Genomic DNA, 55,991 nt, shown 5'->3' on the forward strand with positions numbered 1-55,991 from the left:
TTTAAGGGTGGCGAAGAATCGCTATGATTTCATTGGTAAAGCAATGGATATCATGAGTCACCCAGTTGAGATTATTGCAGGTCGAGAAGAAGCTCGTTTGATCTATGTTGGTGTCGCAAGAACCATGGATCATGGTGAGTCAAAGCGCTTGGTCGTCGATATTGGTGGTGGTAGTACAGAATTTATTATTGGTAAGCAGTTAGAGCCGATATTGACTGAAAGCCTTCATATGGGTTGTGTGAGCTTCAAACAACGCTTTTTTGACGATGGCGTTATTAACAAGTCCAATTTTCAGAAAGCTGTTACTGCAGCACGTTTAGAGCTTTTAAGTATTCAAGATGATTATCTCGATGAAACATGGGATGTAGCGATAGGCTCGTCAGGGACTGTAAAAGCTGCTTTCAATATTGTTAAGGAAAATAATTGGAGCAAAAAAGGCATTACCCTTAAAGCATTGAAGCAAATCCAAAAGGCATTGTTTGCCGCTGGGCACGCGGACAACATTGAGTTGGTCGGACTGAAGCCAGAACGTAAAAGTACCTTTGCTGCTGGAATTGCCATACTGACTGCGGTGTTTGAATGTTTTGATATTAAGCAAATGGATTTCTCTAATGGTGCACTTAGAGAAGGTGTTTTGTATGACATTATGGGGCGTTACGCAGAGACGGATATTCGTGAACGTACTGTTAATTATATGTTGAACCAATATCATATTGATACAGAGCAAGCGAAGCTCGTTACTCATACTGCTCTGTCTGCTTTGGCTCAAGTTAAAGATGATTGGAATTTAAACAGCATTTCTAGTGAGGACTTATTGCGCTGGGCGGGCTTGCTTCATGAAGTTGGCGTGGGCATTTCGCACAGCCGTTATCATAAGCATGGCGCTTACATTATTAGCGAGTCTGATATGCCAGGCTTTTCTCAACAAGAGCAGCAAGCCCTAGCGAATTTGATTTTGCGTCATAGACGGAAATTTTCTCAGTCTTTGGACTATCGATTTACTAAAAGTGATCAACAAGATTTAGATAGACTGTCTATTATATTAAGGCTGTCTATTTTATTGCATCATGATAGAAAAGAAGGCGACATGCCTATTTTTACACTTAAGGCAGATAATAAGAGTCTTCATGCTGAGTTTTTGCCTGAATGGCTTGATAATCGACCACTGACATTGGCTAATTTGCAACGGGAAGCAGAATCATTATCTGCTAACGACTATAAGTTAACTTTTAGCTAAATGATGACGAGTCGTTAGGTTAATTTATCGATAGAACGATATAACGCTGCAACTTCCTCTCTTTGTAATCCCGATACTCTAGAGAGTCGGCCAATACTGGAAGAAATTTGGACTGACTCTTTACCGACCTCCTCACCCTTTGCGTCAGGATCATTTGCTTGTACTTGAGAAGACAGCATCTGTTTAGCTTTGTCAGAAAGTTGAACTGGGTCCTGTTGGCGGCTCAAATCAGGTCGCACGTCTGTTTCTGCCTGTGCTGAAAAGCTAGGCATGTACAAACGATTGTTTGATACTGATGAGATTGACACGATAGTCACCTTAAAAAGTTGCTCAAGTCATCTTATATTATAGTACAAAAAATAGACAGGCGAGAGGTTTTGTCTCGACATATTGAATGTCATTTAATAGTGTACTTTGTGGCGTTTGGCTTTATTAGAGCTGGAAATTAGAGTTCAAATGAAAAATTATTATAATTATTTATTTTATGCTTACACTCAGCATATTAGTGTCATTGCTATGTAAGGATGATATTGTTTGCACATTGTCCAAAAAAACGACGATCAAAATAAATAGTACATTGAACAGGTAAACGGTTTGCTTTGTATCATGTCGTTTCGTTGATAACGTGAATGATTATCTGTTGTAAGTAATTTGCTTCAAAAAGGGTGCCGCATGAGCCAAGAAAATCTCCCGATAGAACATCTTTATTTTACTGAGACGAATTTAGAGCAAATCTTAGAAAATTTGGATGTTGTTCGTAACCGAATCCATCCCCAATTAAGTGATGATGAAGTCGCTATTGATCAGGTGTTTCCATCTGTTTGTTTAATTGGTTTAGGTCGTTGTGGTTCTAATATTGCGTTAGATGTCGCATCGCTAGTCTACGACGCCAGAGCTAATTATATGCGCGAAGTAGAAAGCCAAGAAATATTGGAGAGTGAACGCGAGTTCCGCCCTATGCGGTGGATTCGTAAGCATTTGCCAATTGAAGGGAAAGACGGTTTTAAACCTGTTTTCTTAATAGAACCAATCGTTTTGTTAGGTGACTTGGATAAAGATATTGAGGGACGTATTCGCTTCTCAAATCAGGAAGGCCGAACAAAGTTTCTAGAAGAATATAAGAAATTACAAATAATGGACTTGTCTGAAGTTCATGCTGGTGGTGCTGGTAACGCGCCTATCTTAGGGCAATACCTTGCTAAAATCATCCTTAATAAGGATGCAACGACGTTCCGTAACGAGAACTGGAAAAACATGCATTCTTATTTAGTTGATTCATGTGGAATTAAAGCAAACCAATCACGTCTCTATTTTTATATTTTTAGTGCGGGTGGTGGGACCGGCTCAGGCATGGCGTCTGAATTTGGCCTAGCGCAACAGTTTTCATACTTGAGTAAGACATTTGATTACCGTTCTGATCAAAATCAAATGGTTGATAAGCGTCATAGCTTTGTTTTTGAACCTATCTTTACATCAGGTATTTGTATTCTTCCGAATATTTCCGGAAAAAATGTAGAAATTTCTGAAGCGTTGCACATTAATGCGGGGCGCTTGTTAACGAAATACATTTCAGAAGAATGGAATTTTTCGTATAACGAAGAGCGTGAAGATGATGAGGTTCCAGCTGATGTGATGGAGCGTATTCGTCCATGGAACTCTATGATGCTGATCTCTAATGACATCATGCGCTACGCTGAAGAAGAAGATGGTGGTGATGCCGATAACATTGATGTTAATACTATGGAGAAATACGCTAACCAGTACATTTCTCAGCAAATTTTTAACATTCTAACAGCTCAAGCTGTAACAACAGATTATGATGAAGATTACTTCCGTCGTGCAGGTATTGATATAGCAGAAACTATTCGCCTAGATGCAAACGATTTGTTTATGAGCTTGGCTGGTCCTGTGGCCGTTGCTTATGCAGAAAGTGTTGTGGGCGAAGGGAAGCATCAAGATACCGTTGATATTGATGATTTGTTTTGTCGTTCAATAGAGTTGCCTCACTTTAACAATGACACCTCTGCCATTGAAGGCGTGAGTGTGTTACCTGTTGAATCTGATAGATATCGTGACGCAATTAAAAATTACCGTAAGAGTGGGTATGATGCAAGTGAACTGAATCATCTACATTTCTTTAAAAACTGTTCATCTATTGTGTCTATTATTTCATTGCCTCGAGACTACAAATTGTCTTTCACGGCATTGAATCGTCTTAAAATGCACTTGAATCGCCTGTGCCCAAATACCACATTGAAGCGTTATGCTTTGGTTATAGGCGCTTCTGCGAACTTATCTTTGACGACCTTGATCGCTAAAAGTCCATGTTTAAGTGATGACTTCCTTACCTTAATGGTCGCTTATATGAAGCGCTGTTTTGCTCGTGATGATTACCGCTACACGGACGAAATAGATAAAGCTATTATCAACATGATTCAAGAAGATGAATTTGATGAAAGCTTGGTGGATAAGTACTTTACGACGTACGAAAACCCCGCAAAAATCTTAGATACGAATTGGTATGCAATTAAACCAATGTACGAGAAAAAGTATCGTGAGCTGATTGATAACAGCCAACGTTTTGTTTCCATTAATGATATTCGCTTAGATATTAATAATGTTAAAAATGCGATTAAGTATCTTCGAGAAATTTATCGCCATCGTATCAGTAAGACAAATGTCTTAACTTTGAATGGCTAGTACTTTTTAGCGCAGGTTATATAAAATGTTGTGCATTAAAAGGCCACTTAATACATTATTAAGTGGCCTTTTCTATTTTTTGACACTTTCTGATAGCGAGATTATTCAAGAGTTGGCTTAACTATTGAATAGCTTAAGACAGTGCCATGGCTGTGGCCTATTATTTTTATATTTGTGCTCTCTTGTTGTCTATATTCTTCGTCCTTTGTAATTTGGCGTGATTCTTTTTGGTGCAATTTCTTCTATTTAGGGTGTGTATGGCAGAATTCTATTGGTTGTTAGTTGCCTCTGCATTGGTCTTCATGATGCAAGCGGGTTTTTTATGTTTAGAGAGCGGCCGTATTCGCAGTAAAAACAGCATCAATGTTGCCGCAAAAAATATCTCAGACTTTATTATATCGACGACTCTATTTTGGCTTTTTGGTTTTGGCATCATGTTTGGAGACTCTGTCTCAGGCGTATTTGGCAGTAGCGATTTCTTTTTTGATGATGAGCACACGCCATGGGAAATTAGCTTCTTTATTTTTCAGATGATGTTTTGTGGTACGGCAGCGACTTTAACGTCTGGTGCGGTGGCCGAGCGTATGACATTCATTGGTTATCTTGCAATTACAGTGGTGTTAAGCGCCTTTATTTACCCAATCGTTGGGCATTGGGCTTGGTCTAGCGTATATCCATCTCAGGGGCCTCAGGGTTGGCTTGAGGCGCTTGGTTTTATTGATTTTGCAGGTTCCACTATTGTTCACTCTGTTGGTGGGTGGGTTGCATTGGCCGCTATCATTATTATTGGTCCTAGATTAGGTCGTTTTGAAGAAGGCATTCGTCTTCCTCCCGGTAATAACCTTCCTTTATCGGCTTTAGGGACAATGCTTATTTGGTTTGGTTGGATTGGTTTTAATGGTGGCAGCACGTTGGCGTTAACCAATGATGTGCCTATGATCATTTTGAATACGTTTATTTCAGCAGCTTGGGGTGGGCTCATTGCTGCAGCGATCAACTATTTCAAAGACGGATACATCGAAGTCAGCTTTGTCCTGAACGGTACCATTGCTGGTTTAGTCGGCATTACCGCATCGTGCCATGTGGTTTCACCTGGAGCCTCTGTTGTAATTGGAGCGGTATCTGGTGTGGTTGTCTATTATGGCAGCTTACTAATGACACGCTGGCGTCTAGACGATGCAATTGATGTGGTGCCCGCTCACCTCTTTGCAGGTGTTTGGGGGACATTAAGTGTCGCGCTATTTGGTCAAGCTGACAAAATAGATAATGGACTGAGCTTTGTAGAGCAGCTGTGGGTACAGGCTTTAGGGGTTGTTTCTATTGGTGTGTACTGTTTTGTAGTGGGTTATGCTTGTATGCGCCTGCTAAATTATTTTATGCCATTACGGGCAAGTAAAGAGCAAGAAGAGCAAGGTCTAAATGTGGCTGAGCACAGAGCTACTACTGAATTGTTTGATTTATTAACCTCTATGCAATACCAACAAAATAATGCCGATTTTTCAAAGCCTGTTCCTGAAGAGCCGTTTACCGAAGTCGGTCAAATAGCGCATAAATACAATCAAGTTCTCGGCCGAGTAAATACGGAAATTGCCCAACGTGACGATGCATTAATGCGCTTTCAAGAAAGTGAAATGCGTAAGTCTGCGATTTTGAATTCTTCTATGGATTGTATCGTGACCATCAACCGCTTTGGTTCTGTTATAGAGTTTAATCCTGCTGCCGAGCGGACATTCGGTTGTTTAAAAACTCAAGTGCAAGGCAAGAGCTTTATCGGCTTATTCGTAATGGAAGAGGACAGAATTAAAATTTTTGATAGTTTAAATTCCGGTTTCTCTTCATCTAATGGGTTGATTTTAAATCGCCGCAACCCGTTTCGTTTACAGCGTGGTCCTAATCATCACTTCCCTGCAGAAATCGCGATTACCAAAGCCAACACTGACTCTTCGCAAGAAAGCGAGTACACGTTGCATATCAGAGATATGACACGGCATGCAAAACTGCAACAACGCCTTAAGTTTCTAGCGTATAGCGATCCATTAACTAGCTTATATAACCGCACCTATTTGATGGATTCTTTGGTGAGCGCTTTGTTGATTGCTAACCGTCAGAAAACCTCCGTAGGCTTGCTTTTTCTAGATCTAGATAACTTCAAAGTGATTAATGACACCTTGGGGCATAAAGCAGGGGATGAGCTTTTGTGTGAAGTGGCAAGGCGTTTAGAGTCCGTATCTGATTCTGGTGATGTTATTGCTCGTTGGGGAGGCGACGAGTTTGTGTTAATGATAACGGATAATGTGACAGATGATCGAATGATGGCCCGTGCGCAAAAAATCCTAGAGATTATGCGTCTTCCCGTTCAGTTGAATAACCAGCATTTTACCATTCCAACCAGCATAGGTATTGCTCACTGTGGAGAGCAAGTGTTAGATGCTGACAAGCTAATTCAGCAAGCTGATATCGCTATGTACTGGGCGAAAGAAAAAGGTAGGGATAATGCACAAGTCTTTACTTCAAACATGACCAATGCAGTGACGAAAAAGTTCAGCTTCGAAAAAGAGGTCAACGATGGGCTTTTTTCTCAACAGTTCTTCTTGGTTTATCAACCAAAGGTTTTGCTAGAAAAGGACAATATACTTGGCTTAGAGGCCCTGATCCGCTGGGATCACCCGATCAAAGGGCTTATCTCTCCAGCTGACTTTATTCCGGTTGCGGAGGAGTCAGATTTGATTATAAAAATTGACGAGTGGGTTATCGATCAAGCGTTAATGCAGCTGAAAGAATGGCGAGACAAAGGTGTGAGCCTAGTGCCAATATCTGTGAACTTATCTGGACGGCATTTAGTATCAGACTCTCTAGTGTCTTATATCTCGAAGAAACTGGCATTCTATGGCATTGAAGGTGGTTACTTAGAGATCGAGATTACTGAAGGCGTTTTACTGCAAGACATACAGCGCTGTATTGATGTGTTATTCGAGCTGAAGGGGCTTAATATCAAAATTTCGGTCGACGACTTTGGTACTGGCTACTCGTCTTTGAGTTACTTGAAACGCTTACCTCTGGATATCTTGAAAATAGATCAATCCTTTGTGGAGGAGTGTGATAAACACATGGAAGATGCAAAAATTTGTGAAACCATTGTTTATTTAGCGCGCAGCTTAGAATTATCAATTGTGGCGGAGGGAGTAGAAACCGCTCCGCAACTAGAGGCTCTTATATCGTTAGGTTGTGAGGTATTCCAAGGCTACTATTTCCATCGGCCGATGAAAAATACAGAAGTGGCTAAACTACTTTCCTCTAATCTTGAGGAGGCTTAGGCACTTCTCTGTCTCGAGCGGTTTCTATTAGTTCTTGGTTCTTTGTCTTGTCTAAAGGTTTTGTGCGCTGATGTAACGCTGTTTTGGCTATCATGTTGGCAGCAACAGGCGCCGTAATCAGCAGGAACAAGGTGATGAGTAATTCCTGAATCGACAGAAAGCCTTTTAAGTGGCTTTGAAAAACCATAGACGCGAGTAATACGCCTGTGATCCCAAGAGTCGATGCTTTGGTTGGGCTGTGTAAGCGCATATAGATGTCAGGCAAACGTATTAAACCGTAAGAGCCAACAAGCAAGAATGCACCGCCAATTAGCAGCGACACACAAATAATAATTTCGAGATATAAAGGCATAACGTATCCTATTCTATGATGTCGCCGCGGAGTAAGTATTTACATAGCGCTGCTGTACTGACAAATCCTAGCATGGCGATTAAAAGAGCCGCTTCAAAGTAAAGAGCACTTTTCACATAAATGCCATAGAGCAGAATAAGTGCAATAGCATTAATATACATGGTGTCTAACGCTAAAATTCGATCTGAAATAGTCGGGCCTTTCATCAGTCTCCATAGGTTTAAAATCAACGCTACGCAGATACAGACAGCGACAATGAGAATGGTCCAACTTAGCATCCGAAAATCTCCTTAATTGGCTTTTCATAACGCTGCTTTATAGATTCAATAAGCTCTGCTTCATTGTCTAAATGAAGGGCATGAATATAAAGCCAAGCTTTGTCTTTTGATACTTCTGCGCTCACGGTTCCTGGTGTAAGAGAAACCGTGCTCGCCAATACAGTGATACCTAAGTCTGAGCTGATATTAATCGGCACAGCAACAAACCCCGGCTCGAGCTTTTTGATTGGTCCTACGATCAATAGCGCCACTTCCACATTGGCCGTTAAAATATCTTTCATCACCATCAGTACATAGCGAATAGCTAACCAAGGCTTCAGAATCTTCGGGTGTTCATCGCGCATACCGTTGACGAGCAAAGGAATTGCGATTGCGAAGAATGCGGCCAGTACCATGTGTCCTGCACTGATTGAGTTGTTTAATAATAACCATACTACAAACAGTAGCAGGCTATGAAAGGGCATTGGGAATAACTTCATTGGGCTACTCCTGGTAATAAACCATAGGCAGAGGCTTGAATGTCATGCAAATAGCTTGCGGCCAGCTGTGTGTACTCACTAACATCGCCACCGAATAGCACCAACAAAGGCGAAGCCAATATCAATAACGCAATGCCAGCGATTTCTAATTTCTTGGCAGGTTCTGCTTCGGCAGTGACGCTACCATTATGGCGCCAGAACAAGGTGGTTCCCGCTCTAGAAAAGATAATTAAAGCAGCTAAACTACCCAGTAATATTAATGGCCAAACCCACATGGTCTGTGCTGAAGACTGAGTGGCTTGTAAGATCATTATTTTACCCACGAACCCTGATAAAGGCGGCATACCAACTAGAGATAAGGCAAGAATGGCAAAAGCAAAACCTAATAGCCTTGGTTGAGCAAAGGGGCGCGAGCGTACGAACCTGTCTTCTGCTTTGCCCCGCTGACGGGACATAACATCCGCTAGTAAGAACAAGGCCGCCGACGCCAGCGTACTGTGTACCATATAGTAAAGCGCCGCAGAGGTCGCTTCTTCCGAGTTAATAGCAGCACAAGCAAGTAGACTGCCACTGGAAACAATGACTAAGTTTGCGCTTAATGTTTTGATTCCGGGGCTGGCGAATACGCCAATGCTACCAATTGTGATCGTCAATAATGCCAGTGGCCATAGCCATGGAGTGGCAATGTTGGCTAACTCTCCAGCATGTTCGCCAAAAATAACGGTATAAACGCGGAAGATACTGTAAATGCCGACCTTCGTCATGATAGCAAACAGCGCGGCTACTGGTGCGCTTGCACTAGCATAGGTTTTAGGTAACCAAAAATGCATTGGCAGCATTGCTGCTTTTAATCCAAACACGACCAATAACAACAATGCGCCTGTCTTAGCCAGTGTGGCGGTTTCCCCTTGCAGCTGGCCTACTTTGATCGCCATATCCGCCATATTCAGCGTGCCAAGGGTACCGTATAGAATACCAAGGCCGAATAGGAAAAAGCTTGAGCCAACGAGGTTCAGGATCACGTAATGCAAAGTAGCTTGGGTTTTTTGTTTGCCGCCAGCATGAATTAAGAGTGCGTAAGACGCGATTAATAGCACTTCGAAGAAAACGAACAAGTTGAAGATATCGCCGGTTAAAAACGCACCGTTAATACCCATGATTTGAAACATGAATAAGGGGTGGAAATACGCACCACCTTTGTCTTGTCCAGAAACCGCATACAGCATGATGGCGAAAGACATAAAGGAAGTCAGTAGCACCATTAAGCTGGACACTCTATCAGCCACAAGAGCGATACCGAAAGGCGCTTGCCACCCACCTAGTGCGTAAAGTTGAACGCCTTCTGCATTCACTTTATACAATAGTGTTGCCGTCGACATAAGCATAAACAAGGTGCCAATGACGGAGGCTATGCGTTGATAATTGATATTGCGTGAGATCGGAGGCAACAACATTATTGCGCCGAATAGCAATGGAATGAGAACCGGAAAAATGCTCAGGTGCTGCATTTATTGGTTTCCTCCTGTTTTCTGCTGAGTGTCATTTGGCAGGCTGGGCAGAGTTCCATCAACATGATCATTTCCTAAATCAGCGCGTGCGCGCATCGCCAAAATAACGACGAAAGCAGTCATCGCAAAACCAATTACAATAGCGGTTAATACTAGAGCTTGTGGAAGAGGATCACTGTATTGCTCAGATTGACCCAGTACCGCAGCGGCATTCAGTTTTAGTCTTCCGCTGGCAAACAAGAATAAGTTCACCGCGTAAGACAAGAGAGTTAAGCCAATGACCACAGAAAAGCTGCGGCCACGTAAGGCGAGAAAAATGCCGCAGGCTGTTAATAAACCAACGCAAAATGCGTATAAACCTTCCATTAATCATGCTCCTTTTGGATAGGACGCTCACTGGTCGTTAACTGACCAAGGTTAGCAAGAATCAACATAGTTGCGCCGACGACAGTGAGGAAAACACCAAGGTCGAAAATCATTGCGCTGGCTAATTCGAATTTGCCAATCACTGGCAGATAGAAATAATCAAACCAAGAAGACAAGAAGGTATGTCCAAAGACCCAGCTGCCTAAGCCACTAAGTGTTGCGATACCTATGCCGGAGCCGATCATAATCTGATAGTCCAACTTGATGCGTGTTTTGATCCACAACACACCATGAGCAACATACTGCTGAATAATAGCCACCGAAGTGATCAAGCCAGCAATAAAACCGCCGCCAGGCATATTGTGTCCGCGTAAGAAAATATAGGCTGATACTAATAGAGCTAATGGTAATAAACTTTGTGAAATGACCGCCAACAACATCGGGTGTCTGTCTTCGGACCAAGGCAGTCCATTATCGTCGCTCGATGGCATGTAAAGGCGCATTTTTGCGATGAGTTTATAAATCCCCAATGCAGCAATACCAAGCACCGTGATTTCACCCAAGGTATCAAAGCCTCGGAAGTCGACCAAAATGACGTTAACAATATTGGTTCCGCCGCCACCTGTTTTGCTGTTTTCGGTGAAGAAGGTCGAAATAGTATCGAGAGGTCTAGTCATCAAGGCATAGCTAATTGTTCCTATGACACCACCAATCAAAGACGCCAACCCTAAATCTCTTACAACGCGACGAGGTGATGATTCCTTTGGTGTTTTTTGTGGCAAAAAGAACAGCGCCAAAATCAGCAAAATCACAGTCACAACTTCAACAGATAATTGAGTTAAAGCAAGGTCAGGTGCGGAGAACTGGGCAAAAGCCAATGAAACTATTAGTCCCACAACGGACAAGGTAAGCAGAGCTACCACTCGACGTCTGTGCCATATCACCGTCGCCAAGGCTGAGATACATAGCAATATTGCACAGGTAATCGACAGTGCATCGAGAGGTATTTCAGGACGATGGCCAGCAGTGGCGTTTAGCTTCATTAAAGAAGACGCCGTCATTACCACGGCCAAAGTGAGAACAAAGAAGATATAACGCTGCAAAGAACCATTTTCAGTGAACGCAATAATGCGGCTCGCTTTAATAGCAAGAGATTGAACAATGCCTTCAAACACCAGTTTTGGGTCACTGGTTGGGAATTGAGCTTGGAACTTAAACATGTGAGAGCGGTTGTAGTACATGACTAAACCGCCTATCAAAGCCACCACACTCATCAATAGAGGGAAGTTCAAACCGTGCCAAATCGCCAAATTATAAGAAGGTGCAGGACCATTAAGCGTAGCGCTGGCTGCGGCAAGCAAAAGATCACCAACAACCAAGCTAGGAAAAATTCCGACCACCAAACAAAGTGCGACTAAGATTTCAACAGGAACACGCATATAGCGAGGCGGTTCATGAGGCGTTTTTGGAAGGTTAACAGGCTCGCCATTGAAAAACACATCGTGAATGAAACGTGTCGAATAAGCGACCGCAAACACACCACCCAAGGTGGCCAAAACAGGAATAAACCAAGATAAGGAGCCCAGCGATGCCTGATGCAATGTCTCTGTGAAGAACATCTCTTTCGATAAGAATCCATTCATCAAAGGAACGCCAGCCATCGACGCGGATGCCACCATAGCTAATGTCGCGGTATAGGGCATGTACTTCCATAAACCATTTAGCTGGCGCATATCGCGGGAGCCAGATTCGTGATCGATAATCCCCGCCGCCATAAACAAAGAGGCTTTGAAAATCGCATGATTGATTATATGGAAAATTGCCGCTACTGCCGCAAGGTCTGTCCCCATGCCCAGTAGCAAAGTAATTAAGCCTAAGTGGCTAATGGTCGAGTTCGCCAACAAGCCTTTTAAATCATGCTGGAATATCGCGATGTAAGCACCTACAAGGAAAGTAGCCAGACCAGTAAGACTGACAATCAAGAACCAAAGGTCGGTATCAGCAAGCGCAGGGTAGAAACGTGCCATTAAGAATATACCGGCTTTTACCATGGTCGCAGAGTGAAGATAAGCACTCACTGGTGTTGGAGCTGCCATGGCATTGGGTAGCCAGAAGTGGAACGGGAATTGAGCTGATTTGGTAAAAGCGCCAAGCAATACCAAAACAACAATAATAGGGTAATTTGCACTGGCTTTGATCAAGTCGCCACTGTCTAAAACATCTTGAAGGCTAAAGCTACCAACCGTATCGCCAAGAATCAACAAGCCAGCCAACAAGGCTAAACCGCCAGCACCAGTAACAGTTAGTGCCATTCTGGCACCTTTCCTTGCATCTGATTTATGTCCCCAGTAACTGATCAAGAGAAAAGAGCTGATACTGGTTAATTCCCAGAAAAACCATAGTTGGATTAAATTATCAGACAGCACCACGCCGAGCATGGCGAACATGAACAGAATCAAGTAGGCATAGAACTTACCAATTGAGTCACTCGCAGAAAGGTAATAGCGGGCATATAGAATAACCAGTAAACCAATGCCTAAAATAAGGATAGAAAATAACAGGGCTAAACCATCTAAGCGGAAAGCTAATTCTAATCCGATCGCTGGTATCCATGGCAATGCGGCTTGGAAGCGTTCGCCCTGAAATATATCGCCAGCATGAGATAGCACAAGAAAAAGAGTTATCGCGGGCAATGCAGCTGTCATAAACGCACAAGCTGAACGGCTAAAGCGAGCAGTGAGAAGTGGGATTAATGTACCTAGTAAGGGGAGAAAAGGTAGCCAAATCAGTGAGCTCAAGAGCAAAACTCCTTTCTGGTAAACGGTAGTGTCATCTCAATATACTTTGCGAGCATGGTTGTTGTCCTAACAATCGATCTCTTAGTGTGGTTTGTTATTTAGCTTATCGAATAAACAAACAATATGAAACGTAGTAAGCATAGCCTTTTACCAGTTTAATCAATAGCCTAAAACAGGCATAAGAAGAAAAAAGCTTATTCTTTGTTTGCTTATCGACAGAGGGTAAGAGCATGGCGTACCGGAAAAGTTCCACAAAAATCGCCACAGCGACAGGGTGGTCAAAGTTGCATCAAATAAGAGTTGAAAATCGAAGGTGATAGGAAGAAAGGTCTGCTAGTAGCGGCCGTATAGGCGCACGATGAAAATATAAATAAAAGTGGTTGATATAAGTTAAGTACAGCGCTGCTGTTATAACAGCGCAGCACTGTACTCTTAATTGCATTTCGATCATCGAGATTGTTAGATTTCGACGTTAGTTAACTACTGAAAAAAACGCCATATAATGCTGTGTTCAGAACCAAGGCTCCACAGTAAGACAACGGCAGCCAATAAAGCTTCTAATACTAAAACTCCAATACCAAGCGTGGTGCTGGATAGAATAAAACCTTGTTTGTGGCTGACTCCCAAGAAGCTCGGCGTTCCCTTATATAGTAAGTACCCCGTATAAGCGACACCCACCACGCAAGCTAATAGACAAAGCCAAATAACAGGATAAATAGCGAAAATGCCACTTAAGAACATTGGCGTGGCAATATAACCTGCAAAGACAATACATTCTTGACGTGGTGGACGGCTTTCAAAGTTTCGTGCCATCCAATGGATTAAGCTGCCAACCGCGGCAACCGCCGCCAGTATTAGTGCATAGAACATAATCCCCAAGCCAATACCGTCCATAAAGGACACTTTAATGGCTTCTTCTCCGCCGAACGTCCAACCAAACTGTGTCGTCCCGATAAAGGTACTAACAACAGGAATTGCAGCCATCCAAAGAACATGGTGAAAGTACAGATGACTTACAGACTCATGCTCCTTATTTATTTCGCGCCATTCCTTATCTGGATGATGAATAAGACCCCAAACATGATTGATCATGGATTCCCCCTTGCTACACAAAGTGAGCATAATGGATTTGGAAAAAGTCCTGATACAGCCACGCCCAAACAATAGTGGCTTATACACAGTATAGATGGATACGCAGGAATAGACTGAAAAGATGATAACGTTTTTTTATAACTAGGGTGGTTATTATGTGATTTAGAACTAATGAATAAAATTGGTAGAGGCTAAGACGAGCATTAACAATTAGCCTCTCTTCTGGCGAGTTGATAAAAGCCATTAAAACTTTTGACATAGATTATTTGGGACGGCTTTATTGTTTTACAACATAAAAGTTGTTCCAAGCTTGTGAAGTTGGCATGACTTCTAAGCTATTTATGTTGATATGAGGCGGCTGAGAGGCTACCCAAAAAATAATGTTCGCAATATCTACTGGTTGAAGTGCATGGGCGCCTTTATAGAGGTTATCGTACTTTTTCTGGTCGCCGTCAAAACGGACTAGACTGAATTCACTTTCTGAAAGACCTGGTTCTAGGCTGGTTACGCGAACACCCTTTCCAGCCACATCGGCACGAATATTACGCGAAAATTGAGCGACAAATGCTTTAGAAGCGCCATAAACATGACTTCCAGGATAAGGCCAGTTGGCAGCAATAGACGCGAGGTTAATAATGGTCGCCCCTTCTTTATTAACGATGAGCGGAAGAATCGCATGCGTGACATTTACCAGTCCAGTGACATTGGTATCTATCATAGTGTGCCAGTCGGACAATTTGGCTTCGTAACTTGGGTCTGTCCCAAGCGCCAACCCCGCGTTATTGACTAATACTTGAATATTGCTAAAGGTGTTAGGAAGGTTATCAATAAAAGATATCACCTCGTCGCTTTTACGAACGTCAAGAGTGGCGATATGGACTTGAGTTAGCTTGCTTAGCTCGTCCGCTAAATTGGCTAGCCTTTCTTGGCGTCTTCCGGTCAAGATAAGATTCCAGCCTTCTTTAGCGAATTTTTTTGCGGTTGCTAAACCAAAGCCAGAAGTGGCACCGGTGATTAAAACACATTTGTTGATAGATGATTGGCTCATGGTTATGTCACTCGCACTTAAATGGATTGTGACTTAACGATAACGAGATACATATCCTTTCAATAGAGCCAAATTAATCAACTTTGGGTGCCAACGCTCTTTAGATATGACTTTTTGCAGGTAATGGAGGCCTTTACGTGCGACGTCGTACAAAGGCCTCTAATTCATAGAATGGACTTTTGTAGGGTACTCTTTTAAAAGTTGATCAATAAGGCCTCCGAGTATCTCAAGCCCTTTTTCTATCTTAGTTTCTGGAATGGCTGAAAAGCCTAGTCTCATGTAGTTTTGTGGTGAAGGTGACTGAGCAAAAAGGCTGTCTCCAGACTCAACAAGAATGCTGTAATTTGATGCGAAACGAACCAAGTCTGAGCTTTTAATAGGGTCAGGTAGTTTTATCCAAAAGCAAAAACTGCCACGTGTTTCGGTTATCTGACAGTGTTTTAGATGCCGTTTTAGCCCTTGTGACATTAGGTTCCACTTGGTTTCATACTGGGTTTTCATACGTCTTAAATGGCTGTCGTAATAGCCTTGGCTAATAAAGAGCGCTGTAACCGCTTGGTTATTGGCTGGCGGATGGCGATATTGCAAGCGACGCAATTCTCTTAACTCTTTGATGAGATTAGCGTCTGCAACCAGATAACCTAATCTGAGTCCGGGTGATAAGGATTTAGACAAGCTCCCTGTGTAAATAACTCGGCCAGTGTCATCCATGCTTTTTAATGAGGGGAGCGGTCGCTCGTGAAAATTGACTTCGCTTTCGTAATCGTCTTCCACAATGATGAAGTCGTCTTTTGACGCCTGAGCTAATAGAGCCATGCGTCTTTCTAATGGCATGGTAACAGTGGTTGGATATTGATGACTTGGTGTGACGCAAACATAGTCACATTCGCTAAGTTGAGGGCCTGTGACCACGCCTTTGTCGTCTAGCTGTAGAAAAGTTAACTTGGAACGCGAAGCATTAAAAATGTGCCTTTGATCAGGGTAACCTGGGTTCTCTAATCCAACAACGGTGTCCTCATTGGTTAACAATCCAGCCAAAAGAGAAAAGGAATTTTGTGTTCCCATGGTAAGCAGTATTTGGTCTGCATTAGCAGTAATGCCACGTTTGGGCAGAATGTTCTGACGTATTTGACTGATTAAGGCTTTTGAGTCGACATCGATATAATCTTCAATCCATTCATGAACATTGCCTCGGCTTTGAGCAATACGAGTACACTCGCGCCATTGATAGAGTGGGAAGTGTAGAGGCTCTATCTGACCATAAATAAAAGGGTAGGAGTAGGTTATCCAATTCTTATCTTTGGTTAACGAATTAAAAGCAGATGGTATTTTTTTGAGTCGTTTGCTCCATTCAAGGTCGCTGGCGTGTGCTTCATTCAGGTTTTGCACTATTTCAGGCAGCTCATAATCGCTTAGCTCAGGGTTAACAAAGTAACCACTGCGTTCTTTTGATATTAAAAATTTTTCGTCAACAAGGCCTTCATAGACCAACATAACGGTATTTCGTGACACACCTAAAAGCTCTGCCATCTTTCGGCTTGATGGTAAAGGCATGCTTCCAAAATAATCTTTTTTAATTAAATCAACGAGTTTTTCTCGGATTTGCTGTTGAAAGCTTCTACCTGATTGAAACTCAACATTAATTAGACAGTCAGTCATCGTCTTCCCTTGTATCTAATTGCGAGAGAACTCTATTCGTCACTTAGTGCAATGCTCTCTTTGAATAGGTTGCTAAATTAATTAAAAAATGAAGCAAGAACCCCGCCAAAAAGCATATTGATTTTTAACTGGACCATGGATTTAAAGTGTTGGCTCTATGGTTTTGCAAAACGGGGAAGTAACGTAAATATCAAGATTATTAGAAAGTATTCTCAAATCGATGAGTTTGAGAAACGGTAGAGAGGTTGAAAATGAATACATTAGACATTCGAGATGTGTCGGTTATATATCCGGCTTCTCAAGGAGGGGAGGCCGTCACCGCATTGTCTGATATCAATTTGAGGATTAAGCAAGGCGATTTTGTCGTTGCGCTCGGTGCTTCTGGATGCGGTAAAACCACCTTGTTGAGTTTAATTGCAGGGTTCATTGCGCCAACCAAGGGCTATTTAACCTTGGGTGACAGCGCAATAAAAGGCTATCCAAGAGTGGCATGTGGCCTGGACCTTGGCGATGAAGTTCTGGGGCCGGGATCGGATCGTGGTGTTGTATTTCAAAAACATGCTTTATTGCCATGGTTAGATGTCATTGGAAACACTGAATTTGGCCTTAAATTACAAGGCGTTAGTAAAACAGAACGTCGGGAAAAAGCCGCAGAATTTTTAAAACTGGTGGGATTGGAAGATTTCCATCACCACCGCGTTTACCAGCTTTCGGGCGGTATGCAGCAACGAGTAGGCATTGCCAGAGCGCTCGCTAATAATCCAGAAATGCTTTTGCTTGATGAACCATTAGGTGCGCTAGATGCGTTAACTAGAGAGTCGTTGCAAGAGTTGCTATTAGATGTGTGGAAAGAAACCAATAAAATGATGTTTTTCATCACTCACAGTGTGGATGAAGCGCTCTTATTGGCAACTCGTCTGATTGTCATGTCTCCTCGCCCTGGTCGTATTACTCATCAATTTGACCTTAGTTTTAATCGAGAATTCTTGGCGTGTCGCGATGCTAGAAAAGTGAAATCTAGCGAGGCATTTATTACAACTCGGGAACAGGTTTTGTCGATTATTCACGGCGATGAAACAGCTGATAAAAGGGCCTCTTAATATGAATACTAAATCTGCCTCCGCGATATCAGAGTCTTCTGCACCTAGAGACGATGCAGCTAAACGTCCGCAGCACTTGTCAAGTAAAGAGTTCACGCCGCTTATTCAGAAGCTGATTCTCTATACAAAACTGAAGCTTAGTAAACCCACCATTAAAAGCGGTGAGTTTTATGGTTCGCCTGGAGCCGGTGACAGTCGGGTCATATCGGTCGTGTCTACGCTGCTTTTTATTATCATTTGGGCCGCTGTCACCGAGCTGGGTTTTATAGAGCCGCTTTTTTTACCTTCCCCTGTTGATGTGTTCCAGAAGTTTGTCGACATTGCCTCGAATGGTTTTGCCGGCGCGACTTTGGTTCAGCATTTGTCGGCCAGTTTAACGCGTATCTTTGGGGCGTTTTTCTTTGCCTGCTTGATTGGTATCCCATTAGGTATCTTGATCGGTTGCAGCTATATCTTGCGAGGGTTTTTTGACCCTCTGATTGAATTCTATCGTCCATTACCGCCTTTAGCGTATTTACCCTTGATCATTATCTGGTTAGGTATTGATGAAGGCAGCAAGATGACGTTGATCTTTTTGGCTATGTTGGCGCCTATTATTTTGAGTGCTCGCTCAGGAGTGACATCGGTTCGTATGGAGCAAATTCAGGTGGCTTACTCTATGGGGGCTAGTCGTTGGCAAGTAATCACGCAAGTTATTGCGAAAGGTGCGTTACCCGATATTTTGACGGGAATGCGCATCGCCATCGGTTTTGGCTGGACAACCTTGGTAGCCGCCGAAATGGTCGCCGCTCAGCGTGGCATCGGTTTTATGGTGTTAAACGCCTCTGAATTTTTACGCACCGATGTGGTGATCGCTGGGATCATTGTTATCGGTGTGATTGCCTACTGTTTCGATTTGTTTATGCGATTTTTAGAAAGAAAACTTGTTCCATGGAAAGGACATAACTAACAAATAGGATCGATTGCAACTTTATAAAAATATCACTGAAGGAGTGACTATGAAATTTATTAAAAAAGTAGGTTTGTTAGTTGGCGCAATGGCAATATCGTTTAGTGCTATGGCAGAGGAAATTACCATCGGCTATCAAGGAATGTTCAATCCTTATAAGCTGATCATTGACGAAAAAATGTTGGAAAAACAGCTTGGTGTAACGATTAATTGGCGTCGCTTTGACTCAGGAGCAAAAGCCATGACAGCGCTTGCCTCGGGCAGTGTGGACATCACATCGGCTGGTTCTAGCCCTATTGCTGCCGCGGTGAGCAATGGTGTGCAAGCTGAACTTTTCTGGATTCTAGAAAATATCGGTGATGCCGAGGCAATGGTGGTTCGAGATGGATCGGGTATCATGAAACCTTCCGATCTAAAAGGCAAAACCATTGCTGTGCCTTTTGTTTCTACCACGCATTTCCATACCATGTTCGCTCTAGAGCAGTTTGGTATTAAAACGGATGAAGTGAAGCTACTTAATATGCAGCCTAGCGCTATTTATGCCGCTTGGCAGAGAGGCGATATTGACGCGGCATTTATTTGGGATCCGGTATTAGGGCAAATTAAGCAAAGCGGTCATGTGTTGATTACTTCTAAAACCTTAAGCTCTTGGGGGAAACCAACGTTTGATGGGCTGGTTGCTAATAAGAAATTCGCCGCGACGCATAAGCAATTCTTGGAGGATTTTGTCAAAATCATTGCCTCTGTTGATAAACAGTACAATGAAAGCAAGGCTAGCTTTGCCGCCGATAGCCCAATTGCAAAAGCAATAAGCAAAGTCACTGGCGGGGATGTCAGCACGGTTCCAGAAGTGATGGCCTTGTATGAATATCCACCACTAAAAGAGCAAGCATCTTGCGTATGGCTAGGTTGTGGCGATAAAAGTGGCGCGGTTGCTTCTCTTAAAGCGACGTCTGAATTCTTACTTGATCAGAAGAAAATCAGTGGCTTGAAAGACAACTACGCGGAATATGTAAACTCCGAGTACGTTGAAGCCGCGATGAAATAACGGTGAAATAAGGTCTGCTTGAAAGCCAATACCATTACTCGTGGTATTGGCTTTTTTGTGTCTCAAAATGCGCTAAATGCTTTGATAAAACCAATGACAGCAACCATGATCATCAATGGCAGAGAAAGTGTTTTGAATGATTTTGGTGGATGTCTATGGAAAAAGAACTGGCCAATTTTCACCCCAATTAATGTGGGAATAAGCAAATAGGCAATATAAAGATAGACATCGTTATTTGATGATTGGCTTACACCTAAGCCAATTAAGGCGATTGCTTCGCTGACAATAAAGAACAGAATCATCGTCGCTCGCTGCGTTCGAACATCTAATGAGCTTGATAAAATGTAATACAGCACCATCGGACCGCCGATAGAAGCGCTAGAAGTGCCAATGCCTGATGCTACCCCCGTTATTAGCTTTCTTCGCATCGTATCATTTTGAACAGGCTTTGCTTTGCGCATTAATAACATCACAAGCACGGTGACAAAAACGCAAATAGCAAGCTTCAGCCAAGCGGCAGGCAGTAAAAAAAGCAGCAATAAGCCGATAGGAATGCCGACCAAGCAGCCAGCGACTAAAGCGCGAAACGTTTCCACATGTGCGTGTTTAATGGCTTCTCTGAAAAGGCTAATGCTGCAAATAAAATCCAATCCTAAAACAACGGGTACGCTGACCACAGGTAATAAAAAAAGATTCAAACCTATGACCGAGATAACAGCAAAGCCAAAACCGGAATAGCCTCTAACAATGCCAGCAAAAAACACAATGGGAGCTAGGTAACTTAGACTTTCCATACAAGACAATCTCAATATAGATAAATAGACAGTGAGTATCTCAGCCTTCTAGGAGGTCTCACTAGAGCCAATTGGTAGTCTTCTTAGCACCAGACTTTTGTCTGTCTTCACACTGGTTCCATTGATTGAAATTGTTGGTTCTAAGGTCAATCAGAGACATAGGATAAGCTGAGCCTACTATTAAATATATTGAACCGAATGTATGGAGAAGCCTATGTCAGTTGTTGATAATCAAGCCATTGAACAAGACAGAAAACACGTATGGCATCACCTAAGCCAACACAGCGTACTGAAATCACAAGACCCTATGATCATGGTGAAAGGTGAAGGCTCTCGAGTTTGGGATATTAAAGGCAATTCGTATTTAGATGCGTCAGCTGGTGGCGTTTGGTGTGTCAATGTTGGCTATGGACGTACATCGATTGCTGATGCAATTCGTGATCAGCTTTGTGAGTTGAACTATTTTGCAGGTACGGCGGGGACTATTCCCGGCGCGAAGTTTGCCGAGAGATTAGTGAATAAAATGCCCGGTATGAGTCGCGTCTATTATGCGAGCTCTGGTTCCGAAGCCAATGAAAAAGCCTTTAAAATCGTTCGTCAAATTTCTCATAAAAAGTACGGTGGAAAAAAATACAAAATCTTATACCGCGAGCGCGATTATCACGGCTCGACCATTGCTGCATTGAGCGCTACCGGACAAGAAGAGCGTCGTGAGCAATATGGTCCGTTTGTACCGGGTTTTGTCGAGTTTCCACATTGCTGTGAATATCGTAGCCAGTTTGGCGAAGTGGACAATTACGGTGAATTGGCTGCACTAGAGCTTGAAAAAGCGATTTTACGAGAAGGTGCAGATACGGTTGGTGCCGTCATCCTAGAACCCATTACTGCTGGTGGTGGCGTGATTACACCGCCAGAAGGTTACTGGCCCAAAGTTATGGAAATCTGCAAAAAATATAATGTCCTGCTTCATATCGATGAAGTGGTTTGCGGATTGGGGCGCACCGGAGAATGGTTTGGTTACCAGCATTATGGCATCAAACCAGATATTGTGACCTTAGCAAAAGGCGTAGCATCGAGTTATGCCGCTATTTCTTGTACCGTGACCACGGAAGAAGTGTTTAACGAATTCCTTGGGGAAGGCACAGATAAGGGCGTCTACTTTAGAGATATCAGTACCTATGCTGGCTGTACGGGCGGCCCTGCAGCGGCGATTGAGAATATGCGCATAATTGAAGACGAAGACTTGGTGACAAACAGCGCTCTCATGGGGAAATATCTTCTCGATGGATTAGAAAGCTTAAAAGATAAATTTGAGCTTATTGGTGATGTTCGAGGAAAAGGTCTGTTACTAGGGATTGAACTGGTGACAAATCGTCAAGAAAAAACGCCCGTCCCAGAGCAAGTAGCGATGAAAATTGCTAGTATGTGTATGCAGAAAGGTTTGATTGTAGGACGAACCAATCGTTCTTTTGAAAAGCTCAACAATACTCTTTGCTTGTGTCCCGTCATGACGTTAACGCAAACAGAAGCCGATTTCATCATCTCTACGTTAGACGCAGTGTTCAGTGAATTGACTATCTAACACGGTGTCTGTCACCAATCTCAAAACAAGAAAAGGAAGGGTTTAACTCATCCTTCCTTTTCTTGTTTAAACTATTGGCAACTATAGTCTGCTTTCATTTCGACTGCGTAGGGCTTATCTACTGGATTGTTAAAATTGGCTCGCATGATGGCATCTTTTGCTAGGAACTCGAACATCTTCCATTTCGAGCAGCTTTGATGAACCACAGTATTGCTTGAATCCAAAATAAGGTTCCCTGCTTTATCTGTTAGCTTATATTGAAAGGTGTAAACGTTGGTGGGCGTTTCTACCGTGTTGTAGCCTTTAACAATAGGCTCCATAAAATGACGATAGCGCGTGTAGCAAGTTCTTGCATTCGTTGTTGGGTTTCTATGGCAAACGGTATAAGGGATATTTCGTTCATTATTGAAAATTGGCACCTTTTTAGTTTCGGTGACTTCTTCTGAGGTGAAATTGACTGATAAGCGATAGTCTGGATTGCTTTCGGAGTCGGATACACTGCTAAATCCACGCTCTTTGAATGCGTTAATAACATCGGCAATGTAGCGTTTGTTGGTTAATTGATCGCCTTCACTATCAGAAGCCACAGAAATGCTGGCCGATCTATCGATTTCTACCGTTGAGTCAACATTACTGACATTATGGCCTGACAGCTTTACATTAGACGAACAGCCCGCAACAAACACTGAAAACAGCATCAACATAGAGAAAAACTTCATAACCGCGAGCTCCATGACGTATCAATAAAAATTTTCCAAAAAATATAAAAACACAGATAGCGTGCAAAGCCGAGATCAACGCTCCACCTTTCACCTGTTTTTCAAAAACCTTACTCTAACGTGGCACTTGTTCTGTCGCTTCTGCACGAGCAGGGCGCAAGGGCGAGACACCAAATACGCGCTTGTAAGCGCGTGAAAACGCGGCTTCGGACTGATAGCCTAATTCTTCGGCCAAATCCATTAGTGGAACAGGCGATTGCATTACCTTCATGCGGGCTAGGCTCATTCGCCATTCAGTTAAATACTGCTTTGCTGAGGTGCCAACTACCTCGGTAAACCGCGCAGAAAATCCAGAACGTGACATTCCTGCTTGCTCGGCAAGACGATCAATTGTCCAGCTGGATTCTGGATGGGCGTGCATAGCAGCTAGTGCCTTGCCAATTTTCGGGTCTTTCAGCGCACCGAGCCAACCTTTGCTTCCATCAGGAGAGTGCTCAATCCAGTGACGAATCGCTTTTATTACAATGATATCGGCCAAATGCGCGACCACGGTTTCGCCGCCAGCAGCAAGATTTGTTGCTTCGTCAGCCATGAGTTGAGCCAGGGCTTGTAGCGAGCTGGGCAATTGACCATTATCACTTCGCATATGAATCAACGGGGGTAACTGCGAGACCAGTTTTTTTCCAATAATATGATCAAAACTGAGCACGCCACATGTCAGCAATGTTTGCTCACCTCCGCCACCGTAGTTCATAAATTCGAATCGATCAGACACTTTGCTAACGGGAATATCAAAAAAAGGTTGGCAATGAATCTCTGTGTCGGAACAAATTTGATGACCTTCTCCCTTTGGTAACAGTACCAGATCTCCTGGTTTCAGCAGCACCTCCGCATGGTTGGGTGAGATTAATAAGCAAGAGCCTTGCGTCACAATGTGAAACATCATTTTGCCCTGCATGGGGGGCATTTCTATACCCCACGGAGCACTTAACTCTGAACAGGCGTACACCAAGCCATTTAGCCTAAGTGAATACAGTGTTTCCCCTAATGTATCGCTTGGCTGGGGAATGTCTCGTTGATAAGTGTTTTGCACGGGTGCCTCATAAAAATGAAATTTTAGACGAACTGCAAACAAATATAGAAATACAAGCATTAAACATCAAGATTATTCTTCGTACACTGATTCCATTCTTAAATGAAATACACAAACGACAACGAATAAGTAAGGAGAAAGATCATGACAAATCAAACCATCACCGCAAATGACACCTTCGCAGTAGTGGGGGCAACCGGCAAAACAGGTCAGCGCGTTTTGCAAGGTTTGAAGCAACTTGGTTATGAAGCGCGAGGCCTATCTCGTAACAGTGATTATGCATTCGACTGGGCAGACCAATCTGGTTGGAAACAGGCGCTAGAAGGTGCAAAAACAGCCTACGTTACTTACTTTCCAGACTTAGCCGTTCCTCAGGCAGAAAGTGATGTGCGTGACTTTGTGGCATTGGCGAAATCCGTTGGCGTGAAGCACATTGTCTTGTTGTCTGGCCGTGGAGAAGAGGGGGCACAACACGCTGAAAATGTAGTGATAAACAGTGGATTGGATTGGAATGTTGTACGGGCGAGCTGGTTCATGCAGAACTTTAGTGAGAGCTTTATGCTTGATGGATTAAAAGCAGGCGAACTGCTGTTGCCAGAACCGAAAGCCGACGAACCTTTTATTGATGTAAACGACATTGCCGATGTGGCCGTTGCGGCCTTGACCCAGCCAAGCCTTCGAAACCAATTATTCGAAGTGACAGGGCCTGAGCTTTTGTCCTTTGCGTATTGTGTGAAAGCTATTGGCACCGCGAGCAATCGTAATATCGCTTTTCAAACGACGCCTGTCGAGGCCTACATACAAAGAGCCAAATCCCAAGGATTGCCAGATGACATTGCTTGGTTACTGAATGAATTGTTTGAAAACGTGCTAGACGGTCGTAACGAAAGCACCACCAACACCGTTGAAAACGTGCTTGGTCGCCCCGCTCGACGTTTTGAGGATTACGTGGCAAGAACCGCCAAAACAGGCGTATGGTCAGCGGCAAACTAGCCGTAGATGACAAATTTGTAGGAGAGTGGGAATGATTACGGTATTAATCGTGATGACTGGGATTATGGCGGGTATTTATTTTGCTTTTTCGGTGGTGGTTATGACGTCGTTGGCTGAATTGTCCAAGCCCCAAGGGGCAAAAGTGATGAATGAAATCAATGACGTCATTTTGAATACTGCCTTTATGCCATTATTTTTCATATCAACCTTTTGGTTTGCCTTATTGATTCCTTGGTCGCTGGTGGACTGGCAAGAAGGCCAATCTCTATTAGAGGTATGCGCGGCAGTGGTTTACATCATCGGTATGTTCTTTGTGACAGCGTTTGGCAATGTACCGCTCAACAACAAGCTAAAACTAAGTGAAAAGGACACTTTCAGCCTGCAGCAATCATGGGATGAGTACCTAATTAAATGGACAAGGCTCAACCATATACGAACGCTGAGCAGCATAGCGGCCTGCGCTATATTAGTCTTAGCTCATGTTTAAAGTTTTTCTGCGTGAGTCGCAGTTTTTAAGTTGTTAACGAGAAAATGGGGGGGCAAGGCGTTAAAAATAGCTGTTAAATCGTTGTATCTATTGTCTTTTTCGTGTTGGTTGATGAAAATCACAGGCAATAAAAAACCACCCGAAGGTGGTTCTAAATTTGGTGCCTTATATGTGCACCGACTTCATTTTAAAAAGTGCAAACCCTTTTAAAATCAAGCCTTTAATTGGTGGAGGCGGGGGGGGGTCGAACCCTGTATAAAACACCTTTAAAATCAGTAAGTTATTGATTTGTAAAGATACATATACTGTATATTTATACAGTATTATTGGTTGTTTTTAGGTGCTCGGTGTGTCGGTTGTGTGTCTTTTGGGATGGTTGGTCTGTTTGATGAACTCTGCTATATTGAATAATAAGGTTCTTACTGTTTTTTAGTGTTTATTAGTGTCTCATAGTGTTTATTGGTGTTTTATGTCTTTCTGATTAGTTTTTCTAATTTCAATTGTGACAGCCCTGTCAGTATTATAGATGGTGAAAGCGAGAAGCAAGTTGGCCTTACTGCTCATAACTTGTGGAAGAACCCCATAGATAAGTAAGTGTCTGTGTCAGGGTGCGACCTTTCTCCATTGCCCATGGATAATTAGGGCTCAAATTTTAAAGGGTAACAGTTCATTCTGTTACCCTTTTTCTTTGGTAAATTATTTTTCCGCACCTACTTCTATTTAGCTTCTTGGCATTTGAGTGCATAAAGTTCCACATTGTATGGTTCTCATACTTTGCCACTACAACTAGCATTTGTACTTTTGTTTTAAAGCTCCCTATAAATTGAAATCTTTCTGTACCATCCTCATAATTTGAAAGCCAAATTTCAAAAGGGTCTTGAATCGTTGCTAGTGCGTAATGAACATATCTTTCTCTGGCATCGTTTCTTTTTTCCACAATGTGTCTCAAGTCTTTCCCACTAACGCTGATCAAGCCTATAAAAGCTTCTAGCGTAGTTGAGTCGGAAGCTTCTTTTAAGTCAAACGCATCTAATAAAATCTGAAATGCACTATCGAAATCTTCAGCAGCATTTACTATTCCCGGGCAAGTAAGACGGTGTTCTGGTATTAATGATCTAAGGTCTTCTAGGCCTAGTTCGTTCCATAATTGTTGAGTTTTATCACGTTTCGACATTAAAAATTATTTCTCTAAACAAGCTGATAATGGATTTAGTCGTGTGGCTTCTTCTAGGAAGTCGGGCGATAGGTGTGAGTATCGCATGGTCATTTTTATGTCACTATGGCCGAGTACCTTTTGTAAGGTCAATATATTACCGCCGTTCATCATAAAATGACTTGCGAATGTGTGCCTTAGAACGTGGGCGGCTTGGCCTTTGGGTAGTTCGATTGTTGTTCTGGCTAGGGCGCGTCGAAAGCTGGTTATTGACCCAGTAAAGATGTTATTGCCCCTGGTTAACTTTGCGTGTTCGTGGATTTCTTCAAACAGTTCTGGCGTTATCGGGACGCTTCTATTTTTGCCGCTTTTGGTGTCGGTAAAGCTTACTTGGTTGTTTCTTACCCTTTGTACTGTCAGCCCTTCGGCCTCGCCCCAGCGTGCGCCTGTTGATAGGGATATTTTTGTAATCAGGTAAACGTGTTTGTTATCACATCGTTTGGTTTCGTCCAGTAGTTCGGTTATCTGATCGTGGGTGAGGTAGGACAGTTCGCGCTCTGGTACTCGCACGTTGTCTATGTCGGCCAGTGGGTTGGGGTAGTGGATTTCCTCGGCTTTGACCAATGTATTAAACATTGATGATAGATAACCAAGGTCATTGTTTAGCGTCTTAGGGCTTTTGCCTTCTTTAGATCGTTGAGTACGCCAGCGGGTGTACTCCAAGCGGGTAAGGCTGGAGCCTGCTGGGTCGCCTAGTTCGTTGGCTATCATCAAAAGTTTGCTTTTACGACGTTTGCCGTCCCGTAAGAAATGGCCGTGTGTATCGTCCCATAGCTCCACCAATTCAGACAGGCGGCGCATATCCTTGGGCTTTTCTAACCATGGTTTTACATCGGCTTGGGTTTCAAACTGGGCAATGGTGTAACGCTGGAACCGTTCACACTCGCCCTTAGTTGGGAACACCTTTTTATACTCGCGGCTACCGCGACCATTGACACGAAAACGGACTTCGTAACCTGAGGGGACTTTTTTTAAACTCACTTAGATTTCTCTTGGTAATGGTTTAATAGTATTCTGATTGCTTGTATGAATAATAATCGAATTTTCATACTTCTGGCTGTTAGAAGGGAGGTCGATAAAAAATGATCTTTTTAAACCGTCAATGAAACTTAACCTAATGAAAAATATATCAAAGCTATATTCTCTATTCATCGTTCTCTTTAATTCATCGTCTATATTTATTTTTACTTCGACTTCTTCGTTATTTTTGAAATTACTCTTACTTCCAAGGATCTGAATGCCTTTGATGTCGCTTTCTGGAAAAGGCTTCTTTGATAGCATAGCTTCAAAAAATATAACTTCTCTACCAATGTTTTTTATTGTGGCAATAGCTGTTTTTGGAATGTTCGATTTGTTTAATATATTGAATTTTATAATAAAAATTGGTTGGGCTTCGTTATGTTCTTTTATTAAATCATAGTTCTTTACCTTTATTTGGAAGTCTAGCTGATCTCTAGCTAGCCTTTGAGCTTCAGATGTTTGCTCGACACTGTTTTTAAGCTCTTTGTTTTGCATTAGATAGCCAATTATTAGCCAGCCGAAAGCAATTGGTCCAAAAACACCAGCTAAAAAATCACCTATATTACTTAAAGGGGAAAAGAATAAATTTGGTATCTTCCATCCAAAAAATAGTAGAAAAAATGCAAAATAGTAATATGTTAATTTTGTACCTATTTCTAATAACTCTTTGCCTTTAAAGTGGTTCAGCATCCAATGAATAACTTTTTGTTCACCTATGCTAAGTGCATCTGAGATAGTCTGAAAAAGTTTTTCTAAGAAATTTTGTAGTTTGTTTTTCATGAATCCTTTCCCTAAATCATCGGATGGCCTGACCACACAACGCGGCCAATTATTTTAAGTTTGCTCAAGTCTTGAACGGGTATGGTCATGTCTCGGTAGTTCTTGTTGTCTGAAGTGATGGCAACCAAGCCGTCTAGCTGTTTTTGTACTCGCTTAACGAATAATTCCCCATCGTAGTTGATGACATACACGCCGCCGTCACTGGTTACCGTGTCTTTGGTTTTGTCGATCACTAACGAGTCACCCGAAAAAATGGTGGGTTCCATGGAATCCCCACGGGCATAAATGGCGATTAAGTTCGTTGGGTTGATGCCTGATTTCCTTAACCACGATTCTTTAAAGGCCAAATGCTGGTCGATGTTTTCCGCTTCTACAAGTGCGCCTTGTCCCGCACTCGCTTCAATGCTGTATTGAGAAATATGGCAATAGTCGTTGTCTTCTGAGGTTACTTGAATTTTGTCTGTTTTTGGTGCGCCTTGTCCTGTCAAAATCCAATCCATTGAATAACCTGTTGCTCTCGATGCTTCATACACTTCTTTGTATGGAATCGTTCCTCGTTTTCTCCAGCCCGTTATAACTCCATTAGTTATCTCTGCTGATTTATTAAGGTCTGTATCGCTCTTTACGTTATAGGAGACCTTTAATCTTTCAATAATTTTAGCTGAATCAAAAATCATAATATTGGCAAACCTCAATATATACTGTTGACTTTTGCCAATATCAAATCTAAATTAGGCAAATGCCATTGGCAAAACTCAATAAAAGTTAAAAATAATGCAAAACTCTAGGAGTATAAGAATATGTCTAAGGAAAAGAAAGAATCTAAACCTATTCAACTAATGAAAGTTCATTTCCCTGATGGTGTTGTGGTGGAAGTGTCCGCCCCTTATTGCACTAGAGAAGAATGGGCAGAGCGCACGGGCATGGATAAAGAGGTGGTGCAGCTTGCTCTTTATAACCGACAAATAGCGCGCCATAAGTTTTCCCCTAAAGGGGATTTGTTCGTCAACGTGATCGAAGAAATGCGCCGTTTATTTGATGTACAGCCTTGGAATCGATAGGGGGCAGGGATGGGCGCTTTAGAAGAACAACGCAAACAGCTTTTGAATTGGTTGTTTATTTGTCCTGAGCATACCGAGTTAGAGGCGCATTTGTCCGCCTCTTATCATGCTATGAACCCGTCACATGAGGTGGTTCAGGCCAGAACCACTACCGCGACTGAAACCACGTTCAATCAATACGAAATTACTCTGTTTAATGAGGGTATGCCTGATGTTTAACACTGAAAACGAAGATCGTTTTTTTAAGATGCTTTCCCTCGCTCCAGACCTTAAACGGTTCTGGAATGAGAAGGAGCGCACGCCTCAAATGAAGTCTATTCAAATTGCCCTTACTCGTATGGATGAAGAAGAAAGCGCCTTGCTTCGCTTCTTCGTGTCCGTTTGGTTCGGTACAGCGGATATGTCGGATTTTGATTTTATTAAATCGGTCAAGGTCATGGATGAACAAGCACGAAAGATCATCCGAAAATGGCTTTTAGATCCGTTCTTTTGCTAGGTGGGCATGATGATTTTAACGACTCCAACGGCTGAATGCGTCAAATGGCGCGCCGGCATTCTTGAAAGTATTTCTATTTTAAAAACTGTGATTGAAAACGAGTTAACCCGTCTGGATAAAAAAGCGGGTTATGTCCTGGCTAATCGTTGGTTAGGTCGGGTTAATGCTCGCCTTACTTATTGTGACCAGTACATAACCGATTTAAGCGGGGAAGACTTAGCAAAATGGGCAGAGCGCCAAAGTCGTGATTTAGAAATAGGTATTGCTCAATATCAGACTAAACAGGGCGCGGGGGCGGTTCGTGCCTTTCTGCAGGAACAAGCAACCATTGCGGGTGCAGTGTTTAACGATTGGGAAGACAGCGACAAGGTAAACGGCTTGATGCTGCGTATGGTTACGCCTGAGTGGTGGAAGCGCCAAGCAAAACGACAATGGATTGTCGTCGAGCAAATTTTAAGAGAGTGCGGCCAAGTACACCGCAACGCTTCGCCTTATGCGTCTAGTTGGGCGTTAAATAAGTTTCGCCAACAATTACAGAACAATCGTGCTTTTCTCGAAAGCTGGGAGGCTGTGAACGATTGCGGCCAAGCGTTCACGCTGGCGCAGCTTTCAGAAAAAGGCATTTCAAACCCTAAGAACCGTAAAGCGGAATTGATGGTAAGGATTCGCGGCTTTGAAGAAATGGCCGCTGATCTTGGGCATGAATCGTATTTTATTACGATCACTTGTCCGTCTAAGTATCACCCGATCAGCAACGGTAGACGCAACCGCAAATATCTAAAGGCAGATTGCCCAACGGTGCGCGAGGCTCACGCTTATTTGAATAATGTGTGGAAACGCTTTCGATCTTACTGCAAGCGCCACGACATCCCTTTTTATGGTTTACGTACAGTCGAGCCACATCATGACGGTTGCCCACATTGGCACATGATCGTTTTTCTAAAACCTGAAAACTCGGCTCATTTCCTTAATGCGTTTCGTAATTACGCTATGGAAGAAGACGGGGCAGAGAAGGGCGCAGATAAGCACCGTTTTACTGTGGTTAAGATCGACCCAACCAAGGGAACGGCATCGGGTTATGTTGCCAAGTACGTTGCGAAAAATATCGACGGCGAGAACATCGATACCGACTTAGAAACAGGCCGAAGCGGTCAAGATGCGGCGCAACGTATCACAGCATGGGCGCGCTTAAATCGTATTAGACAATTTCAATTTGTCGGCGGTGTATCGGTCACGGTCTGGCGTGAATTGCGCCGCCTTGGTATGGATGCCGCCCCTAAAGCCTTCTCTGATATTTACCATGCTGCCAATCGTGCGGATTGGTCGAAGTTCGTCCAATTAATGGGCGGTGCCTTCGCTGGCCGTAATCAAACCTTAAAACCTCATTACTCGGAACCTGAGTTAAACCAGTTCGGGGAAATGGTCGCGTCTATTAAAGGCGTGTGTCGTGCTGCTGATTTCGTCATTACTCGCCTGTACGAGTGGACGGTTCAGCGTGTCGGCTCTGGCTCTTTGGCTCTAGAGAACGGCGCAGCCGTTCCTTGGACTCGTGTCAATAACTGTACGGGGGGCAACTTTAGCCCCCAATACCAAACCAACTAATAGCAACAAAGGACTTAGAAATGGATCGTTTAAACAAAGTAGAACAAGCATTGGACCAAATCGGAAAAGGCATCAAGGAAATGGAAACGCTCGGTTCGTTTTCTGTTGGCCGTAAAGTTGAAATCGCCGAACGAGGCACCCGTTTAGCGTTCGCGGCCATGCGTGAAATGCTCGCGGAAATGAAAGAGATCAAGATGTCGTTGGCAAGGGGGAATAAATGAGAAACAGCAGTAAGTTAGAAGTGATTGGCGAGCTTGCTTGCGACTGTGGCCGTGTGGCCTACGTGGAGCAAACCAAGCGCAAAGGCGATTTTGTACAGGTTCGTTGTAGTGCCTGTGGTGTCGATCAACGTGTGGGTAAGACATTACAAGCCCGTTGGAAAGACACCATGCAACCTATCGGACACTATCAAGATAGTAAGACGGTAGCGCCGTTCGGTGCCGCTGACGTGGCGATAGTATCGAATAGTGTTCCCGATACTAATACGGACACTATCGGGGATAGTAAAACCGACACTATCCCCGAGCCAGTAAAAACAGCGCCAAAGGCCGAGCCTGTGCGCCGTGAAGTCATTAAAACCAACAAAAAAAGCGCCACTTTTAGCCCGTTGTTTGGCTTGGGTGTATTCGTAGTATCGATTGGTAGCGCGGCCATACTATCGGAACTATCAAAAGGAATGAGAGGTTAAGCATGAAAGATCAAAACGAAACACAAACCGAAGAATTAGAAATGGATTTTATCCCGTCTGCACACGATGACGGCGAGCAAGACCAAGAAGACGGGCTAAGCCTTGATGATTTGCTTGATGAAGCAGAGCAGGAGGCAACGCAAGAAGCCGAGCCAAGCAAAGAAGAAGCCGCCGCAAACCGTGAACGCGCCGAGCGTCTGGCGGCTCGTTTTAATAACGGCCTATGGTGGGGCTTGTCTAAAGCCTATCCAGCCGCCGAGGTAGCAGAGGAAAAAATAGAAGCTGGCGCGGCGGCGCTGGTTCCTCTTGCTGAAAAATACGGCGATACGATGCCAGCATGGGTTGACGACTTCATGGAAAAACCCGAGATCAAAGCGGGGCTTTATGTGGGCACGGCGATTATGGCGGCGCGTGCTTCGCACATGGCCGCAATCACTAAGGCGCAAGAAGAAGCCCAAGCGCAAACAGAACAGAAACAAGGGGGCGAAGTTGTCGAAGCTAGCTGATACACGGCTTCCTAATCGTCATCGTTTTATCACTGCCATTACTGGCGGTGGTAAAACACAAGCGATTAAGAACCTTGTTAAACACTCAAAACGGGCGGTCTTTTGGGACCCTGACAATGACCACAAGTGTAAACACTTTAAAGACAAACAAGCCTTTATTGCGGCCTTAAAAATCATCATGGCCAAGGGTGGCCGTATTGGTTGGAATGGCGACGATGATGAAGCGCATTTTGAATGGTTCATGATGTGTATGTGGGCGGCGCTGGATTGTACCAAGCTGCTAGATATTGTGGTTGAAGAAGCGGCGGACGTAGGACTTAAACAGACTATGCCCAAGTGGACGGGTAAAATGTGGCGGCGCTCGCGTAAGTATGGCGGCATTCTTACCGTTGGCACTCAACGAGTACAGGAGGTACCAAAAGCCTTTATTACCCAAGCGGGGGAAACCTATATAGGCATTCAAAAAGCCAACGATCAGCACTATATCAAACGTCAAACAGGGCTTGCCCCTGAGAAAATGGGGGCGCTTGATCCCCTTCATTTTTACAAAGTGAATCAAAACACCTTTGAAAAGGTCGTCTTTAAATTCATTGGATAGCCCTGAAAAGGGCTTTTTTTATCTAATTTCATACTATGGATACTATACGCATACTATCCCCCTATTGACGCTCATAGTATCCCGCCCTCTATCGTTCGACCCTCTTAAACAGAAACCCATGAGGGGAAAACATCAAATGAATGAAACATTAAACAAGGCGAAACAGTCAGTTGATTGGAAAACCGTTGCTTCGGTTGCCGTCGGCCTTGCTGCGTTCGGCACTGCCGTTTATGCGATAAGCAGAACAAGCAAGACGGGCAAAAAATTCGCTTCTGTCGTAACTGGGGGTTAAGCCATGCGAGCCATTTTAGAAGAATTAGCTCCGTTCAGTGGTGAACTGAACAAAGGTAAACGTCTTTCTTTGACATTGCCACCAAACACCGTATACCGCACGTTCTATTTGGAAACCAATATTCCCGCTGAACACATTGAAGCGGTTGAATTGGCGAATGGTTCCGACTTGCCTATGGGGGCGTCTGCGTCTGAGTTGATCATGATGGAAAACCACAACAAACGCGCTGTTATTGCGGGTTGGATACCTTTTCATGTTGCCGATATCAAAGCTCGCACATTGCCAGGTCAAGATTCGTTAGAACGTCCAAGCCATGCCAATGACTCGCATGAGTTGCGTGTTCGTTTGGCCTCTTCTCTTCCTGCTCCAGAAGAAGGCGAAGACGCTTATTTTATTGTGGCTCATGCCGCGTTTACAGCAAATATTGAAATCGCTCGCGATGATCAAGGCTTACCAATTGTTGGTGCTAATGGCACTCAATTTACACAACGTGTTCGTTCTGTAGAGCGCCGTTTTGAGCGTCACACGATCAACAACGTAAGCAAAGGCGTACTGACTTTTGACAAGTTAATGCGCGGTCCAAAATTGCGAACTTTGTACATCAAAGGGGATATTTCCAAGATCGAAGTGATCTGTCGCAAGCAAGGCAACATCATTAGACATTTGGAAATTGAAAAAGAGCTGAACGACTACATTCAACGCGCTGAATACGACCTTGAACCGCAAGACGGGTATTTCATTTTTAACCCTGTGGGCACTGGTTTTATGTCAGATAGTATGAATACGTCTTACGACACGATTGTATTCAAGCTGCATCATGAAGCAGACAACAAGACCATTGATATTTTGGCCGATGTTGTTTCAACACTGGGGTAAAAAATGTCTTGGCTTGAAGAACTTGCAGGAAAAGTGGCGGGTGTTGGTGGTGATTTAATCGATGCCTATTCCGAGGCAGAAGTCGAACGGATTAAGCCCGAACCACCAAATACAGCTAATTCGCCAAATCAATCAGCAACCGCTTCCGCTGCAAAGTATAGCGATGTAGTAGCGGCTAATGCGGTTGATCAGCAAGCCGCCGCCGCAAATGCAGCCAATGCCACGTTTATTGATAAGTATGGTAAATGGCTTGCTGTCGGTGGCGGCACCGTGGCGGTGTTGGGTGTTTTGGTCATTGCCATGAAGGGGAAATAGTCATGGGATTAGATGCTTTGGCTGGCTTTGGTGGGTTGGATATGGGGGGCGGTTCCATTGCTCCCAGTTCTTCTGCATCCAACAAGGGCGGCACTAACTTGGTTGGCGGTACGGTATTTGGCGATTACAACCCAGCATCAGAGCAAGATTTGATGCCTTGGGTGGTTGGTGGTGTCGTTCTTCTTCTAGGCGCAGTTTTTGTGCTTAAAAAGGGGTGATTTATGGGGTTATTTGGCTCAAAAAGTAGCAGCTCAAACACCACGAACAACAACATTACTAACTACAGTTTGCAGGGTATAGAGGGTCAAAACGTAGTCGCGGGAAACGGTAACACGGTTACCAGTACAGACTATGGATCAGTGAATGCGGCTATTGGCCTTGCTGGCTCTGCAATGTCTAGCAATCAACTTGTGACCCTTGGTGCAATTGATCACGCGGGAAAAATGGCCGAGTTAGCGACAAAAGAAACATCAAAGGCATGGTTGGACACATCCCAGTTAGTTGCCAATGAGGTTTCTGATGCGTGGTCTACATCGTCAAAAATGATTAATCAGGCCAGTTCTGCTAACGCTGACAGAGTTGAAAAAATGGCGGTTGCCGTTTCGACCAATGGGCAAAACCTAGTCGCAGAAAGTAACGTCAAAAACTTATATATCGTGGGTGGTGTGAGTGTGGCGGCGGTGCTTTCTATGATGTTTATGGCGAGGGCTAAATAGTGCGACATACACAAATTTTGCAAGCGGGTGGGCGCTGGAACGTTACCGCTATTGGCGAATACATTCATTACGAAAAAGGCGCCGGAGAAATAGAGTTAGAAGTGGACGGCGAAATGCATCAGCTCGCAGTGAGAGACACTTTCATCATGCCTGAAGGTTATCAGGGTTTTAAAGTTTTAAACCTTGATAACAGTGCGGGTGAGTTCTCATTTCTCACTGGTCGCGGTCAATTAAAAGTCGCGGCCTCTGGGCAGTTAACAGAGGTCAGCGGGATAGCGTCAACGGTTGATGTGAACCTTTTGAACTCTGTTAAAGTGTCTTCCATGCCAGCGGTTAAAGTAGCAGAAATGCCAGCTGTGCAAGTAACACAATTACCAGCAGTGAACGTGGCAACGATGCCAGTAGTTGAGGTTTCGACAATGCCAGCCGTGGAAGTATCAAATACGGTTGATATTCGCCCTATTACAGAAACGCTAAAAAACCGACCTGACAGCGGCGCGACATTTTCAGCAAATGAATTTGTGATTGATGCGGGTTTGTCTGTTTCGTTAAGTGCTGAACCATTACGAAAAGAGCTGTTGATATTAGCAGGGGACAGCAACGCAGATGAAATTGTTATCAATGGTCTTGCTGTTGGTGCTGGTGATTCTTTTGCTCTTGATAACTTCGGTGGATCTTTGACGATAACGGGCGCAGAAAGTGACAGCTTCAAGGTGTGCGAGGTGTTGTATGAAGCTTAAAAAGCGCGCTATCGGTGCGGTGGGTCGTATTGAAGAATACGCCGCCGCTATTCCTCCAAAGAACACGATTAAGGCTAACGGCGCAGAGTTGAGCCGTGTTCTTTTTTGGCGGCTGTTTAAGCATGCGCAAGAAAGCGGCAATTTAGTAGATCAAGCGTCTAAAGATAAAGGTCATTTCGGTACTGGTGACGGTTTAACCACGTTCACAATTCCAGATCGTCGGGGTGTGGTTGGCCGTGGGTTTGATGATGGAGCGGGGCTTGATTCTGCTCCTACGCTTGGTCGGTACCAAGGCGATAATAACAGGCATCACGGGCATGGAATGGACGCAGCAGGACACCACGCACACCACACGACTTTTTATGTTGCAAATGGTGGCGGTGGGACTATCCCTGTTGGCTTTTCTAGTGTTGGCGGGGCGTTTAATGTGGGCACATCTGGCGCGGGTAGCCATGCGCATCCAGTTCATGGATCAGGGGCACCCGAAGCAACAATGAAAAACGTGTCTCTTTTGTACTGTATTCGCTATCAATAAGGACGACTTTAAAAATGAAAGTTTATAACTACCATCCAATAACCAAAGCGTTTTTAGGGTCTGTTGAATTGAGCGAGGGGGATAGAAACCCGTTTGATAAAAATGATTTTTTGATACCTGCTAACGCTGTAAAAAAGTGGCCTACTGTCAGTGCTGGCGAAAACCAAGCAATAATTTTTAATGGTTTGGGTTGGTCATTGACACCGGATTTTAGAGGTGTTGAAAGCTGGCATCAAACGGGCGAAGAAATAGAGATCACCGAGTTAGGCCAAACTTTACCGATTGATTCTATTAACTATGACCCCGTAGCGCTGGCCGACGAAAAAACCGAGGAATACGAACAGGCACAAGCAGAAGCTCAGGCCGTAATTGACGCGATAACAGAAGAACAACCAATAAATGAATAAGGGGGGATGGGTAGCGGTGGCCGTGATCGGTGGCGTTGCCCTGTACTTTATGACAAGAACAAAATGGACACCGCCAGCGGCGGCGCAACCGTACCTTGCTGACATTATGGCAGCAGAGTATCAAAACGGAATGCCTCGCTATTTGTTGGCGCGTTTACTCTATCAAGAAAGCCGCTATCGCTGGGACATTATCAGTGGCGAAACAACGAGTGCGGCGGGTGCTGTGGGCATTGCTCAAATAGTCCCGAAATGGCACCCCGATGTTGACCCGCTCGACCCAGTATCAAGCATCTACTATGCAGCTAAATACCTAACCAAACTTAAAAACCAGTTTGGTGATTGGGAAACGGCGCTGGCTGCTTATAACTGGGGCATGGGCAACGTAAACAGTGCAATGAAGGCAAAAGGCTATAAGTGGTTAGCTAGCGCCCCAACCGAGACACAAAACTATGTGTCTGAAATCTGGGGGGACGTTGCCTAATGTCAGTCGTAAACGATAAACAGTTTTACATCATTCTAGGTCTTGGTGCTGTTGGTGTCGCCGTAGGTGGTTATGTCGCTTATAAAGCTGTAACAGCCGTTACGGGTGCCGTTGGCGGTGCCGTGGATTACGTCAAAAATGATGCGGCGGACGATGCGCTAGACGTTGCTGGTGATGTTGGGGCGTTTATCGTTGGCGAACCTACCGCCGACTTTCTTGGTGGCGTGGCTGATATGGCGTCGAGTTTTTGGGATTGGGCAGGGTTTAACGATGTGAAAGACAAATTTGATCTTAACTACCGCGACCAACTGCCCAATATGAATGATGAAGAATATCAACGATGGAAAACCGCTGTTCAAAAAGGCGACATCGAAAACCCATTTAAACCAATTTTTTAAGGAATAAACAAAATGAATTTTTTCAAACGATTTTTCAAAGACAATAAGAAGGTAGTAAATTCAGTTGTAGCGGGCTTGCTTATTACAGCGGGTGTTCCTGCTTATCTAGCTATTCCATCATCAGAGGTTATTACTGATACTGTTGAAACGGAGTTAGTAACCAAATAATGGAACTAGAACTACTAAACCAACTTACCGGAACTGGCGCGAACAGCGTAACCATTCTGGTAGGTTATATACTCTGGCGGCATGATCTACGATTGCGTAAGCTAGAAGAGAAACAAGAAAAAAGGGCTTAGTTAGCCCTTTTTTTATAGTTGTTTAAATGCATCACACATCCATGAATGTAAGTCGCCAATTTGCTTAATGCATAAATTGTTTTTTGTAGTGCTCAATTCAAATGGAGGTAGAGAACTAATTAAGTAGTCCCAAGGGTATTGAATAAGGTCTCCAAAGCCGTTTATTAAGGTGCCTATAATTGCCCATATGACAGCAGTTTTTAACAAGTTTTGTATCATGTTTTCATATAGGGGTTCTTTCTTGAATTTTTCTACAAGGTGCTGAACGGCTTTCTGATACTCTTCGTTTCTATCTAATGCTTGGATTTTGTTAGAAATAATTTCTGTTACTAAATCAAAGTTGATATTTTTAATTCTATTAAGTATTGACTGTGACGCTCCGATTATTGAAAGGATTACTATTATTGCGCCCGCTCTTTGAAATAAAGTCCAGTTGTCGAAAGTCATGCTCAGTGCAATAGAGCTGAATAAGGTTACGAAGTATAGTTTTTCGATAAAATACAGAGGAAAAATTGGAACAAGGAATTCGTCCCATAGTTTATACAGAAGGGTTTTGTCTTGGCTATTCGAATCCATGAAAGCGTCCTGTAGTATTAGAAAAATCAAAAAAAAGGGAAGCCATATGGCTTCCCTTTTTCGTTTGACCTACAAACAGTGTGTCGTTTGTGTGTCGACTTCATCTTAAACGGTGCAAACCCCTTTAAAATCAAGCCTTTAATTGGTGGAGGCGGGGGGGGTCGAACCCCCGTCCGTCAGTCCTCTGCCATCGGCTCTACATGCATAGTCACTTCTATTATTTGACCACGAACCGCCCGAAGGACAGGGTGTTAATGGCGAGCCTACTTAATCTTAGAACCTTATCCCTAGGCGGGGCATCAGTTAGCATCTTGTAATTTATGATACTGCAGAATCTCTGGCTACAAGCAACCTGAGGGCAGCACACTAGCAGCGGTTTAGGCTGCTAAAGCGTAGTTTTCGTCGTTTGCGACTATAAAATTGATGCGGGGGATTTACGAGATCACGCATCACTCTCGACATGCACCTTTGGGTTTGTAACCGACGTCGAAACCATGTCGCCCCCAAAAAGGTAACGCTAGTCTATCGCAAACAATGTGCTTACGCTAGAGATAACGCTGAAATGCTTAGTGTGTTCATATTCATACAGTATTAAGTATAGCCTATGAATATTAAAGGCTAAGCACTGTGTTTCATTAGTCGTTCTTTATCTCTTGACCAATCACGATCACGCTCGGTATCACGTTTATCGTGTTCTTTTTTACCGGTTACCAAGGCTACTTCGCATTTGATCTTGTTGCCTTTCCAATACAGCGCCATGGCCGCACAGGTTTTGCCTTTTTGCTCGGTAACTTGGATGATCCGGTCAAGCTCTTTGCGGTTTAATAGCAATTTGCGTTGTCGCATCGGTTCACAAACAACATGCGTTGAGGCGCTAAGCAATGGCGTAATACGCGCACCGACGAGCCACGCTTCGTTTTGGTGAATGATGACGAAGGAGTCTACTAATTGGGCTTTGCCTTCGCGCAGGCTTTTTACTTCCCAACCAGATAAAACCAAACCGGCTTCGAACTTCTGGTCGACAAAGTAGTCGTATTTTGCACGTTTGTTAAGCGCGATGGTGCCCGTGCTGCTGGATTTTTTCTTTGCTTTACTCATAGTTAGAAATTATACGGTCGATAGAGGCAAAAACCTATGCTTTTCTTGAGGTATGCGCCTGAATGTTAGAAAATTCGTACTTGTTGATTATTTTATCTGGGTAGGTGACGCGGATGTGTTGGCCACGTTTGCGTTTTATTCCTATCCTTAACCAATGTTGTGCAATTAGAGCCTAAATTTATGCCGGAAAGTCGATGTTTACAAGGTATCTGGTCAAGTCCGTGGATATTTATTTTCGCGGCCAGCGGATCGGCTGTGGGATTAGGGAACATTTGGAAGTTTCCTTATGTGCTCGGGCAAAATGGCGGCGGTGCATTTTTGTTTGTGTATTGTGCGTGTTTGCTGTTGGTAGGCCTGCCAGTGTTGATGGCCGAAGTGGCTTTGGGTCGTACCGTTCGTTCTAACCCAATTGATACGGTAAACGATTTAAGCGAGCGTCGCATTGTTCATCCCGCTTGGGTATTTGTGCCTTGGTTAGCAGGTTTTACAGGCTTTTTGATTTTGACGTTTTATAGTGTGATTGCGGGTTGGTCTTTGGCTTACTTGGATCGTGCTGTAACGGGCGATTTTGTGTCGATTACGCATGATGGTGCCTTGGGCATGTTTGATACATTGCTTTCTACGCCAGCGGAAATGCTGTTATGGCATACTGTGTTTATGGCGCTGGTAGTGCTGACTGTGGGTCAAGCTGTAACGCGCGGTTTGTCTGCTGTGGTACGGATTTTGTTGCCTATTTTGGTAATGACTTTACTGCTGTTGGCGGCCTATTCGATGATGATAGGCAATATGAATGAAGCGTTGAGCTTTATGTTTCGTTGGTCTTGGGAAGACATTACTTTTGATGTGGTGTTGTCGGCGGTTGGATTGGCGCTGTTTAGTTTAAGTGTTGGTATGGGGGCGATGTTCGCCTATGGCGCATACATGAGTAAGCGAATGTCGATAGCTCGAGCTTGCAGTATTGTCGTTGGTGTTGATTTGTTGGTTGCCATATTAGCTGGGCTGGTTATTTTTCCGTTGGCTTTTGCATTCCAAATAGACGTTGAAGCTGGGCCAAGTCTGACGTTTGTATCGCTTCCTATTATTTTTGGTGGTTTGCCGGGTGGTCAGTTCTTTGCGGGTGTGTTCTTTTTATTACTGGTGGTAGCAGCGTTAACTTCTGCTATTTCTATGCTGGAACTGTTTGTTGCTTGGCTGCATGAGAAGTTCTATATGGCACGCTTAAAGGCGGCCTTTTTAATGGGACTTGCCGTTTGGTTTGTCGGTATTGCTGTGTTGTTGTCTTTTAATCATTGGGACAGCAAATTTTTGTTTGGGTTAAACTTTTTCGAGTTGTTGGATAAGTTTACGTCGTTGATCTTGCTGCCCGTTGGCGCGATTGCGTTGTCTATTTTGGTGGCATGGTTTATTCCTCACTCTATGTTGCAAAATGAGATGATTACTAACAAGGTTAGTCATTTTCAGTGGTGGTATAAGACGTTAAAATACATCAGTATTCCGGCAATGATCGTGATTACATTTGCAGGTTGGATAGGAGTTTAGTTTGAGTCATATAGAGCGTTTTGCTCATGTAAATTATAGCTGCGAGCAAATGTTCGCACTGGTTAATGATATTGATGGTTACCCTGAATTCTTACCGGGCTGTTTGGACTCTACGTTGATTTCTCAAACGCCAACAGAGATAGTGGCGTCTTTGGAAGTAGGTAAAGGGCCGGTTCGCCAGTCGTTTACAACTAAGAACTTTTTGCAGCCTTGTCATAAAATAGAGATGACCTTGGTTAAGGGGCCGTTTAAACGTTTGCATGGTGTGTGGACCTTTACAGAACTGTCTCCAACCAGCTGTAAAATTATGCTTAGCATTCAGTTTGAATTGAGCGGTATGCTGAAGTTTGCTTTTGGGAGTGTCTTTAGCCAAATTGCGAATACAATGGTAGATTCCTTCAGTAAGCGAGCAAAAGTGGTGTACGGTGAATAGTATGAGAGTCGAAGTAGCTTATGCTTTGCCTGAAAAGCAAAAGATTATTGCTTTAGAGGTTGAGGAAGGTTGTAGTGTACGTGATGCTGTACGACGTTCTAATATTAATGCCTTTTTCCCTGACGTGGATCTGGAAACCGTGAAAGTCGGAATTTTTGGAAAAGCGGTTAGAAATGCGGAAGAACAAGTGTTAAAAGAAGGTGAGCGAGTTGAGTTGTATCGCGAGCTGAAAGTTGACCCTAAACAAGCTAGGGCCAACCGTGCAGCAAAAAATGGCTAGTTGTTTTTGATTTCTTTCAAAATGCCATTGTCGAAAATGAGCACCAAGTCGTCGACTTCACTTCTTTGAGTGTCTGGTGTTCCATGTATTGATGTGAACATATAGTGCCATTCATTTGGCTTAAAGGTGTCTCTTAGCATGGGGTTACCCAATAGATAAGTGACCTGCGACTCTGACATACCAATTTGTAACTGTGACAACTGTTCCTTTGTTACTAGGTTCCCTTGCGATACTGGAACCTTGTAAGGGGGCGGGAATAAACTGCAAGCGCCAAGTGATAGCGCTGCACATAATATTAAAACTGTTTTTTTCATTTGTATTATCCTTACTCTGGTATGCTAATGATAAAGTAATTATCAACAAGATCGAATAGAGAATGACTCATGACTAGCGAAAATCAAGAGCTAAAGAAAGCGGGACTCAAGGTTACCCTACCTAGAGTGAAAATTTTACAGATTCTTGAAAGTGCGGGAGACCGTCATATGAGTGCTGATGATGTTTATCGCACTCTATTGGATCAAGGTGAAGATGTGGGTCTGGCAACGGTTTACCGTGTGTTAACTCAGTTCGAAACGGCGAGTTTGGTTCAGCGTCATCATTTTGAAGCAGGTACGGCTGTATTTGAATTGGCAAAAGGCGATCACCACGATCACATGATTTGCTTAGACTCAGGTAAAGTTATTGAGTTTGTTGATCCGATCATCGAAAAACGTCAGCACGAAATCGCAGAAGAACATGGCTTTGAAATCGAAGACCATAGTTTGATCTTGTACGTGCGCCCTAAAAAGAAGTAATCGCGCGCTTACTTTTTAGTTGCAGATAAAAAATGCCCAAACTGTCCAGTTTGGGCATTTTTGTTTGCTAAGCGATTGGTTGCTTACGCTTGTTATCGTTTGCGCTGGTCGCTCTTATTGCAGTTGGACGTTGCCCAGCATTTCGCGGGCGTGGGCTAACGTTTGTTCTGTGAGTTCTAATCCACCCAGTAAACGTGCAATTTCCTGTGCGCGGTCTTGATCTTTGAGCAGTTCCACCTGAGAAGACGTTGCTTGGTTTTCGACCAGCTTGCTAACGCGCAAATGCTGGTTGCCCTGCGCAGCGACTTGCGCCAAGTGTGTTACGCAGAATACTTGTCCACGTTTGCCGACCGAGCGCAGCATACGACCCACCACCTCAGCGATGCCACCACTGATACCAACGTCGACTTCGTCAAAGACTAAGGTTGGGATAATAGAAGTGTGCGCAGTGACTACCTGAATCCCCAAGCTGATACGAGATAGCTCACCACCAGATGCTACTTTGCGTAGTGGTTGCGCTGGTTGCCCTGGGTTAGAGGCGATCATGTATTCGATGTCTTCAAAACCGTTGGCAGACACTTGAGTGAGTGGTTGGCACTGAATATAGAAGCGGGCATGGGGCATGCCTAAGCCGTGTATTTGCTCTTCTACTTTCTTGGCTAATATGTCTTTTGCCACAATGCGTTTTTCGGTCAGCGTGGTCGCCAAGGCTGTGAGCTTTTCGTAGGCTTGTTCTTCTTTTTCTTTGAGCGATTCGATGCTTTCTTCGCTGCCTTGTAGGCTGCCTAACTCTACTTCGACGCTTTCACGAAGAGAGATAAGGCCTTCTGGTAAGGTTCTGTGTTTGCGAGCAGTCTCGTAAATATCAGATAAACGCTGTTCTATGTCGTTTAGACGTTCTGGGTTTTGTTCTAGCGTGTCCTGATAATGATGCAAACTGTCGGCGGCTTCTTGTGCTTGTATTAAGGCGACATTCATCATTTCTAGCGCGTTTTCTAGTTCTTTGGTCGCGGGGCGGATTTGGCTGGCGCTGTTAATGGCTTGGTGTAGTAAAGAACAAACGTTGCCTTCGTCACTGTCGATCAAGATTCCGCTGGCTTGATACGCTTTAAACTGGGAATCGGCAATGTTCGATAAGAATGCTTGCTCATTTTCCAGTTCTTCGATTTCACCGTCTTTCAAGTCGAGCTGTTGCAACTCTTGTGCTTGATAAGATAAAAGCTGGATTTTGGCATCTTGCTCGGATGAGCGGTTCTGCTGAGCGGATAACTCTTCTTTAAGTTGTCGCCATGTTGAGTATTGCTGACTGACTTTTTTGCTCAGTTCAGTGAGTTGACCGTATTCATCAAGTTGTTGTCTTTGGGCGTTTTTCTTTAGTAGGGACTGGTGTTCGTGCTGACCATGAATGTCGACAAGGTAACTGCCCACTTCTTTTAGATCACTGAGCGTACAAGGGCGGCCGTTGATATAGGCTTTCGAGCGACCTTCCTTACTAATGACTCGACGTAAAATGCAATGTTGCTCGTGTTCTAGGTCTCTCTCTTCAAGCCACTTAAAAACATGCGGGTATTGCTGAATATCAAAACTAGCACTGATATCGGCTTTTTTTTGTCCATGCCTTACTACAGCGGCATCAGTGCGATCGCCTAAACAAAGTGACAAAGCATCCACCATGATAGATTTACCTGCGCCTGTTTCACCAGAAATCACGGTCATGCCTTGTTTGAACTCAAGTTCAAGGGATTCAACAATAGCGAAGTTGGAAATAGCAATGCTAGTCAGCATAGTGGGCTCCAAAGAGAGAATATATTTATATGGTTATTTATACAGTACTTGGTTGTTTTTTGACAAGTCTTGTTAGTAAATTTAATTCCCATGAAAATTATGCGTCATTAGTGTTGAAAGGAAAAAAGCTGTCCCCATATAACCAGCACAGACAAAGAATTGTTTCTGTTATTTGGAGTTGAAGAATGAGTGAGCAGCAAAAAAATCCTAATCTAGAAGCGGAGCAAGTTTTGAATAGCGAGACACAAAACGAAACAGTAGAAGAGCTTTTAGAGCCTGAAGTAGAGACATTAGAAGAAGTTACTGAGAATGATGAGCTTGCTAAAGCTCTAGAAGAAGTCGCTCAGTATAAAGAAGCGGCACTTCGTGCTCATGCGGATGCACAAAACGTGCGACGTCGTGCAGAACAAGATGTTGAGAAAGCGCATAAATTTGGTTTAGAAAAGTTTGCTAAATCTATTGTGAACGTAGCGGACAATCTTGAGCGCGCTTTAACATCAGCGCCTGATACAGGTGAATCAGACCCTGTACGAGAGGGTGTTGAGCTGACGTTAAAAGATCTGCTAGAAACCTTGGCGCGTTTTGAGGTGAAAGTGGTTGATCCACATGGCGAACCTTTCAACCCTGAACTGCATCAAGCAATTACTATGGTGCCGAACCCTGAGTTAGAACCAAACACCGTAATGGATGTTGTACAGAAGGGTTACACCATTAATGGCCGCCTATTGCGCCCAGCTATGGTAGTGGTTTCAAGCGCGGCTTAAAAATACTGTCATTTTTTTGACACTGGACGCTTGAAATACTTTTAAGCGTACCCAAATACAGAATTATCATTGTAATAAACGAATTTATTGGAGATACAAACCATGGGTAGAATCATTGGTATTGACTTAGGTACAACGAACTCTTGTGTTGCTGTGTTAGATGGCGAAAAAGCGCGCGTTATTGAAAACGCGGAAGGCGATCGCACCACGCCTTCTATCGTTGCCTTCTCTGAAGACGGCGAAGTACTAGTTGGTCAATCTGCTAAGCGTCAAGCGGTAACAAACCCAACAAATACTCTATTTGCTGTTAAGCGTTTGATCGGTCGTAAATTTAAAGACGACGTGGTTCAAAAAGACATCTCTATGGTGCCTTACAAAATCATTAGCGCAGACAATGGCGATGCTTGGGTAGAAGTGAAAGGCGACAAGAAAGCGCCACCACAAATCTCTGCTGAAGTTCTTAAGAAAATGAAGAAAACAGCGGAAGACTACCTAGGTGAGAAAGTAACTGAGGCAGTAATCACTGTTCCTGCTTACTTTAACGACTCTCAGCGTCAAGCAACAAAAGATGCGGGTAAAATCGCAGGTCTTGATGTTAAGCGTATTATTAACGAGCCAACAGCAGCGGCATTGGCTTACGGCCTAGATAAGAGCTCTGGCGATTCTACTATCGCGGTTTATGACCTTGGTGGTGGTACGTTCGATATTTCTATCATCGAAATCGCTGACGTAGATGGTGAGAAGCAATTCGAAGTATTGTCTACCAATGGTGATACTTTCCTAGGTGGTGAAGATTTCGACATGCGCGTAATCGAATACCTAGCAGCAGAATTCAAGAAAACATCTGGTATCGATCTACACAACGATCCACTAGCGCTACAACGTTTGAAAGAAGCGGGTGAGAAAGCGAAAGTTGAGTTGTCTTCTTCTTCTCAGACAGAAGTTAACTTGCCTTACATCACTGCTGACGCGACTGGTCCTAAGCACTTGAACGTGAAATTGACTCGTTCTAAGTTGGAGTCTTTGGTTGAAGAGCTAGTGTTGAAATCTCTTGAACCTTGCCGACAAGCATTGAAAGATGCTGATCTTTCAGCTTCTGATATCGACGAGGTTATCTTGGTTGGTGGTCAGACTCGTATGCCTCTTGTTCAAGCGAAAGTAACTGAATTCTTCGGTAAAGAGCCACGTAAAGACGTGAACCCAGATGAAGCGGTTGCTATTGGTGCATCTATCCAAGGCGCGGTACTTTCTGGTGATGTGAAAGACGTTCTTCTTCTAGACGTTACACCACTGTCTCTAGGTATCGAGACAATGGGCGGTGTCATGACGGCGTTGATCGAGAAAAACACGACGATTCCTACTAAGAAATCTCAGACGTTCTCTACAGCAGAAGATAACCAAAATGCGGTAACTATCCACGCATTACAAGGTGAGCGTAAGCAAGCGTCTCAGAACAAATCTCTAGGCCGTTTCGACTTGGCGGACATTCCACCTGCTCCACGTGGTGTGCCACAAATCGAAGTAAGCTTCGATATCGATGCTAACGGTATTTTGAGTATTTCTGCGAAAGACAAAGCGACAGGCAAAGAACAGTCTATTGTTATCAAGTCTTCTTCAGGCCTAAGTGATGAAGAAGTAGAAAAAATGGTTCAAGATGCTGAAGCTAACGCAGATGAAGACCGTAAGTTCGAAGAGCTTGTACAAGTTCGTAACACAGCGGACGGCATGATTCACGCAACTCGTAAAACTTTGACTGACGCTGGCGATAAAGCAACAGCAGAAGAAAAAGAAGCGATTGAAACAGCCATTACTGAGCTTGAAGAAGCGCTAACATCTAATGACAAAGAGAAAATCGAAGAGAAAACCAATGCGTTGACTCAAGCGTCTGGCTCTTTGGCTCAGAAGATGTATGCAGACGCTGAAGCAGCTGAACAACCAGCAGGCGAAGGCGAGCAGGCTAAGTCTCAGGATGATGCTGTTGATGCAGAGTTCGAAGAAGTAAAAGACGATAAAAAATAAGCGTTAAACACTTATTTTGCCTCTATTGATGGGGCGGTAAATAGCAAGCACGGTTTTGAACCGTGCTTTGCTGTTTACACTATCTTCGATTAATGAGCGCTAAGGAATGTCGATCTATTCTGGCGATTTTCGACTCAGAACATCTTAGATAAAGAATACTTTTAAATTCAGACTTTTCAAAATTCAGGAATGCCTGCGATGAGCAAAAGAGACTATTACGACGTTCTTGGTGTTGCCAAGAGTGCGGATAAGAAAGACATTAAAAAAGCTTATCGTTCTTTAGCGAATAAGTACCATCCAGACAAAAACCCAGATAACCCAGAAGCGCTTGATAAGTTTAAAGAGTTAGCAGAAGCCTACGAAATTTTATCTTCTGATGACAAGCGCGCCGCATATGATCGATTTGGTCATGAAGGTGTAAATGGTCAGGCTGGCGGAGGCTACGGCGGTGGTGCCGGTGCTGGTGGTTTCAGCGACATTTTTGGTGATGTGTTTGGTGATATTTTTGGCGGTGGTGGTGGCGGTCAAAGCCGTACTCGTCGTGGTTCGGATCTGCGCTACACACTAGAGCTAGATCTTGAGCAAGCTGTTTGGGGTTGTGAGGAAAAAATTCGCATCCCAACGCTGGTTGGCTGTAACACGTGTGATGGCTCAGGTGCGAAAAAAGGTTCCACTCCGAAAACATGTGGTACCTGTGGTGGTGCTGGTCAAGTTCGTATGTCACAGGGCTTTTTCTCTGTACAGCAAGCGTGTCCAGAATGTCATGGTGCAGGTCAGGTAATCAGTGATCCTTGTAATGACTGTCATGGTCAAGGCCGAGTTCAAGAATATAAAACACTGAATGTTAAGATTCCTGCGGGCGTTGATACAGGTGACCGTATTCGTTTGTCAGGTGAAGGTGAAGCTGGGACACATGGTGGCCCTGCTGGTGACTTGTTTGTACAGGTTTCTGTTAAACCACATAACATTTTTGAACGCGATGGTGCGAATCTGTATTGTGAAGTACCTATTAGCTTCACGACTGCAGCATTAGGTGGCGAAATTGATGTTCCTACGCTGGATGGCCGTGTGCGACTAAAAGTCACAGCAGAGTGTCAGTCAGGTAAATTGTTCCGTCTACGTAATAAGGGGGTAAAGCCTGTTCGTGGTGGACCAGTGGGTGATTTGATTTGTAAGGCGGTTGTTGAAACGCCGGTTAACCTTACAGCTCGTCAAAAAGAACTGTTTACTGAATTGGCTGATAGCATGGGTGAAGGCACAGATCATTCACCTAAGCAAAAAAGTTGGTTTGATGGCGTAAAACGTTTTTTTGATGACATCAAAAAATAACTGTTTTACAGCTGATGTATTGTAAAAAAGGCGCCTATTTGGCGCCTTTTTCTTTTAATAGATAGTCGATGTAGTTACGTAGCAAGCTAGCGGCATTGGTGAAGCTTTTATTATTTGGAATAATAAAGTCCGCTTTGCTGCGAATGTCGATGGTCTTGAGAGATGCTTGGCGAACATGTCTCATATATCGGCTGGTCACTTCATTAACATCGCGTCCGCGTTCAGCGATATCGCGTTTTAGTCGACGTACGATAGCGATGTCCATGTCAGTATCAACGTAAAGCAAGTAATCAACGGCGTCTCGAATTCCTGCGTCTTGAAACATCATATGGCCTTCTACAAGAACAATATGGGTTGGGTCAAGATTACGATAACCAACACGTTTGTGTTGAGAATGATCGTAAACTGGGATTTCGTTAGGTTGTTGACGATTTTTGCAATTGTGAATAGCAAGGGTGATGCTTTCTAGGTCGAGCGAGCTAAGGTCGTCGAAATTGTATACGTCAGGGTCGATACTGCCGCATCCATTATAAAAGCTGTCTTGGCATAATACGGTGATTTTATCACCTTGGTCTTCTGCTAATAGAGAACATAGTCGACTTTTCCCACTTCCGGAAACGCCGGTAATGCCGATTACAAGTGCCATTGGTTACCTCTGAAAATAAAGTGCGAGCGCTTCTTGAATTGAAGGTGCTTATAGTGTGATATTATATATCAGCTTTGACTGTTTTTGACTGTTTTTGACTGATAAACTGAATTAAGACCTTAAATTGAGATGATTGATGTCTAGAAAAGTTGCTCCAGTGTTGCTCGTGTTTGCTCTGGTTCTTTTGGTGAGTAGGCCTGCTTCTGTTATGGCTGAAACAAACGAAAGTATTGCTTTATCTGATGCGGCAGAGCTGTTTGGCTTGCCTGTTAAGGGGTTGGCGCTATCTCAGTTAGAGTCTCGGTTGGAGAGTATGGGGTTGCAAAGTTACCCTTCCTATAAGCTAGGTGTTGTGAGTTATAGCTTGGGGCCTGAAGGTATTTTGGGCGTAACCAATGCGACGATTCATTTCAATAGCTCTAAATATGTTCGCCAAGTTCTTTTATCGGGCGTGGTAGAAAGTAATGAGAAACGTAAAAATTTAGGCGAATTATTGGGGCGCAAGTATGGCCCCCCCAGTGAAGGCTTTTTGAATGGTGGTTTGGGGCGTTCAAAATGGAGCTTCAGAGATGGTACAACAATAGATTTTCGTAACACGACCTATGATGTATCTGTTTTGTATGTTGATGAGCAGCCTAAGGTCATTTCTCGATCTGGCAAAATCGATGTAGAGGCTTTGTCTAATAAAAAATAATGGAATTTATTCTGCCGTGCTTTTGGTGTAGTTAGTTGTATATGTTTATTTTAGATCTCAACCTTCGTTTAGCGCATTTCATCCAGCCTCATTTACAAGATATTTCTTTGGCGCTGGTCGCAACCTGTTTGGTCGTATATGGCGACAAGGTAAACGGCATTTTAAAGCGATGGGTATCTTCTTGGGTGTTTATCGCTAGGGTGTCAGCGTTTATTCTTATGTGTACATTTGGTTATGGCTTATTGACGTTGTGGAGTCAGCCTCTTGTTTATTGGGGAATTACGCGTATCGATTTTGTTTATCGACCAGCTTTTATCTTCTTCTGTTTTTGTGTTTTGGGGATTTTGGCTGAAAGAAAGCGTCATTTGTAAAAAAAATCATGAAAGTTCCTGTCAGTTTTTGTTGCCAAATTACCACATAACACTCTTGTTCTTGGTGATATCCCTTTAAAAATTGGAATTATGTAGTAAAGTTCCTAGACCCTTCTCGTTATTTCGTTATTTCTATAAAAAAATGCCCTAAAGTCCCGATTTTAAAGGTTTTTTGTAGTCTTCTTACAATTTGTTTTTGTCCTTCTCTGCCGTTAGACTGCGCCCATATTGATATAACAAAGTCTTTTTTCGGGGGCAGAAAATGACAAGCACTTGGTTACAAGCACTTTCACAAGCAGAATCCATGATTCCTCTTTTAGGTAAACTTGGTCGTGAGAAAGCGGTAAAAGTTCAACTAGCAGGCAACACCTTAATGGCGGATTCTGTTACTGGTCTTATGGCTGCATTTGATCAACATCCTGAATTAGATCTTGTTCAAGTCTATCAAGTGTTAGAGCAAGTATTGGTAAGCGATGTTTCTAATACTGTGGTTGAGCTAGAGTCTTTGGTTGCTGAGGCGGATGTGGCAACTGTGTTGGCGAATCAATCGAGCGATGGGTCTGAAACTCCTGTTGTATTGTACGGTTTTGGTCGTATTGGTCGATTGCTTGCTCGTCGTATGTGTACGCTTGGTCACACGACACCTGGTATGTCACTTGCTGCCATTGTTGTACGTAAAGCGTGCGACAACGATCTTGCGAAGCGTGCTAGCTTGCTTAAGTACGACTCTGTCCATGGTACTTATGAAGGTTTGGTGAAAGTTGATGAAGCAAATCAATCCTTGATTATTAATGGCTCACCCGTAAAAGTCATTTACGCATCAGACCCTGCTGAAGTTGATTACCAAGCTCACGGTATCAACAATGCCTTATTGGTTGATAACACAGGGCGCTGGCGAGATCACGACGGTTTGAGTGTTCACTTGAATCGCCCTGGTATTGAGCGTGTTGTTCTAACTGCGCCTGGCAAAGAAATGAAAAACATTGTCTTTGGTGTTAACGATAATGATGTAACCGATCAAGATCGTATTGTTTCTGCAGCGTCTTGTACCACGAACGCGATTACCCCGATCTTGTCTGTACTTGAAGATAAATTTGGCATCGTATCGGGTCATGTTGAAACCGTTCACGCTTACACGAATGACCAAAACCTAATTGATAATATCCACAAAGGTGATCGTCGTGGTCGTGCTGCAGGCATGAACATGGTGATGACAGAAACTGGTGCAGCAAAAGCTGTATCTAAAGCGATTCCTTCTTTAGAAGGTAAATTAAGTGGCAGTGCGATTCGTGTTCCTGTGATTAACGTATCTATCGCTGTATTGAGTTTGAACTTGAAATCAGCCACCTCTGTTGATGAAATCAACCAGTTGTTAAAAGCTGCATCTGTTAGCGCTGAATTGACAGGGCAGATTGGCTACAGCGATGAGGCTGATGCTGTGAGCTCTGATTTCATTGGCTCTCAACAAGCGGGCGTTGTTGATTCTCTATCGACCAAGGTTCGTGGTAATCAAGCGATCTTATACGTTTGGTACGACAATGAGTATGGCTACAGTTGTCAAGTTGTTCGCTTGATGGAGAAGCTGGCACAAGCAAATTTTATTAGTACTGAGTTGCTTAAGGATGAAGCGGCTTAAGCGAGTGAAGAGATGATCTAACACATTTATATGTGTTGTTGAACGGCGGCCTTTGGGTCGCCGTTTTTTTATTTGTTCATTATGTGATTTTTGGGCAAAAAAAAACCGGACAAATGTCCGGCTTTAAAAAAGTAACTAGCAGTTATGAATAACGTCATCCTGTGGGAGATGATGGTATTCATCTAAACCATGACTGTGGGGACATGATTTAGAGGGATACAGTTAGGGCTGTATCGATACATATTAGGCCGCTGTTCAACCTAAGAGATATACATATTCTAGCTTTATTGATTGTTCTTACAAACGATATAAATTGATTTGTTGGATTAGTAAAATTAATGCAAAATACTTGTATCCGTTTCTATGAAAGTGATCTTCTTTGGGCACTTTATTAAATTCTGGGTGGTTTTCCTGAAATTACTATCATATAGCGCTCTTTCCTAGCCTTTTATAGGGTGTTTTTTGAGTGGTTTATGTTGCGATGGAAGGTCGGTTCGGTCATTTGTTGTTTTGCAGTAGCTGAGGTTGTCTTATGGTGGTTTTTTTATGAAGTCTGTCCCTTTGGCTGGCTTGGGTACGTTTTCCATTGCAGCACGTCATTTGAGTTTTACCAAAGCCGCTCAAGAAATGCATTTAACGCAAGGGGCGGTTAGCCAACAAATTCGACAATTAGAAGAGCGTTTAGGTTTAACTTTATTTGTTCGTTACCATCGCCGGCTTGAGCTGACGGTGGCAGGTGCGCGATTGGCAGTGCAGCTTAATCTTAGTTTTACTGAGATTAATGATCTAATTTTAGAGCTTCAGGAAGAGGAAACATCCAATATTCTGACAGTGTCTGTAATGCCTTCTTTTGCAACAAAGTGGCTGATTCCTCGACTGGGAAGTCTGCAAGAAGCGTATCCAGATTTGCAGCTGCGTATTCAGGCTAACGATAGAGAGGTGAACTTTCAGCGAGATCGTATTGATGTTGCTATTGTGCATAGCCATGTTCACAGCTCAAAAGGCTATATTGTGCCATTAATGAAAGACAAAGTTTTTCCTGTTTGTAGTCCAGCTTTCGCCCATGCTCGTTCATTAAGTGAGGCCAATCAGTTAGCGCAAATGTCTTTATTAAATGATGATTCCGAATGGCGTTTTTCTAGTCCGTATGCTGAATGGGAAAAATGGCTTTTATTGGCAAATGCGAAGGGCGTGAAGCCGTCCCGTGGTATCAGCTTCAACCGTGGTGATCTTGCTGTGCAAGCCGCTGTGGCAGGTCAGGGCGTCGCTTTGGGAAGAACGCCCTTGGTTATGGATGATATTCAACAAGGGCGACTAATGCGGCCGTTTACCGAGACGCTAGATGAAGGTCACGCCTATTTATTTGTTTGTCCAGAAATGCAGCGTCAGCGGGAGCCCGTTCAGCAGTTGTTGCGCTGGTTGGTGACAGAATGTTATGAATATTCTCCCGATGATGCTTTGACGATGTTGAGTGAGCTTGGTTAGCTTTGGTTTATGAATTAGTTATCTAATAATAATTTGATTGAAATAGCCAAGCACATAATAATCACCATTGGGCGAATGAGTTTCGCACCTTTGGTGATTACAAGGCGTGAGCCCAGTTGTGCTCCAAACCATTGCCCTATTCCCATCACAATGCCTAAAGCCCAAATCAGGTGGCCGCTAAAGGCGAACATCGCCAAAGAGGCCAGGTTGCTTGTTGCATTCAGTACTTTGGTGTGTGCGGTTGCTGAAACCACGGTCAGTCCCATCAAGCACAAATAGGCGGTAGAGAAGAAGGCGCCAGTTCCTGGGCCAATCAAACCATCGTAAAAACCAATGCTGGTACCGATAATAACCGCAAATTGTATATGAGTGAGTGAGAATTTGCTGGCAATATAAGGTTGAACTTTAGGTAAAAAGAAAAAGAAAATGGCTACTGCGATTAATATAAGCGGAACGGCTTTGAGTAGTAAGCTACTGTCTAAATACGAGACTAATAATGTACCGCAAATAGCACCGGTGGCTGTCATTAGAATGGGGAACCACATATCAGACAGTGTAACTTGTCCCTTTTTAATAAAGTGATAAGACGCCGAAACCGTGCCTGCGCAACCTTGCAGTTTATTTGTTGCTAGTGCCTCTGCTGGTGACAGTCCAGCGGCTAATAGAACAGGAACAGTAATGAGTCCACCTCCGCCCGCGATAGCGTCAATAGCACCGGCAAAAAACGCCGCACCAAAGAGGGCAAGATAGATCCAAATGGAGATATCGAAAAAGGCAAAGTCCATTGTACATTTTTTCCAGTAGAAGAGATAAGCGATGCTATTTAGTAGAACAAAAAAAGCCCATCTAGACAATCGTTTAGGTGGGCTAATGAGTAGTAATTTGAACTCTTAATCTGAATTAGATTTTAGTTTTGATATAGTTCTCAAGTGCGATTTCTTGATCTGTTGTAAATTCAAGACCTAGCTTAGTACGGCGCCATAATATGTCTTCAGCCGAATGTGCCCACTCGTGATGGATTAAATAATCTACTTCTACTTGATAAAGCTGGTTGCCAAAGTCTTGGCCTAGATCATTTTCTGAGCTCGCTTTATTCAATAGTGTGTGTGTCAGTGAACCATAGCTATTGGCAAAACGACGAGCAAGATGCGCTCCGATAAAAGGATAGTCTTGTTGCAGTTTCATCGCGAAAGCATCAAGAGACATGTCTAAGTTTCCGCCAGGCAAAGGTTTTGTGTGTGTCCACTCATCACCTAGGTTGTCAAAATAAGGCGCCAGTTTTTTCATCGCTGATAAAGCGAGTTTTCGGTATGTAGTGATTTTGCCGCCAAAAATGCTAAGTAATGGCGCTTGATGGTTTTGATCATCAAGATGAAGCGTGTAATCGCGGGTTACCGCTGAAGGATCTGAAGACTCATCTTCCAATAAAGGACGAACACCTGAATAGCTCCATACAACATCAGTAGGAGTTAACGTCTTTTTGAAATGATCGTTAGCCACTTTTAGTATGTATTGTGTTTCCTCTTCGGAAATCGATACATCATTTGGATTGCCTTTGTATTCAACATCCGTAGTACCTAATAAGGTGTAGTTTTCACGATAAGGAATAGCGAAAACAATACGTTTGTCGGTGTTTTGCATAATGAAGGCGTTTGAGTGTTGGTACATCTTTGGTACGACAATATGGCTGCCTTTAATCATACGTATTCCGTATGGCGCTTTTTCTTCGAGTTTGGTTTCGATAAAAGAAGATACCCATGGGCCTGCTGCGTTAACCAAGGCTTTGGCGGTTATTTCTTGAGTTTCCTTAGTAATTTGATTTTCTAAGGTGATATGCCACTTGTTATCGACACGCTTTGCTGAGGTACAGCGAGTGCGAGCAAAGATAGAGGCACCATTCTGTTGGGCACTTAGTGCGTTGGT

The 55,991-nt window shown here is 43.5% G+C and carries 63 protein-coding genes and 1 other RNA gene (2 of these 64 cut by a window edge); 39 read left to right on the top strand and 25 right to left on the bottom strand.

What is annotated here, in order from left to right; all coding sequences use genetic code 11:
• On the top strand, window positions 1-1,237 hold the 3' portion of the coding sequence (locus JSY38_RS11850) for a Ppx/GppA phosphatase family protein (RefSeq protein ID WP_114413490.1). 281 nt of this gene lie to the left of the window's left edge; only the last 1,237 of its 1,518 coding nucleotides appear in the window; its start codon lies beyond the left edge, outside the window; the stop codon is at window positions 1,235-1,237.
• A gap of 14 nt (window positions 1,238-1,251) precedes the next feature.
• Here JSY38_RS11850 and JSY38_RS11855 read toward each other — a convergent pair whose 3' ends face one another.
• Window positions 1,252-1,545, bottom strand: coding sequence for a hypothetical protein (locus tag JSY38_RS11855; RefSeq protein WP_114413489.1), 294 nt, complete (start codon window positions 1,543-1,545; stop codon window positions 1,252-1,254).
• Window positions 1,546-1,909: 364 nt separating this feature from the next.
• Between JSY38_RS11855 and JSY38_RS11860 the strand changes: the two genes are divergently transcribed.
• On the top strand, window positions 1,910-3,937 hold the full coding sequence (locus JSY38_RS11860) for a hypothetical protein (protein WP_114413488.1): 2,028 nt from the start codon (window positions 1,910-1,912) through the stop codon (window positions 3,935-3,937).
• Window positions 3,938-4,194: 257 nt separating this feature from the next.
• A complete protein-coding gene (gene amt / locus JSY38_RS11865; protein ID WP_205113380.1) occupies window positions 4,195-7,251 on the top strand; it encodes an ammonium transporter in 3,057 nt (1,018 codons plus the stop codon).
• On the opposite strand, the gene JSY38_RS11870 is transcribed toward amt, so the two are convergent.
• From JSY38_RS11870 to pdxR, 9 genes are all read right to left on the bottom strand, one after another.
• Window positions 7,232-7,603, bottom strand: coding sequence for a Na+/H+ antiporter subunit G (locus tag JSY38_RS11870; protein ID WP_114413486.1), 372 nt, complete (start codon window positions 7,601-7,603; stop codon window positions 7,232-7,234). The two genes, amt and JSY38_RS11870, sit on opposite strands and share 20 nt — an antisense overlap.
• An 8-nt stretch (window positions 7,604-7,611) precedes the next feature.
• On the bottom strand, window positions 7,612-7,881 hold the full coding sequence (locus JSY38_RS11875) for a K+/H+ antiporter subunit F (RefSeq protein ID WP_114413485.1): 270 nt from the start codon (window positions 7,879-7,881) through the stop codon (window positions 7,612-7,614).
• The gene (locus JSY38_RS11880) at window positions 7,875-8,360 is read right to left on the bottom strand and encodes a Na+/H+ antiporter subunit E (RefSeq protein WP_114413484.1); all 486 of its coding nucleotides are present in this window, start codon (window positions 8,358-8,360) and stop codon (window positions 7,875-7,877) included. The genes JSY38_RS11875 and JSY38_RS11880 overlap by 7 nt, the downstream gene beginning before the upstream one ends.
• The gene (locus JSY38_RS11885; RefSeq protein WP_114413483.1) at window positions 8,357-9,868 is read right to left on the bottom strand and encodes a monovalent cation/H+ antiporter subunit D; all 1,512 of its coding nucleotides are present in this window, start codon (window positions 9,866-9,868) and stop codon (window positions 8,357-8,359) included. Before JSY38_RS11885 ends, JSY38_RS11880 begins: the two co-directional genes overlap by 4 nt.
• Window positions 9,869-10,234, bottom strand: coding sequence for a Na+/H+ antiporter subunit C (locus tag JSY38_RS11890; RefSeq protein WP_114413482.1), 366 nt, complete (start codon window positions 10,232-10,234; stop codon window positions 9,869-9,871).
• Window positions 10,234-13,032, bottom strand: coding sequence for a monovalent cation/H+ antiporter subunit A (locus JSY38_RS11895; RefSeq protein ID WP_114413481.1), 2,799 nt, complete (start codon window positions 13,030-13,032; stop codon window positions 10,234-10,236). The genes JSY38_RS11890 and JSY38_RS11895 overlap by 1 nt, the downstream gene beginning before the upstream one ends.
• A 480-nt stretch (window positions 13,033-13,512) precedes the next feature.
• A complete protein-coding gene (locus JSY38_RS11900) occupies window positions 13,513-14,124 on the bottom strand; it encodes a Yip1 family protein (protein ID WP_205113381.1) in 612 nt (203 codons plus the stop codon).
• A gap of 277 nt (window positions 14,125-14,401) precedes the next feature.
• Complete coding sequence (locus tag JSY38_RS11905) at window positions 14,402-15,172, bottom strand: SDR family oxidoreductase (protein ID WP_239543961.1); 771 nt, start codon at window positions 15,170-15,172, stop codon at window positions 14,402-14,404.
• Window positions 15,173-15,331: 159 nt separating this feature from the next.
• On the bottom strand, window positions 15,332-16,831 hold the full coding sequence (gene pdxR, locus JSY38_RS11910; RefSeq protein WP_205113382.1) for a MocR-like pyridoxine biosynthesis transcription factor PdxR: 1,500 nt from the start codon (window positions 16,829-16,831) through the stop codon (window positions 15,332-15,334).
• Between the two features lie 251 nt (window positions 16,832-17,082).
• Between pdxR and JSY38_RS11915 the strand changes: the two genes are divergently transcribed.
• Genes JSY38_RS11915 through tauA form a run of 3 tightly spaced genes read left to right on the top strand, consistent with a single transcriptional unit; the run spans window position 17,083 to window position 19,928 of the window.
• On the top strand, window positions 17,083-17,931 hold the full coding sequence (locus JSY38_RS11915; protein ID WP_420844524.1) for a taurine ABC transporter ATP-binding protein: 849 nt from the start codon (window positions 17,083-17,085) through the stop codon (window positions 17,929-17,931).
• 1 nt (window position 17,932) lies between these two features.
• A complete protein-coding gene (locus JSY38_RS11920; RefSeq protein ID WP_205113383.1) occupies window positions 17,933-18,880 on the top strand; it encodes an ABC transporter permease subunit in 948 nt (315 codons plus the stop codon).
• 49 nt (window positions 18,881-18,929) lie between these two features.
• Window positions 18,930-19,928: a taurine ABC transporter substrate-binding protein gene (gene tauA / locus JSY38_RS11925; RefSeq protein ID WP_205113384.1), complete on the top strand. Its 999-nt coding sequence runs from the start codon at window positions 18,930-18,932 to the stop codon at window positions 19,926-19,928.
• Window positions 19,929-19,990: 62 nt separating this feature from the next.
• Here tauA and JSY38_RS11930 read toward each other — a convergent pair whose 3' ends face one another.
• Window positions 19,991-20,722, bottom strand: coding sequence for a sulfite exporter TauE/SafE family protein (locus tag JSY38_RS11930; protein ID WP_205113385.1), 732 nt, complete (start codon window positions 20,720-20,722; stop codon window positions 19,991-19,993).
• A 214-nt stretch (window positions 20,723-20,936) separates the two neighbouring features.
• Here JSY38_RS11930 and JSY38_RS11935 point away from each other — a divergent pair, with 214 nt between their 5' ends.
• Entirely contained in the window at window positions 20,937-22,304 is a 1,368-nt protein-coding gene (locus tag JSY38_RS11935; RefSeq protein ID WP_205113386.1) for an aminotransferase family protein, read from the top strand.
• Between the two features lie 71 nt (window positions 22,305-22,375).
• On the opposite strand, the gene JSY38_RS11940 is transcribed toward JSY38_RS11935, so the two are convergent.
• Window positions 22,376-23,023, bottom strand: coding sequence for a hypothetical protein (locus tag JSY38_RS11940; protein WP_205113387.1), 648 nt, complete (start codon window positions 23,021-23,023; stop codon window positions 22,376-22,378).
• 115 nt (window positions 23,024-23,138) lie between these two features.
• On the bottom strand, window positions 23,139-24,116 hold the full coding sequence (locus tag JSY38_RS11945; RefSeq protein WP_239543962.1) for an AraC family transcriptional regulator: 978 nt from the start codon (window positions 24,114-24,116) through the stop codon (window positions 23,139-23,141).
• A gap of 144 nt (window positions 24,117-24,260) precedes the next feature.
• Here JSY38_RS11945 and JSY38_RS11950 point away from each other — a divergent pair, with 144 nt between their 5' ends.
• Window positions 24,261-25,109: an NmrA family NAD(P)-binding protein gene (locus JSY38_RS11950; protein WP_205113389.1), complete on the top strand. Its 849-nt coding sequence runs from the start codon at window positions 24,261-24,263 to the stop codon at window positions 25,107-25,109.
• Between the two features lie 31 nt (window positions 25,110-25,140).
• Window positions 25,141-25,596: an anthrone oxygenase family protein gene (locus tag JSY38_RS11955; protein ID WP_205113390.1), complete on the top strand. Its 456-nt coding sequence runs from the start codon at window positions 25,141-25,143 to the stop codon at window positions 25,594-25,596.
• A 667-nt stretch (window positions 25,597-26,263) separates the two neighbouring features.
• Here the strand turns inward: JSY38_RS11955 and JSY38_RS11960 are convergent.
• The 4 genes from JSY38_RS11960 to JSY38_RS11975 all read right to left on the bottom strand — a co-directional run bounded on the left by JSY38_RS11960 (window position 26,264) and on the right by JSY38_RS11975 (window position 29,286).
• Window positions 26,264-26,770, bottom strand: coding sequence for a PBECR2 nuclease fold domain-containing protein (locus JSY38_RS11960; protein WP_205113391.1), 507 nt, complete (start codon window positions 26,768-26,770; stop codon window positions 26,264-26,266).
• Between the two features lie 6 nt (window positions 26,771-26,776).
• Window positions 26,777-27,712, bottom strand: coding sequence for a phage integrase (locus JSY38_RS11965; RefSeq protein WP_205113392.1), 936 nt, complete (start codon window positions 27,710-27,712; stop codon window positions 26,777-26,779).
• Between the two features lie 78 nt (window positions 27,713-27,790).
• Window positions 27,791-28,609 (bottom strand): hypothetical protein, encoded by an 819-nt coding sequence (locus JSY38_RS11970; RefSeq protein ID WP_205113393.1) that lies wholly within the window; start codon window positions 28,607-28,609, stop codon window positions 27,791-27,793.
• A gap of 11 nt (window positions 28,610-28,620) precedes the next feature.
• The gene (locus JSY38_RS11975) at window positions 28,621-29,286 is read right to left on the bottom strand and encodes a LexA family transcriptional regulator (RefSeq protein ID WP_205113394.1); all 666 of its coding nucleotides are present in this window, start codon (window positions 29,284-29,286) and stop codon (window positions 28,621-28,623) included.
• 123 nt (window positions 29,287-29,409) lie between these two features.
• Here JSY38_RS11975 and JSY38_RS11980 point away from each other — a divergent pair, with 123 nt between their 5' ends.
• From JSY38_RS11980 to JSY38_RS12070, 19 genes are all read left to right on the top strand, one after another.
• On the top strand, window positions 29,410-29,670 hold the full coding sequence (locus JSY38_RS11980) for a hypothetical protein (protein ID WP_205113395.1): 261 nt from the start codon (window positions 29,410-29,412) through the stop codon (window positions 29,668-29,670).
• A gap of 9 nt (window positions 29,671-29,679) precedes the next feature.
• Window positions 29,680-29,889 carry a hypothetical protein gene (locus tag JSY38_RS11985; protein WP_205113396.1) on the top strand — a complete coding sequence of 70 codons (210 nt, stop codon included), beginning with the start codon at window positions 29,680-29,682 and terminating at the stop codon, window positions 29,887-29,889.
• An 88-nt stretch (window positions 29,890-29,977) separates the two neighbouring features.
• Window positions 29,978-30,166 carry a hypothetical protein gene (locus JSY38_RS11990; RefSeq protein WP_205113397.1) on the top strand — a complete coding sequence of 63 codons (189 nt, stop codon included), beginning with the start codon at window positions 29,978-29,980 and terminating at the stop codon, window positions 30,164-30,166.
• A gap of 6 nt (window positions 30,167-30,172) precedes the next feature.
• Window positions 30,173-31,768, top strand: coding sequence for a replication endonuclease (locus JSY38_RS11995; protein WP_205113398.1), 1,596 nt, complete (start codon window positions 30,173-30,175; stop codon window positions 31,766-31,768).
• A 20-nt stretch (window positions 31,769-31,788) separates the two neighbouring features.
• Window positions 31,789-31,989 carry a hypothetical protein gene (locus JSY38_RS12000; protein WP_205113399.1) on the top strand — a complete coding sequence of 67 codons (201 nt, stop codon included), beginning with the start codon at window positions 31,789-31,791 and terminating at the stop codon, window positions 31,987-31,989.
• On the top strand, window positions 31,986-32,456 hold the full coding sequence (locus JSY38_RS12005) for a hypothetical protein (protein ID WP_205113400.1): 471 nt from the start codon (window positions 31,986-31,988) through the stop codon (window positions 32,454-32,456). The genes JSY38_RS12000 and JSY38_RS12005 overlap by 4 nt, the downstream gene beginning before the upstream one ends.
• Before the next feature lie 2 nt (window positions 32,457-32,458).
• The gene (locus tag JSY38_RS12010) at window positions 32,459-32,962 is read left to right on the top strand and encodes a hypothetical protein (RefSeq protein WP_205113401.1); all 504 of its coding nucleotides are present in this window, start codon (window positions 32,459-32,461) and stop codon (window positions 32,960-32,962) included.
• The gene (locus tag JSY38_RS12015; protein ID WP_205113402.1) at window positions 32,946-33,560 is read left to right on the top strand and encodes a hypothetical protein; all 615 of its coding nucleotides are present in this window, start codon (window positions 32,946-32,948) and stop codon (window positions 33,558-33,560) included. Before JSY38_RS12010 ends, JSY38_RS12015 begins: the two co-directional genes overlap by 17 nt.
• A gap of 136 nt (window positions 33,561-33,696) precedes the next feature.
• Window positions 33,697-33,852, top strand: coding sequence for a hypothetical protein (locus JSY38_RS12020; protein ID WP_205113403.1), 156 nt, complete (start codon window positions 33,697-33,699; stop codon window positions 33,850-33,852).
• Window positions 33,853-33,855: 3 nt separating this feature from the next.
• Entirely contained in the window at window positions 33,856-34,728 is an 873-nt protein-coding gene (locus tag JSY38_RS12025) for a major capsid protein P2 (protein WP_205113404.1), read from the top strand.
• A gap of 3 nt (window positions 34,729-34,731) precedes the next feature.
• Window positions 34,732-35,043 (top strand): hypothetical protein, encoded by a 312-nt coding sequence (locus tag JSY38_RS12030; RefSeq protein ID WP_205113405.1) that lies wholly within the window; start codon window positions 34,732-34,734, stop codon window positions 35,041-35,043.
• A 2-nt stretch (window positions 35,044-35,045) separates the two neighbouring features.
• Window positions 35,046-35,261 (top strand): hypothetical protein, encoded by a 216-nt coding sequence (locus JSY38_RS12035; protein WP_205113406.1) that lies wholly within the window; start codon window positions 35,046-35,048, stop codon window positions 35,259-35,261.
• Between the two features lie 3 nt (window positions 35,262-35,264).
• A complete protein-coding gene (locus JSY38_RS12040; RefSeq protein ID WP_205113407.1) occupies window positions 35,265-35,759 on the top strand; it encodes a hypothetical protein in 495 nt (164 codons plus the stop codon).
• Window positions 35,759-36,499 carry a hypothetical protein gene (locus tag JSY38_RS12045; RefSeq protein ID WP_205113408.1) on the top strand — a complete coding sequence of 247 codons (741 nt, stop codon included), beginning with the start codon at window positions 35,759-35,761 and terminating at the stop codon, window positions 36,497-36,499. The genes JSY38_RS12040 and JSY38_RS12045 overlap by 1 nt, the downstream gene beginning before the upstream one ends.
• Window positions 36,489-37,034, top strand: a complete 546-nt coding sequence (locus JSY38_RS12050) for a hypothetical protein (RefSeq protein ID WP_205113409.1) — start codon at window positions 36,489-36,491, stop codon at window positions 37,032-37,034. Before JSY38_RS12045 ends, JSY38_RS12050 begins: the two co-directional genes overlap by 11 nt.
• A gap of 14 nt (window positions 37,035-37,048) precedes the next feature.
• Entirely contained in the window at window positions 37,049-37,441 is a 393-nt protein-coding gene (locus tag JSY38_RS12055) for a hypothetical protein (RefSeq protein ID WP_205113410.1), read from the top strand.
• Window positions 37,434-37,922, top strand: coding sequence for a lytic transglycosylase domain-containing protein (locus JSY38_RS12060; RefSeq protein WP_205113411.1), 489 nt, complete (start codon window positions 37,434-37,436; stop codon window positions 37,920-37,922). Before JSY38_RS12055 ends, JSY38_RS12060 begins: the two co-directional genes overlap by 8 nt.
• A complete protein-coding gene (locus tag JSY38_RS12065) occupies window positions 37,922-38,320 on the top strand; it encodes a hypothetical protein (protein WP_205113412.1) in 399 nt (132 codons plus the stop codon). Before JSY38_RS12060 ends, JSY38_RS12065 begins: the two co-directional genes overlap by 1 nt.
• Before the next feature lie 12 nt (window positions 38,321-38,332).
• On the top strand, window positions 38,333-38,488 hold the full coding sequence (locus tag JSY38_RS12070) for a hypothetical protein (RefSeq protein ID WP_205113413.1): 156 nt from the start codon (window positions 38,333-38,335) through the stop codon (window positions 38,486-38,488).
• Between the two features lie 143 nt (window positions 38,489-38,631).
• Here JSY38_RS12070 and JSY38_RS12075 read toward each other — a convergent pair whose 3' ends face one another.
• From JSY38_RS12075 to smpB, 3 genes are all read right to left on the bottom strand, one after another.
• The gene (locus JSY38_RS12075) at window positions 38,632-39,195 is read right to left on the bottom strand and encodes an arginine repressor (RefSeq protein WP_205113414.1); all 564 of its coding nucleotides are present in this window, start codon (window positions 39,193-39,195) and stop codon (window positions 38,632-38,634) included.
• A 143-nt stretch (window positions 39,196-39,338) separates the two neighbouring features.
• Window positions 39,339-39,700: a transfer-messenger RNA gene (ssrA, locus tag JSY38_RS12080) on the bottom strand.
• Window positions 39,701-39,813: 113 nt separating this feature from the next.
• Window positions 39,814-40,293 (bottom strand): SsrA-binding protein SmpB, encoded by a 480-nt coding sequence (smpB, locus tag JSY38_RS12085; RefSeq protein ID WP_114411330.1) that lies wholly within the window; start codon window positions 40,291-40,293, stop codon window positions 39,814-39,816.
• A gap of 180 nt (window positions 40,294-40,473) precedes the next feature.
• On the opposite strand from smpB, the gene JSY38_RS12090 reads away from it, so the two are divergent.
• From JSY38_RS12090 to JSY38_RS12100, 3 genes are read left to right on the top strand one after another with little or no spacing between them, the layout of a single operon-like run.
• Entirely contained in the window at window positions 40,474-41,832 is a 1,359-nt protein-coding gene (locus tag JSY38_RS12090; protein ID WP_205113415.1) for a sodium-dependent transporter, read from the top strand.
• Window position 41,833: 1 nt separating this feature from the next.
• Complete coding sequence (locus JSY38_RS12095) at window positions 41,834-42,265, top strand: type II toxin-antitoxin system RatA family toxin (RefSeq protein ID WP_205113416.1); 432 nt, start codon at window positions 41,834-41,836, stop codon at window positions 42,263-42,265.
• A gap of 1 nt (window position 42,266) precedes the next feature.
• Window positions 42,267-42,545, top strand: coding sequence for an RnfH family protein (locus JSY38_RS12100; protein ID WP_110576071.1), 279 nt, complete (start codon window positions 42,267-42,269; stop codon window positions 42,543-42,545).
• Here JSY38_RS12100 and JSY38_RS12105 read toward each other — a convergent pair.
• Window positions 42,542-42,859, bottom strand: a complete 318-nt coding sequence (locus JSY38_RS12105) for an outer membrane protein assembly factor BamE (RefSeq protein ID WP_114411327.1) — start codon at window positions 42,857-42,859, stop codon at window positions 42,542-42,544. The two genes, JSY38_RS12100 and JSY38_RS12105, sit on opposite strands and share 4 nt — an antisense overlap.
• Window positions 42,860-42,928: 69 nt before the next feature.
• Here JSY38_RS12105 and fur point away from each other — a divergent pair, with 69 nt between their 5' ends.
• The gene (fur, locus tag JSY38_RS12110) at window positions 42,929-43,339 is read left to right on the top strand and encodes a ferric iron uptake transcriptional regulator (RefSeq protein ID WP_110576067.1); all 411 of its coding nucleotides are present in this window, start codon (window positions 42,929-42,931) and stop codon (window positions 43,337-43,339) included.
• A 114-nt stretch (window positions 43,340-43,453) separates the two neighbouring features.
• Here the strand turns inward: fur and recN are convergent, their stop codons facing one another.
• A complete protein-coding gene (recN, locus tag JSY38_RS12115; RefSeq protein WP_205113417.1) occupies window positions 43,454-45,124 on the bottom strand; it encodes a DNA repair protein RecN in 1,671 nt (556 codons plus the stop codon).
• A gap of 185 nt (window positions 45,125-45,309) precedes the next feature.
• Between recN and grpE the strand changes: the two genes are divergently transcribed.
• The 3 genes from grpE (at window position 45,310) to dnaJ (ending at window position 49,236) form a co-directional block, all read left to right on the top strand.
• A complete protein-coding gene (gene grpE, locus JSY38_RS12120) occupies window positions 45,310-45,888 on the top strand; it encodes a nucleotide exchange factor GrpE (RefSeq protein WP_114411325.1) in 579 nt (192 codons plus the stop codon).
• A gap of 102 nt (window positions 45,889-45,990) precedes the next feature.
• Window positions 45,991-47,907, top strand: coding sequence for a molecular chaperone DnaK (dnaK, locus tag JSY38_RS12125; protein ID WP_114411324.1), 1,917 nt, complete (start codon window positions 45,991-45,993; stop codon window positions 47,905-47,907).
• A gap of 198 nt (window positions 47,908-48,105) precedes the next feature.
• A complete protein-coding gene (gene dnaJ / locus JSY38_RS12130) occupies window positions 48,106-49,236 on the top strand; it encodes a molecular chaperone DnaJ (protein ID WP_114411323.1) in 1,131 nt (376 codons plus the stop codon).
• Between the two features lie 34 nt (window positions 49,237-49,270).
• Here the strand turns inward: dnaJ and JSY38_RS12135 are convergent, their stop codons facing one another.
• Entirely contained in the window at window positions 49,271-49,882 is a 612-nt protein-coding gene (locus JSY38_RS12135; RefSeq protein ID WP_114411322.1) for a uridine kinase family protein, read from the bottom strand.
• 136 nt (window positions 49,883-50,018) lie between these two features.
• Here JSY38_RS12135 and JSY38_RS12140 point away from each other — a divergent pair, with 136 nt between their 5' ends.
• From JSY38_RS12140 to gcvA, 4 genes are all read left to right on the top strand, one after another.
• On the top strand, window positions 50,019-50,576 hold the full coding sequence (locus tag JSY38_RS12140; protein WP_205113418.1) for a uridine kinase: 558 nt from the start codon (window positions 50,019-50,021) through the stop codon (window positions 50,574-50,576).
• Between the two features lie 41 nt (window positions 50,577-50,617).
• A complete protein-coding gene (locus JSY38_RS12145) occupies window positions 50,618-50,947 on the top strand; it encodes a DUF3392 family protein (RefSeq protein ID WP_114411320.1) in 330 nt (109 codons plus the stop codon).
• A 262-nt stretch (window positions 50,948-51,209) separates the two neighbouring features.
• On the top strand, window positions 51,210-52,583 hold the full coding sequence (locus JSY38_RS12150) for a glyceraldehyde-3-phosphate dehydrogenase (protein ID WP_114411319.1): 1,374 nt from the start codon (window positions 51,210-51,212) through the stop codon (window positions 52,581-52,583).
• Between the two features lie 546 nt (window positions 52,584-53,129).
• Window positions 53,130-54,068 carry a transcriptional regulator GcvA gene (gcvA, locus tag JSY38_RS12155; protein WP_205113419.1) on the top strand — a complete coding sequence of 313 codons (939 nt, stop codon included), beginning with the start codon at window positions 53,130-53,132 and terminating at the stop codon, window positions 54,066-54,068.
• Between the two features lie 14 nt (window positions 54,069-54,082).
• Here the strand turns inward: gcvA and JSY38_RS12160 are convergent, their stop codons facing one another.
• Both JSY38_RS12160 and glpD read right to left on the bottom strand, forming a co-directional pair.
• Complete coding sequence (locus JSY38_RS12160; protein ID WP_205113420.1) at window positions 54,083-54,853, bottom strand: TSUP family transporter; 771 nt, start codon at window positions 54,851-54,853, stop codon at window positions 54,083-54,085.
• Window positions 54,854-54,968: 115 nt separating this feature from the next.
• A protein-coding gene (gene glpD, locus JSY38_RS12165; RefSeq protein ID WP_205113421.1) for a glycerol-3-phosphate dehydrogenase crosses the window boundary here: on the bottom strand, window positions 54,969-55,991 show its 3' portion. Its footprint extends 465 nt past the window's final position; 1,023 of the gene's 1,488 nt are visible here — the last part of the coding sequence; the start codon falls outside the window, past its right edge; the stop codon is at window positions 54,969-54,971.

The organism is Marinomonas foliarum, from assembly GCF_016906065.1.
Lineage (GTDB): Bacteria > Pseudomonadota > Gammaproteobacteria > Pseudomonadales > Marinomonadaceae > Marinomonas > Marinomonas foliarum.

Bases quoted from the DNA above. Each gene is read 5' to 3' on its own strand.
- JSY38_RS12105 (WP_114411327.1), bottom strand. From the start codon at position 42,859: ATGAAAAAAACAGTTTTAATATTATGTGCAGCGCTATCACTTGGCGCT.
- pdxR (WP_205113382.1), bottom strand. From the start codon at position 16,831: ATGACTGACTGTCTAATTAATGTTGAGTTTCAATCAGGTAGAAGCTTT.
- JSY38_RS11950 (WP_205113389.1), top strand. From the start codon at position 24,261: ATGACAAATCAAACCATCACCGCAAATGACACCTTCGCAGTAGTGGGG.
- JSY38_RS12145 (WP_114411320.1), top strand. From the start codon at position 50,618: ATGTTTATTTTAGATCTCAACCTTCGTTTAGCGCATTTCATCCAGCCT.
- JSY38_RS12075 (WP_205113414.1), bottom strand. From the start codon at position 39,195: ATGGATTCGAATAGCCAAGACAAAACCCTTCTGTATAAACTATGGGAC.
- fur (WP_110576067.1), top strand. From the start codon at position 42,929: ATGACTAGCGAAAATCAAGAGCTAAAGAAAGCGGGACTCAAGGTTACC.
- JSY38_RS11905 (WP_239543961.1), bottom strand. From the start codon at position 15,172: ATGAGCCAATCATCTATCAACAAATGTGTTTTAATCACCGGTGCCACT.
- dnaK (WP_114411324.1), top strand. From the start codon at position 45,991: ATGGGTAGAATCATTGGTATTGACTTAGGTACAACGAACTCTTGTGTT.
- JSY38_RS12020 (WP_205113403.1), top strand. From the start codon at position 33,697: ATGAATGAAACATTAAACAAGGCGAAACAGTCAGTTGATTGGAAAACC.
- JSY38_RS12135 (WP_114411322.1), bottom strand. From the start codon at position 49,882: ATGGCACTTGTAATCGGCATTACCGGCGTTTCCGGAAGTGGGAAAAGT.
- JSY38_RS11970 (WP_205113393.1), bottom strand. From the start codon at position 28,609: ATGAAAAACAAACTACAAAATTTCTTAGAAAAACTTTTTCAGACTATC.
- JSY38_RS12090 (WP_205113415.1), top strand. From the start codon at position 40,474: ATGCCGGAAAGTCGATGTTTACAAGGTATCTGGTCAAGTCCGTGGATA.
- JSY38_RS11885 (WP_114413483.1), bottom strand. From the start codon at position 9,868: ATGCAGCACCTGAGCATTTTTCCGGTTCTCATTCCATTGCTATTCGGC.
- JSY38_RS12000 (WP_205113399.1), top strand. From the start codon at position 31,789: ATGGATCGTTTAAACAAAGTAGAACAAGCATTGGACCAAATCGGAAAA.
- JSY38_RS11980 (WP_205113395.1), top strand. From the start codon at position 29,410: ATGTCTAAGGAAAAGAAAGAATCTAAACCTATTCAACTAATGAAAGTT.
- JSY38_RS11870 (WP_114413486.1), bottom strand. From the start codon at position 7,603: ATGCCTTTATATCTCGAAATTATTATTTGTGTGTCGCTGCTAATTGGC.
- JSY38_RS11985 (WP_205113396.1), top strand. From the start codon at position 29,680: ATGGGCGCTTTAGAAGAACAACGCAAACAGCTTTTGAATTGGTTGTTT.
- JSY38_RS11960 (WP_205113391.1), bottom strand. From the start codon at position 26,770: ATGTCGAAACGTGATAAAACTCAACAATTATGGAACGAACTAGGCCTA.
- dnaJ (WP_114411323.1), top strand. From the start codon at position 48,106: ATGAGCAAAAGAGACTATTACGACGTTCTTGGTGTTGCCAAGAGTGCG.
- JSY38_RS12100 (WP_110576071.1), top strand. From the start codon at position 42,267: ATGAGAGTCGAAGTAGCTTATGCTTTGCCTGAAAAGCAAAAGATTATT.
- JSY38_RS11995 (WP_205113398.1), top strand. From the start codon at position 30,173: ATGATGATTTTAACGACTCCAACGGCTGAATGCGTCAAATGGCGCGCC.
- amt (WP_205113380.1), top strand. From the start codon at position 4,195: ATGGCAGAATTCTATTGGTTGTTAGTTGCCTCTGCATTGGTCTTCATG.
- JSY38_RS11955 (WP_205113390.1), top strand. From the start codon at position 25,141: ATGATTACGGTATTAATCGTGATGACTGGGATTATGGCGGGTATTTAT.
- JSY38_RS12040 (WP_205113407.1), top strand. From the start codon at position 35,265: ATGGGGTTATTTGGCTCAAAAAGTAGCAGCTCAAACACCACGAACAAC.
- JSY38_RS11860 (WP_114413488.1), top strand. From the start codon at position 1,910: ATGAGCCAAGAAAATCTCCCGATAGAACATCTTTATTTTACTGAGACG.
- JSY38_RS11990 (WP_205113397.1), top strand. From the start codon at position 29,978: ATGAAGTCTATTCAAATTGCCCTTACTCGTATGGATGAAGAAGAAAGC.
- JSY38_RS12055 (WP_205113410.1), top strand. From the start codon at position 37,049: ATGAAAGTTTATAACTACCATCCAATAACCAAAGCGTTTTTAGGGTCT.
- JSY38_RS12025 (WP_205113404.1), top strand. From the start codon at position 33,856: ATGCGAGCCATTTTAGAAGAATTAGCTCCGTTCAGTGGTGAACTGAAC.
- JSY38_RS11900 (WP_205113381.1), bottom strand. From the start codon at position 14,124: ATGATCAATCATGTTTGGGGTCTTATTCATCATCCAGATAAGGAATGG.
- JSY38_RS11880 (WP_114413484.1), bottom strand. From the start codon at position 8,360: ATGAAGTTATTCCCAATGCCCTTTCATAGCCTGCTACTGTTTGTAGTA.
- JSY38_RS11890 (WP_114413482.1), bottom strand. From the start codon at position 10,234: ATGGAAGGTTTATACGCATTTTGCGTTGGTTTATTAACAGCCTGCGGC.
- JSY38_RS12160 (WP_205113420.1), bottom strand. From the start codon at position 54,853: ATGGACTTTGCCTTTTTCGATATCTCCATTTGGATCTATCTTGCCCTC.
- JSY38_RS11940 (WP_205113387.1), bottom strand. From the start codon at position 23,023: ATGAAGTTTTTCTCTATGTTGATGCTGTTTTCAGTGTTTGTTGCGGGC.
- JSY38_RS11915 (WP_420844524.1), top strand. From the start codon at position 17,083: ATGAATACATTAGACATTCGAGATGTGTCGGTTATATATCCGGCTTCT.
- JSY38_RS11875 (WP_114413485.1), bottom strand. From the start codon at position 7,881: ATGCTAAGTTGGACCATTCTCATTGTCGCTGTCTGTATCTGCGTAGCG.
- tauA (WP_205113384.1), top strand. From the start codon at position 18,930: ATGAAATTTATTAAAAAAGTAGGTTTGTTAGTTGGCGCAATGGCAATA.
- JSY38_RS12005 (WP_205113400.1), top strand. From the start codon at position 31,986: ATGAGAAACAGCAGTAAGTTAGAAGTGATTGGCGAGCTTGCTTGCGAC.
- JSY38_RS12050 (WP_205113409.1), top strand. From the start codon at position 36,489: ATGAAGCTTAAAAAGCGCGCTATCGGTGCGGTGGGTCGTATTGAAGAA.
- JSY38_RS12070 (WP_205113413.1), top strand. From the start codon at position 38,333: ATGAATTTTTTCAAACGATTTTTCAAAGACAATAAGAAGGTAGTAAAT.
- JSY38_RS11975 (WP_205113394.1), bottom strand. From the start codon at position 29,286: ATGATTTTTGATTCAGCTAAAATTATTGAAAGATTAAAGGTCTCCTAT.
- JSY38_RS12150 (WP_114411319.1), top strand. From the start codon at position 51,210: ATGACAAGCACTTGGTTACAAGCACTTTCACAAGCAGAATCCATGATT.
- JSY38_RS12010 (WP_205113401.1), top strand. From the start codon at position 32,459: ATGAAAGATCAAAACGAAACACAAACCGAAGAATTAGAAATGGATTTT.
- JSY38_RS11920 (WP_205113383.1), top strand. From the start codon at position 17,933: ATGAATACTAAATCTGCCTCCGCGATATCAGAGTCTTCTGCACCTAGA.
- JSY38_RS12030 (WP_205113405.1), top strand. From the start codon at position 34,732: ATGTCTTGGCTTGAAGAACTTGCAGGAAAAGTGGCGGGTGTTGGTGGT.
- smpB (WP_114411330.1), bottom strand. From the start codon at position 40,293: ATGAGTAAAGCAAAGAAAAAATCCAGCAGCACGGGCACCATCGCGCTT.
- grpE (WP_114411325.1), top strand. From the start codon at position 45,310: ATGAGTGAGCAGCAAAAAAATCCTAATCTAGAAGCGGAGCAAGTTTTG.
- recN (WP_205113417.1), bottom strand. From the start codon at position 45,124: ATGCTGACTAGCATTGCTATTTCCAACTTCGCTATTGTTGAATCCCTT.
- JSY38_RS11930 (WP_205113385.1), bottom strand. From the start codon at position 20,722: ATGGAAAGTCTAAGTTACCTAGCTCCCATTGTGTTTTTTGCTGGCATT.
- gcvA (WP_205113419.1), top strand. From the start codon at position 53,130: ATGAAGTCTGTCCCTTTGGCTGGCTTGGGTACGTTTTCCATTGCAGCA.
- JSY38_RS12065 (WP_205113412.1), top strand. From the start codon at position 37,922: ATGTCAGTCGTAAACGATAAACAGTTTTACATCATTCTAGGTCTTGGT.
- JSY38_RS12060 (WP_205113411.1), top strand. From the start codon at position 37,434: ATGAATAAGGGGGGATGGGTAGCGGTGGCCGTGATCGGTGGCGTTGCC.
- JSY38_RS11935 (WP_205113386.1), top strand. From the start codon at position 20,937: ATGTCAGTTGTTGATAATCAAGCCATTGAACAAGACAGAAAACACGTA.
- JSY38_RS12035 (WP_205113406.1), top strand. From the start codon at position 35,046: ATGGGATTAGATGCTTTGGCTGGCTTTGGTGGGTTGGATATGGGGGGC.
- JSY38_RS12140 (WP_205113418.1), top strand. From the start codon at position 50,019: ATGTCTAGAAAAGTTGCTCCAGTGTTGCTCGTGTTTGCTCTGGTTCTT.